This window comes from Halobaculum magnesiiphilum (assembly GCF_019823105.1).
GTDB lineage: Archaea > Halobacteriota > Halobacteria > Halobacteriales > Haloferacaceae > Halobaculum > Halobaculum magnesiiphilum.
Map to the genome: position 1 here is coordinate 1397932 of NZ_CP081958.1, position 53570 is coordinate 1451501.

The 53570-nt window shown below is 70.9% G+C and carries 60 protein-coding genes and 1 pseudogene (1 of these 61 running past the window's edge); 20 read left to right on the forward strand and 41 right to left on the reverse strand.

Going from position 1 to position 53570, the window contains the following annotated elements:
• Positions 1-73 precede the first annotated feature (73 nt).
• Complete coding sequence (carA, locus tag K6T50_RS07065) at positions 74-1141, forward strand: glutamine-hydrolyzing carbamoyl-phosphate synthase small subunit (protein WP_222608685.1); 1068 nt, start codon at positions 74-76, stop codon at positions 1139-1141.
• An 82-nt stretch (positions 1142-1223) separates the two neighbouring features.
• On the opposite strand, the gene K6T50_RS07070 is transcribed toward carA, so the two are convergent.
• Both K6T50_RS07070 and K6T50_RS07075 read right to left on the reverse strand, forming a co-directional pair.
• Positions 1224-1685 (reverse strand): type II toxin-antitoxin system VapC family toxin, encoded by a 462-nt coding sequence (locus tag K6T50_RS07070; protein ID WP_222608686.1) that lies wholly within the window; start codon positions 1683-1685, stop codon positions 1224-1226.
• Entirely contained in the window at positions 1682-1951 is a 270-nt protein-coding gene (locus K6T50_RS07075) for an AbrB/MazE/SpoVT family DNA-binding domain-containing protein (protein ID WP_222608687.1), read from the reverse strand. Before K6T50_RS07075 ends, K6T50_RS07070 begins: the two co-directional genes overlap by 4 nt.
• A 122-nt stretch (positions 1952-2073) precedes the next feature.
• On the opposite strand from K6T50_RS07075, the gene K6T50_RS07080 reads away from it, so the two are divergent.
• Positions 2074-3885: a Rieske (2Fe-2S) protein gene (locus K6T50_RS07080; RefSeq protein WP_222608688.1), complete on the forward strand. Its 1812-nt coding sequence runs from the start codon at positions 2074-2076 to the stop codon at positions 3883-3885.
• An 88-nt stretch (positions 3886-3973) separates the two neighbouring features.
• Here the strand turns inward: K6T50_RS07080 and K6T50_RS07085 are convergent, their stop codons facing one another.
• The 7 genes from K6T50_RS07085 to ahbB form a co-directional block, all read right to left on the reverse strand.
• Positions 3974-4729: an HAD family hydrolase gene (locus K6T50_RS07085; protein WP_222608689.1), complete on the reverse strand. Its 756-nt coding sequence runs from the start codon at positions 4727-4729 to the stop codon at positions 3974-3976.
• 129 nt (positions 4730-4858) lie between these two features.
• Complete coding sequence (lwrS, locus tag K6T50_RS07090) at positions 4859-5308, reverse strand: LWR-salt protein (RefSeq protein WP_222608690.1); 450 nt, start codon at positions 5306-5308, stop codon at positions 4859-4861.
• A gap of 14 nt (positions 5309-5322) precedes the next feature.
• Complete coding sequence (locus tag K6T50_RS07095; RefSeq protein ID WP_222608691.1) at positions 5323-5607, reverse strand: 4a-hydroxytetrahydrobiopterin dehydratase; 285 nt, start codon at positions 5605-5607, stop codon at positions 5323-5325.
• 155 nt (positions 5608-5762) lie between these two features.
• Entirely contained in the window at positions 5763-6683 is a 921-nt protein-coding gene (locus tag K6T50_RS07100; protein WP_222608692.1) for a DUF7260 family protein, read from the reverse strand.
• 99 nt (positions 6684-6782) lie between these two features.
• Entirely contained in the window at positions 6783-8114 is a 1332-nt protein-coding gene (hemA, locus tag K6T50_RS07105; protein ID WP_222608693.1) for a glutamyl-tRNA reductase, read from the reverse strand.
• Entirely contained in the window at positions 8107-8745 is a 639-nt protein-coding gene (locus tag K6T50_RS07110; protein WP_222608694.1) for a precorrin-2 dehydrogenase/sirohydrochlorin ferrochelatase family protein, read from the reverse strand. The genes hemA and K6T50_RS07110 overlap by 8 nt, the downstream gene beginning before the upstream one ends.
• A gap of 256 nt (positions 8746-9001) precedes the next feature.
• Positions 9002-10096, reverse strand: a complete 1095-nt coding sequence (ahbB, locus tag K6T50_RS07115) for a siroheme decarboxylase subunit beta (RefSeq protein ID WP_222608695.1) — start codon at positions 10094-10096, stop codon at positions 9002-9004.
• A gap of 201 nt (positions 10097-10297) precedes the next feature.
• Between ahbB and K6T50_RS07120 the strand changes: the two genes are divergently transcribed.
• On the forward strand, positions 10298-11644 hold the full coding sequence (locus K6T50_RS07120; RefSeq protein WP_222608696.1) for a right-handed parallel beta-helix repeat-containing protein: 1347 nt from the start codon (positions 10298-10300) through the stop codon (positions 11642-11644).
• 37 nt (positions 11645-11681) lie between these two features.
• Here K6T50_RS07120 and K6T50_RS07125 read toward each other — a convergent pair whose 3' ends face one another.
• On the reverse strand, positions 11682-12080 hold the full coding sequence (locus K6T50_RS07125) for a DUF5778 family protein (RefSeq protein WP_222608697.1): 399 nt from the start codon (positions 12078-12080) through the stop codon (positions 11682-11684).
• 197 nt (positions 12081-12277) lie between these two features.
• On the opposite strand from K6T50_RS07125, the pseudogene K6T50_RS18905 reads away from it, so the two are divergent.
• The 6 genes and pseudogenes from K6T50_RS18905 to K6T50_RS07150 form a co-directional block, all read left to right on the forward strand.
• Positions 12278-12556 (forward strand): annotated as a pseudogene (locus K6T50_RS18905) (ubiquitin-like small modifier protein 1); the annotation flags it as partial.
• A gap of 105 nt (positions 12557-12661) precedes the next feature.
• Positions 12662-12949 carry a MoaD-like domain-containing protein gene (locus K6T50_RS19370; protein WP_486606383.1) on the forward strand — a complete coding sequence of 96 codons (288 nt, stop codon included), beginning with the start codon at positions 12662-12664 and terminating at the stop codon, positions 12947-12949.
• Complete coding sequence (locus tag K6T50_RS07135; protein WP_225935386.1) at positions 12949-13425, forward strand: DUF8048 family protein; 477 nt, start codon at positions 12949-12951, stop codon at positions 13423-13425. Before K6T50_RS19370 ends, K6T50_RS07135 begins: the two co-directional genes overlap by 1 nt.
• Before the next feature lie 74 nt (positions 13426-13499).
• Positions 13500-14270, forward strand: a complete 771-nt coding sequence (locus K6T50_RS07140; protein ID WP_222608699.1) for an AzlC family ABC transporter permease — start codon at positions 13500-13502, stop codon at positions 14268-14270.
• Positions 14270-14605, forward strand: a complete 336-nt coding sequence (locus K6T50_RS07145; RefSeq protein WP_222608700.1) for an AzlD domain-containing protein — start codon at positions 14270-14272, stop codon at positions 14603-14605. The genes K6T50_RS07140 and K6T50_RS07145 overlap by 1 nt, the downstream gene beginning before the upstream one ends.
• A gap of 34 nt (positions 14606-14639) precedes the next feature.
• Positions 14640-15989: an MFS transporter gene (locus K6T50_RS07150; RefSeq protein WP_222608701.1), complete on the forward strand. Its 1350-nt coding sequence runs from the start codon at positions 14640-14642 to the stop codon at positions 15987-15989.
• Here the strand turns inward: K6T50_RS07150 and K6T50_RS07155 are convergent.
• On the reverse strand, positions 15933-16289 hold the full coding sequence (locus K6T50_RS07155) for a DUF8066 domain-containing protein (RefSeq protein WP_222608702.1): 357 nt from the start codon (positions 16287-16289) through the stop codon (positions 15933-15935). The genes K6T50_RS07150 and K6T50_RS07155 overlap by 57 nt on opposite strands.
• A gap of 363 nt (positions 16290-16652) precedes the next feature.
• Positions 16653-18581, reverse strand: a complete 1929-nt coding sequence (locus tag K6T50_RS07160; RefSeq protein WP_222608703.1) for an aldehyde ferredoxin oxidoreductase family protein — start codon at positions 18579-18581, stop codon at positions 16653-16655.
• A gap of 140 nt (positions 18582-18721) precedes the next feature.
• Here K6T50_RS07160 and K6T50_RS07165 point away from each other — a divergent pair, with 140 nt between their 5' ends.
• The 3 genes from K6T50_RS07165 to K6T50_RS07175 all read left to right on the forward strand — a co-directional run bounded on the left by K6T50_RS07165 (position 18722) and on the right by K6T50_RS07175 (position 20684).
• Positions 18722-19144 carry a VanZ family protein gene (locus K6T50_RS07165; RefSeq protein ID WP_222608704.1) on the forward strand — a complete coding sequence of 141 codons (423 nt, stop codon included), beginning with the start codon at positions 18722-18724 and terminating at the stop codon, positions 19142-19144.
• Between the two features lie 127 nt (positions 19145-19271).
• Positions 19272-20348 (forward strand): archaeosine biosynthesis radical SAM protein RaSEA, encoded by a 1077-nt coding sequence (locus tag K6T50_RS07170; RefSeq protein ID WP_222608705.1) that lies wholly within the window; start codon positions 19272-19274, stop codon positions 20346-20348.
• Positions 20349-20504: 156 nt separating this feature from the next.
• Positions 20505-20684 carry a hypothetical protein gene (locus tag K6T50_RS07175; RefSeq protein WP_222608706.1) on the forward strand — a complete coding sequence of 60 codons (180 nt, stop codon included), beginning with the start codon at positions 20505-20507 and terminating at the stop codon, positions 20682-20684.
• A 125-nt stretch (positions 20685-20809) separates the two neighbouring features.
• On the opposite strand, the gene K6T50_RS07180 is transcribed toward K6T50_RS07175, so the two are convergent.
• The 3 genes from K6T50_RS07180 to purS all read right to left on the reverse strand — a co-directional run bounded on the left by K6T50_RS07180 (position 20810) and on the right by purS (position 22217).
• Positions 20810-21109, reverse strand: a complete 300-nt coding sequence (locus K6T50_RS07180; protein ID WP_222608707.1) for a hypothetical protein — start codon at positions 21107-21109, stop codon at positions 20810-20812.
• A 179-nt stretch (positions 21110-21288) separates the two neighbouring features.
• Positions 21289-21966 (reverse strand): phosphoribosylformylglycinamidine synthase I, encoded by a 678-nt coding sequence (gene purQ / locus K6T50_RS07185; protein ID WP_222608708.1) that lies wholly within the window; start codon positions 21964-21966, stop codon positions 21289-21291.
• Positions 21963-22217, reverse strand: a complete 255-nt coding sequence (purS, locus tag K6T50_RS07190; RefSeq protein WP_222608709.1) for a phosphoribosylformylglycinamidine synthase subunit PurS — start codon at positions 22215-22217, stop codon at positions 21963-21965. The genes purQ and purS overlap by 4 nt, the downstream gene beginning before the upstream one ends.
• A 121-nt stretch (positions 22218-22338) precedes the next feature.
• On the opposite strand from purS, the gene K6T50_RS07195 reads away from it, so the two are divergent.
• Entirely contained in the window at positions 22339-23265 is a 927-nt protein-coding gene (locus tag K6T50_RS07195; RefSeq protein ID WP_222608710.1) for a formyltetrahydrofolate deformylase, read from the forward strand.
• A 79-nt stretch (positions 23266-23344) separates the two neighbouring features.
• Here K6T50_RS07195 and K6T50_RS07200 read toward each other — a convergent pair whose 3' ends face one another.
• Entirely contained in the window at positions 23345-24364 is a 1020-nt protein-coding gene (locus K6T50_RS07200; protein ID WP_222608711.1) for a phosphoribosylaminoimidazolesuccinocarboxamide synthase, read from the reverse strand.
• Between the two features lie 114 nt (positions 24365-24478).
• Positions 24479-25900, reverse strand: a complete 1422-nt coding sequence (locus tag K6T50_RS07205) for an FAD-binding oxidoreductase (RefSeq protein ID WP_222608712.1) — start codon at positions 25898-25900, stop codon at positions 24479-24481.
• A gap of 434 nt (positions 25901-26334) precedes the next feature.
• Here K6T50_RS07205 and K6T50_RS07210 point away from each other — a divergent pair, with 434 nt between their 5' ends.
• Positions 26335-26583: a hypothetical protein gene (locus K6T50_RS07210; protein WP_222608713.1), complete on the forward strand. Its 249-nt coding sequence runs from the start codon at positions 26335-26337 to the stop codon at positions 26581-26583.
• A gap of 56 nt (positions 26584-26639) precedes the next feature.
• On the forward strand, positions 26640-28031 hold the full coding sequence (gene cofH / locus K6T50_RS07215) for a 7,8-didemethyl-8-hydroxy-5-deazariboflavin synthase subunit CofH (protein WP_222608714.1): 1392 nt from the start codon (positions 26640-26642) through the stop codon (positions 28029-28031).
• A gap of 399 nt (positions 28032-28430) precedes the next feature.
• Here cofH and K6T50_RS07220 read toward each other — a convergent pair whose 3' ends face one another.
• From K6T50_RS07220 to K6T50_RS07230, 3 genes are all read right to left on the reverse strand, one after another.
• Entirely contained in the window at positions 28431-28820 is a 390-nt protein-coding gene (locus K6T50_RS07220) for a DUF7971 family protein (RefSeq protein WP_222608715.1), read from the reverse strand.
• A 76-nt stretch (positions 28821-28896) separates the two neighbouring features.
• Positions 28897-29055, reverse strand: a complete 159-nt coding sequence (locus K6T50_RS07225; protein ID WP_222608716.1) for a hypothetical protein — start codon at positions 29053-29055, stop codon at positions 28897-28899.
• A gap of 54 nt (positions 29056-29109) precedes the next feature.
• The gene (locus K6T50_RS07230) at positions 29110-29295 is read right to left on the reverse strand and encodes a hypothetical protein (RefSeq protein WP_222608717.1); all 186 of its coding nucleotides are present in this window, start codon (positions 29293-29295) and stop codon (positions 29110-29112) included.
• Positions 29296-29462: 167 nt separating this feature from the next.
• Between K6T50_RS07230 and K6T50_RS07235 the strand changes: the two genes are divergently transcribed.
• Entirely contained in the window at positions 29463-29867 is a 405-nt protein-coding gene (locus K6T50_RS07235) for a hypothetical protein (protein ID WP_222608718.1), read from the forward strand.
• 57 nt (positions 29868-29924) lie between these two features.
• On the opposite strand, the gene K6T50_RS07240 is transcribed toward K6T50_RS07235, so the two are convergent.
• From K6T50_RS07240 to K6T50_RS07260, 5 genes are all read right to left on the reverse strand, one after another.
• Positions 29925-30353 (reverse strand): hypothetical protein, encoded by a 429-nt coding sequence (locus K6T50_RS07240; RefSeq protein ID WP_222608719.1) that lies wholly within the window; start codon positions 30351-30353, stop codon positions 29925-29927.
• Positions 30354-30566: 213 nt separating this feature from the next.
• Positions 30567-31574, reverse strand: coding sequence for a cytochrome b/b6 domain-containing protein (locus K6T50_RS07245; protein WP_222608720.1), 1008 nt, complete (start codon positions 31572-31574; stop codon positions 30567-30569).
• Complete coding sequence (locus K6T50_RS07250) at positions 31571-32038, reverse strand: hypothetical protein (protein WP_222608721.1); 468 nt, start codon at positions 32036-32038, stop codon at positions 31571-31573. The genes K6T50_RS07245 and K6T50_RS07250 overlap by 4 nt, the downstream gene beginning before the upstream one ends.
• Positions 32035-32727: a 4Fe-4S dicluster domain-containing protein gene (locus K6T50_RS07255; protein WP_222608722.1), complete on the reverse strand. Its 693-nt coding sequence runs from the start codon at positions 32725-32727 to the stop codon at positions 32035-32037. The genes K6T50_RS07250 and K6T50_RS07255 overlap by 4 nt, the downstream gene beginning before the upstream one ends.
• A gap of 6 nt (positions 32728-32733) precedes the next feature.
• A complete protein-coding gene (locus tag K6T50_RS07260; RefSeq protein ID WP_222608723.1) occupies positions 32734-36003 on the reverse strand; it encodes a molybdopterin-dependent oxidoreductase in 3270 nt (1089 codons plus the stop codon).
• A 195-nt stretch (positions 36004-36198) separates the two neighbouring features.
• On the opposite strand from K6T50_RS07260, the gene K6T50_RS07265 reads away from it, so the two are divergent.
• Positions 36199-38367, forward strand: coding sequence for a hydrogenase iron-sulfur subunit (locus K6T50_RS07265; RefSeq protein WP_222608724.1), 2169 nt, complete (start codon positions 36199-36201; stop codon positions 38365-38367).
• Between the two features lie 32 nt (positions 38368-38399).
• Entirely contained in the window at positions 38400-39032 is a 633-nt protein-coding gene (locus tag K6T50_RS07270; protein WP_222608725.1) for a TorD/DmsD family molecular chaperone, read from the forward strand.
• A gap of 64 nt (positions 39033-39096) precedes the next feature.
• Here the strand turns inward: K6T50_RS07270 and K6T50_RS07275 are convergent, their stop codons facing one another.
• From K6T50_RS07275 to K6T50_RS07285, 3 genes are read right to left on the reverse strand one after another with little or no spacing between them, the layout of a single operon-like run.
• The gene (locus tag K6T50_RS07275; protein ID WP_222608726.1) at positions 39097-39399 is read right to left on the reverse strand and encodes a hypothetical protein; all 303 of its coding nucleotides are present in this window, start codon (positions 39397-39399) and stop codon (positions 39097-39099) included.
• On the reverse strand, positions 39392-39712 hold the full coding sequence (locus tag K6T50_RS07280; protein ID WP_222608727.1) for a hypothetical protein: 321 nt from the start codon (positions 39710-39712) through the stop codon (positions 39392-39394). Before K6T50_RS07280 ends, K6T50_RS07275 begins: the two co-directional genes overlap by 8 nt.
• Entirely contained in the window at positions 39705-39908 is a 204-nt protein-coding gene (locus K6T50_RS07285; protein ID WP_222608728.1) for a hypothetical protein, read from the reverse strand. Before K6T50_RS07285 ends, K6T50_RS07280 begins: the two co-directional genes overlap by 8 nt.
• Positions 39909-40123: 215 nt before the next feature.
• On the opposite strand from K6T50_RS07285, the gene K6T50_RS07290 reads away from it, so the two are divergent.
• The gene (locus K6T50_RS07290; protein ID WP_222608729.1) at positions 40124-41317 is read left to right on the forward strand and encodes a DUF7405 family protein; all 1194 of its coding nucleotides are present in this window, start codon (positions 40124-40126) and stop codon (positions 41315-41317) included.
• A gap of 23 nt (positions 41318-41340) precedes the next feature.
• On the opposite strand, the gene K6T50_RS07295 is transcribed toward K6T50_RS07290, so the two are convergent.
• The 6 genes from K6T50_RS07295 to K6T50_RS07320 form a co-directional block, all read right to left on the reverse strand.
• On the reverse strand, positions 41341-41499 hold the full coding sequence (locus K6T50_RS07295) for a hypothetical protein (protein ID WP_222608730.1): 159 nt from the start codon (positions 41497-41499) through the stop codon (positions 41341-41343).
• Between the two features lie 101 nt (positions 41500-41600).
• Positions 41601-41948, reverse strand: coding sequence for a hypothetical protein (locus K6T50_RS07300; protein WP_222608731.1), 348 nt, complete (start codon positions 41946-41948; stop codon positions 41601-41603).
• A complete protein-coding gene (locus K6T50_RS07305; protein WP_222608732.1) occupies positions 41948-42085 on the reverse strand; it encodes a hypothetical protein in 138 nt (45 codons plus the stop codon). The genes K6T50_RS07300 and K6T50_RS07305 overlap by 1 nt, the downstream gene beginning before the upstream one ends.
• Before the next feature lie 116 nt (positions 42086-42201).
• Entirely contained in the window at positions 42202-42468 is a 267-nt protein-coding gene (locus K6T50_RS07310; protein ID WP_222608733.1) for a hypothetical protein, read from the reverse strand.
• A gap of 73 nt (positions 42469-42541) precedes the next feature.
• On the reverse strand, positions 42542-43495 hold the full coding sequence (locus tag K6T50_RS07315; RefSeq protein ID WP_222608734.1) for a DUF7124 domain-containing protein: 954 nt from the start codon (positions 43493-43495) through the stop codon (positions 42542-42544).
• 11 nt (positions 43496-43506) lie between these two features.
• A complete protein-coding gene (locus tag K6T50_RS07320) occupies positions 43507-45270 on the reverse strand; it encodes an aldehyde ferredoxin oxidoreductase family protein (RefSeq protein WP_222608735.1) in 1764 nt (587 codons plus the stop codon).
• A 128-nt stretch (positions 45271-45398) separates the two neighbouring features.
• On the opposite strand from K6T50_RS07320, the gene mobA reads away from it, so the two are divergent.
• Positions 45399-46031 carry a molybdenum cofactor guanylyltransferase gene (gene mobA / locus K6T50_RS07325; protein ID WP_222608736.1) on the forward strand — a complete coding sequence of 211 codons (633 nt, stop codon included), beginning with the start codon at positions 45399-45401 and terminating at the stop codon, positions 46029-46031.
• A gap of 9 nt (positions 46032-46040) precedes the next feature.
• On the opposite strand, the gene yqeC is transcribed toward mobA, so the two are convergent.
• The 7 genes from yqeC to arcS all read right to left on the reverse strand — a co-directional run.
• Positions 46041-46799 (reverse strand): selenium cofactor biosynthesis protein YqeC, encoded by a 759-nt coding sequence (yqeC, locus tag K6T50_RS07330; RefSeq protein ID WP_222608737.1) that lies wholly within the window; start codon positions 46797-46799, stop codon positions 46041-46043.
• Positions 46796-47287 (reverse strand): hypothetical protein, encoded by a 492-nt coding sequence (locus tag K6T50_RS07335; protein ID WP_222608738.1) that lies wholly within the window; start codon positions 47285-47287, stop codon positions 46796-46798. The genes yqeC and K6T50_RS07335 overlap by 4 nt, the downstream gene beginning before the upstream one ends.
• Before the next feature lie 183 nt (positions 47288-47470).
• Positions 47471-47986: a redoxin domain-containing protein gene (locus tag K6T50_RS07340; protein WP_222608739.1), complete on the reverse strand. Its 516-nt coding sequence runs from the start codon at positions 47984-47986 to the stop codon at positions 47471-47473.
• Positions 47987-48348: 362 nt separating this feature from the next.
• Positions 48349-50172 (reverse strand): hydantoinase B/oxoprolinase family protein, encoded by a 1824-nt coding sequence (locus tag K6T50_RS07345; RefSeq protein WP_222608740.1) that lies wholly within the window; start codon positions 50170-50172, stop codon positions 48349-48351.
• Positions 50169-52247 carry a hydantoinase/oxoprolinase family protein gene (locus tag K6T50_RS07350; RefSeq protein WP_222608741.1) on the reverse strand — a complete coding sequence of 693 codons (2079 nt, stop codon included), beginning with the start codon at positions 52245-52247 and terminating at the stop codon, positions 50169-50171. Before K6T50_RS07350 ends, K6T50_RS07345 begins: the two co-directional genes overlap by 4 nt.
• A gap of 88 nt (positions 52248-52335) precedes the next feature.
• Positions 52336-52830 (reverse strand): SHOCT domain-containing protein, encoded by a 495-nt coding sequence (locus K6T50_RS07355; RefSeq protein ID WP_222608742.1) that lies wholly within the window; start codon positions 52828-52830, stop codon positions 52336-52338.
• A gap of 48 nt (positions 52831-52878) precedes the next feature.
• A protein-coding gene (gene arcS, locus K6T50_RS07360; RefSeq protein WP_222608743.1) for an archaeosine synthase subunit alpha crosses the window boundary here: on the reverse strand, positions 52879-53570 show its final stretch. It continues 1087 nt past the right edge of the window; 692 of the gene's 1779 nt are visible here — the last part of the coding sequence; its start codon lies beyond the right edge, outside the window — the gene reads right to left on this strand; the stop codon is at positions 52879-52881.

The following is a 53570-nucleotide window of genomic DNA, read 5'->3' on the forward strand; positions in this document are numbered from 1 at the left end:
ATAGTGGTTACGAATTTCGTAACGAATCTTCGAACGACGCACTTATGTGCCGTCCGATGATGTGTATCTCGTAATGGCGGACGCCTACGTCGCCCTGGCCGACGGCCGTGTCTTCGAGGCACGCGCCCGCGCGCCGGGCCGGACACGTGGTGAACTGGTGTTCACGACCGCGTACACCGGGTACGAGGAGTCGCTCACGGACCCCTCCTACGAGGAGCAGGTCCTCACGTTCTCCTACCCGTTGATCGGAAACTACGGCGTCCGAGCGGAGCGATTCGAGTCCGATCGCGTCCACCCGAACGCCGCGATCGCCCGCGAGTTCACCGACGACGTGGCCGAGTGGCTCGAGTCCGAGGGCGTGCCCGCGGTCGACCACCTCGACACCCGCGACATCGTCACGAGCGTGCGCGAGGAGGGCGCGATGGCCTGCGGCATCGCCGCCGGACCGGACGCGACCCCCGAGGCCGCGAAGGAGGAGCTGGAGCAGTGCGTCGAGATGTCCGACCACCTCGATATCGGCAAGCAGGTGTCGACGGACGAGCCGTACACCGTCGAGGGCGACGGCGAGTACGACGTGGCGCTCGTCGACTGCGGCATGAAGGGCTCCATCCCCTCCTCGCTGACCGAGCGCGGCGCCGACGTGCACGTGCTGCCGTACGACGTGGACGCCGAGACGGTCGCGGAGCTGGACCCGGACGTGCTGTTCGTCTCGAACGGCCCCGGCGACCCCGCGAACTTCGAGTCCGCGCAGGCGCTCGTCGAGGAGTTCGCCGGCGAGGTCCCGCTGGCGGGCATCTGTCTCGGCCAGCAGATCGTCGCCCGCGCGTTCGGCGGCGACACCGAGAAGATGGCCTTCGGCCACCACGGCGTCAACCAGCCCGTGCGCGACGTGGAGACGGGACAGGTCGTCATGACGACCCAGAACCACGGCTACTCCGTCGCCGACCCCGGCGACTTGGAGGTGACGCAGTTGAACGTCAACGACGACACCGCCGAGGGGCTCAAAAGCGACGAGTGCGCGGTCATCACCCGGCAGTACCATCCCGAGGCGAACCCCGGCCCGCACGACTCGCTGGGCTTCTTCGACGAGGTGCTCGAGATGGCCGAGGGCGGGTCGCGGACGCCGGTTACGGCGGACTGACGCTCGGTCGAGCAAGTGGGACGCCCGAGAACCGTGGCGCATTCGAGGCGCCGTTCCATCGCGGGCGGAACGACTGGGCGATCTACTTGTTCGCGGTCGCGAACTGCTGTAACACGTCCTCGGGTACTGGGTTCCGGTACGACACCGGCTCTTCGGAACAGAGCCGCTCGAAGTCCCTGTCGGTGGTGACGAGTTCGTCTGCATCCCTCTCGCGTGCCAGCGCGAGGTAGAAACAGTCGTACACGTCGTGGTTCTTTTCGGCGCTCAGTTCGTACGCGAGCCGGATCGTGTCGGCGTCGGCGTTCGCGAACTCCATCGGGTACTCGAGAAGCGAGGAGACCGCGTTGCGAGCGTCGACGGTGTCGAACCCCAGGTCCTCCAGAATCCACTGAACTCGGAGCGGGAGATAGCCGAACGTGATCAGTGTGTCCGTACCGGAGAGGGCGGGAACGAGCGTATCGGCCACGTAGCGGTGTCCGGGATGGTCGTCGACCAACTGGATCGCGAGAGCGTTAACGTCCGCGAGCAGCCGACGGCCGCTCACTGGCGACCCCCAAACGTGCCCGACCCGGCATCGCGGAACGCTTCCGGACCCCAATCGCTGCCCCGAGTCAGGGTGTCGAGGTCGGGGAGGTTCCGGACGAGCCGAATGTCCCCGTTCTCGCGAACGACGGTGAACTCGGTCCCGTCCTCCAGGTTGAGTTCGTCACGGAGGCGTTTCGGGATCGTCAACCGCCCGCGCTCGTTCAACGTCGCCGTTCCGTACGCCTCGCCGTTCGTCGCCTCGTCGACTACATCGTTCAGACTCATTCAATCACCACAATTCGATCAAACCAATCGAATCACAATAGTCATTGGGGTAATAGTGACAGACAGAATACAAAACTCCACTTCCGAGAAGCTACTTCCCCGTTCGTGTCGTCTCGGCGAGTATGGCAGTCGATGACACGGAACCCGACGGGTACAGCGAGGCGGTCGACCTCGACGAGCTCCGAGCCGAGGGGCGCGCGCTGACGGCCGTCGACGGGACGCCGATCGCGTTGTTCTACCACGAGGGCGAGGTACGGGCGGTGAACAACCGCTGTCCGCACATGGGCTTTCCCCTGACGGAGGGCAGCGTCGACGAGGGCGTGCTCACCTGTCACTGGCACCACGCCCGCTTCGAGCTCTCCTGCGGCGACACGTTCGACCCATGGGCCGACGACGTCGACACCTATCCGACCGAGATCCGGGAGGGGACGGTGTACGTCTCGCCGGCGCCGCGGCGCTCGGACCCGCCGGCGATCCACTGGCGCGAGCGCCTCGACGACGGCCTCGAACAGAACCTCCGGCTCGTGCTGGCGAAGTCGGCGGTCGCGCTCGTCGACGCGGGCGTCGACCCGGCCGAGGTCGTCGAGCGCGGCGTCACCTTCGGCGTGCGCAACCGCGCCGACGGGTGGAGCTCCGGGCTCACCATCCTCGTCGCGCTGGCGAACCGACTCTCCGATCTGGACGAGCAGGACCGCAAGCGCGCGCTGTACCAGGGGCTCACGGAGGTCGCCGGCGACTGCGACGGCGAGGCGCCGAAGTTCGAGCAGGAGGCGTTCGCGGCGACGGATGTGCCCTTCGAGCGCCTGCGGTCGTGGTTCCGCGAGAACGTCGAGGTGCGCGACGCCGACGGCGCCGAGCGCGTGCTGCGCACCGCCGTCGCCGCCGGCTACGGCCCGGAGAAGCTGACCGAGCTGCTCGTCGTCGCGGCGACGGACCACCGCTATCTCGACACGGGCCACACGTTCGACTACGTGAACAAGGCGACCGAGGCGCTGGACCTGGTCGGCTGGGACGACGAGGAGCGCACCGCCGAGGTCCTCTCGTCGCTCGTGCGGGGGCTCGCGACCGCCGACCGCGCCGAGGAGACCTCCTCGTGGCGCCAGCCCGACGACCTCGCGGCGATGTGCGAGGAGTCGTTCGCCCGCCTCGACGACCTCGTCGCCGCCGGCGAGGGGGAGACGTGGACCGAGCCCGACGACTTCACCGAGCGCCTGCACGCGGCCGACCCCGAGACGGTGTTCGACGCGGTGGAGGGAGCGATCGAGAACGGGGCGACCGTCGAGCAGCTCGCGAGCGCGGTGTCGTTCGCGGCCGCAAAGCGCGTGGCGCTGTTCGCCACGAGCAACGAGTTCAACGACTGGAACACGGTCCATCACACGTTCACCTTCGCGAACGCGGTCCACCGGGCGGCCGAGCGGACGGACGCGACCGCGCTGTATCGCGGCGTGTTCGACGCCGCGGTGAACGTCTACCTCGACCGGTTCCTCAACACGCCGCCGGCGCCGGAGGCGACGGGCGACCCCGACGCCGATCCGGATGCCGCGTTAGAGTCGCTCCGGGGGGCATTCGAGCAGCAGGGGAAGGTGCAACGGGCCGGCGACGCGGTCGCCGACTACCTCGCCGCCGGCGGCGACCCCGACCGCCTGAAGGCCGAGCTGGGGAACGCGCTGCTGGTCGAGGACACCGGCTTCCACACCTTCCAGGCGTACGAGGCCGCCTGCCGGCAGTTCGACGCACGGGAGGACCCGGAGGAGCGCCGGGACTGTCTCGTGGCCGCCGCGCGCTACATGGCCGCGCACTACCCGACGCGCCGCTCGCGCGAGCAGACGTTCTCCATCGCCGCGCGGCTGCTGCGCGGCGAGCGGGTCCACGGCGACGCGGACGGCGACGCCGGCGCGGACGAGTCGAGCCCCGAGGCGAGCGCGGACGACTGACCGAGGCCTCGGGGCTCGACCCGGTTTGACCGGCCGGAGACTCGGGGGCGACCCGGTGGACCGACCGGATGCTCGGCGACGCGCCGGATCAGTCCGTTCGGTCGCCGTCGAAGCCGGACCCGTCGGCGCGGGTGAGTCCCGTTCCCCACGCGACGCCCGAGGCGGGTCCAGCGGTGCCCGCGGCGCCGGCCGAGCCCGTTCGCGGCAGGTCGTCGAAGCTCCACACCCGGTGGTCCGCCCGGACGCAGCGCCCGCGCTCCTCGTGCCCGTGGCGTTCGACGTGGACGGCGTCGAGGCCGGCGTTCCAGGCGGCGCCCACGTCGCTGGCACCGTCGCCGAGGTAGACGCCCCGCTGGGCCGTCGGGTCGACGCCGATGTCGTTCATCGCGGCGTGGAGGGGGTCGGGGGCGGGTTTCCACCCGGTCTCGTCGGAACACGCGAGGAACGTATCGAAGCGGTCGGTCAGCCCGAGCCGGTCGGTGACCGGGCGCGCCAGGAACTCGGCGCAGTGGGTGACGAGCCCCAGCGGCACGTCCCGCTCGTGGAGATCGCCGAGCAGGCGCGCGGCGTCGTCGTGGAGGTACGTCGCGTCGGCGCGCGCCTGCGGGTCCTCGACGGCGTGAAACGCCGGCCAGAACTCCGCGGGCTCGAGCCCCCATTCGCGCAGGAGAGGGTCGCGCGCGCCGGTCAGGCCGTGCCACAGCACCTCGGCCTGCCGGTCGGAGAAGTCGTAGTCGATGCGGGATCCGACCCGGTCGAACACCTCGCGGGTGTACGACCACTCGGCGTCGACGAGCGTGCCGTCGAGGTCGAACAGCCAGAAGTCGTACGTGTCGGGGACCATCGCGGAGTTTCGGATAGGTCGTTCCCGCTGTTATATCTTCGCCCCCTACCAACGGCGTTTGTCGCCGCCTACCCCGCTTCGGGCGGCCGGATCTCCGGTCGGAATCGCGGACAGGTGCCGGGGACGGCGTTAGCCCTCCTCTGTCTCCTCGTCATCTCTCCTGGACTCCCCGTCTCTCTCCCCGGACCTCTCGGTTGCCGGGTCGCCGTCCGCGTCGACGCGGATCGAGGAGCCGAAGTACTTGTGCAGCGCCTCCCGCACCGAGTCGGCGCGAAACGCCGCGAGGTCGTCGCCGACGGCCTCGCGCAGCGCCGCGAGGTACGCCTCGTCGGTCTCGAACTCCGCGAACGTCGCGGACAGCACCTCGACGCCCTCCGGGAGCCGGTCGCCACAGAGCCGTCGCGCGTGCTCGTCGTCGTTCGCCTCGCCGCGCCACAGCGTGTCCCGAAACAGCAGCCATCCCTCCTCGCCCGGCGGCGGCGCGGGGATCCGAAGCACCGTCTCGAAGGCGTCCGGGTCGATCCGCGCGCGCCGCGGCGAGAGCGTGAAGCGCACCCGGAAGACGTACGACGCGTCCACGGCCTCCGCCCCGGTTACCCCGCGAGTTCGTTCAGCCGTTCGGCCAGGTCGATGTCCTTCCCGGTGACGCCGCCGGCGTCGTGGGTGGTGAGGCGGACCTCGACCTCGCGCCACTCGACGGTCATCGACGGGTGGTGGAACGCCTCCTCGGCGAGCCCGCCCGCGCCGGCCGCGAAGCCGACCCCCTCGAGATACGAGTCGAACTCGAAGGTGCGGGCGATCTCGTCGGCGTCGGCGTCGTGGTGCCAGCCGTCGGGCAGTGCCCCCGCGATCTCGTCGGCGTCGAGTACGTCGCTCACATACACCGGGACGGTCGCCCGGGCCAAAAGCGTACCTCGAGTTGTGGCCCGCGGGAACGGTTCGGACGCGTTCGGCGGCTACGGGATGTGCTCGTCGCTACGTGACGCGCTCGTCGGGTTCAGAACTCGTTCGAAACGAAACGCGCCGGGACGCCTCAGCGGTCGCCCGCGGCGGACGCCAGCGCGGACTTCGCGTCGTCGATCAGCGAGAGCGTTCCCGCGCCCGCCGACAGCACCGGGTACGGCGACGCCAGCGAGCGATAGAGGTAGTCGAACCAGTGGCGACGGTCGCCCTCCTCGTCGTGGATCCGGGCCTGTCGGTCCGACAACAGCGACTCGACGCGCCCCTCGTGCCACTCGAGGCGCTCGTAGTCGGCGACGATGTCGGTGTAGGTCGCGCGCGACAGGTCGCGATCGACGACTCCCTCGCTCGTGTCGACCGCGGGCGAGAGCGTCGACTCGGCCGCCTCGATCGACGACCGCTCGGTCTCCAGCTTCGAGAGCAGCTCCGCGCGCTCCTCGCTGGCGTGTCGGGCGCCGCTCGCGAGCGTCGTCCGCAGCGACGGGGTCAACGCCCCGCCGTCCTCGACGAGCGCGCTCGCGACCGGCGCGGAGAACTCCTCGGCGACGTTCGTCGCGAGCGTCTCGTCGTACTCCTCCTCGTAGTGGGCCGTCGCCATCACCGTCTCGCGGTAGGCCCGACGGGCGTCAGCCAGTCCGTCCTCGTCGACGGTCGCCCCCCCGGCCGGCACCGTCAGCACGTTGGTTCCCCCGCCGGTCGGCGTCGGACGCGCGCGCTCGCTCGACTCGAGCTTCGCGACGCGGCGCCGGAACTGTTCGAACGCGTCCCGTTCCGCGCGCGTTCGAGTCACCTCCCGCGCGAGCGCCTCGCGTGCGCCGTCGAGCCGCGACAGCACCGCTCCCGCGATCAGGAGGAACACGGCCGTCATCCCCAGGACGGCGAGCCCCACCGCGATGTCCGGGTGCTCACACGCCGCGGCCCGGCACATCGACTCCACCCCCAGTTCGACGGGCTCGGTCGAGAGCCGACCGACCCCGCGACTCGCTCCGTTCATACACACACGTGTGACGGCATCGCACATCACAGTTTCCCCTAGAACCCATCGGGTCGAAATTTTCTCCCGGGCGTCGCCCGGAAACTGAGCGACAGGCCGCTACTCCTCGGAGAGTCGTTCGAGCACGCCGTCGGGGGGATCCGCGCTGCCGTCGGGCGATCGGGCTCCCCCGGGCGTCGACGGCGGCCCGTCGAACTCGGGGTCGAACAGCTGCATCGCCGTGTGGATCGTCTCCCAGTCGTCCTCGGCGGCCGCCTCGCGGAGGCTCTTCGTCGGCGCCGCGAGGAGCTGCCCGACGAGCGCGTCCGCGAGGGCGGCGACGGTCTCGCGCTGGTCGTCGGTGAGCTCGCCGTGCGCCTCCAGCTTCGCCATCGCCTCGCGCAGCTCGCGCTGTTTCGTCCGCTCGGCCGACTCGTACATCGCGGAGACGGCGTCGTCGGCGCGCTTTCGCTTGAACTCCTCGAGGAGCCGGTCGAACTCGGCGTCGATCATCCCCTCGACGGCCTCCGCGGCGCTCGCGCGGCGCTCGCGCGCCTCGTCGGTGACGGTCTCGAGGTCGTCGATGTCGCGGACGGCGACGCGCTCGTCCCCGGCGTCCGGGACGACGTCGCGGGGTTGACCCAGATCGATACACAGCGTCTCGCCCGCGTCGGCGACGGTCTCGTCGCGGACGGTCGGGTCGGTGGCGCCGGTGGCCGCGATGACGACGTCGGCCGCCGCCGCCTCCGCGGGGAGGGCGTCGATGCCGACCGCCGCCGACTCGGTGTCGAGATCGGACGCGACGTGTTCGGCGGTGCGGAGGGTCCTGTTGGCGACGACGATCCGGGAGACCGGCGAGGCGTCCAGCGCCCGCGCCGAGAGCAGTCCCATCTCGCCGGCGCCGACGACCAGCGCCGAGGCGTCCGCGAGGTCGGTCTCGCGGGCGGCGAGTTCGACCGCCGCCGAGCCGAGCGACAGCGACCCCTCGTTGATCGCCGTCTCCGCGCGTGCGCGCTTGCCCACCTGTCGTGCCTTCGAGAGCGCGTCGTCGAGCACGCCGCCGGACAGCCCCCCGACGCCGCGGGCGGCCTCCGCGGCGTCGCGCAGTTGCCCGAGGATCTGGTCCTCGCCGAGCACGAGCGACTCCAGCCCCGCGGCGACGCGCATGAGGTGCCGCAGGCTGTCCTCGTGGTCGAGGTGGACGACGGCGCCCTCGCGAACGTCGGGCGCGAACCGCTCGACGGCCGTCCGCGCGACGGCGGCGTCGTCGGCCGCGACGTACGCCTCGGCGCGGTTGCACGTCTGGATGGCGAACGCCTCCTCGACTCCCTCGCGGGCGAGCAGCTCGGACACGAGCGCCGTCGGGTCCGCGACGTGCGCGGACTCGATCTCGTCGACGGACGCGTTCGCGTGGCTCACGCTCACGCCCGCGACGACGCCGGTGTCAATCATCGGTCGCCTCCATGACTCGATTCGCTTCCTGTCGTGCGTTGGAGAGTCCGTCTTGTAAAGCCTTCCAAACCGCCGACGATCCGACCACCGCCCGAACCGCCTCCCGTCGGTCGGTCGGCTCCACCCCGGCCGCCTTCAGATCCGCCCGGATCTCCGCCACAAGGTCGGCCATCGGGCCCGCGCCCTCGATCTCCGACTCGATGCGCCGGCGGAGCTCCGTCGAGAGCGCGGGCGCGGCCCCGCCCGTCGCGACGGCGGCGACGACGGGGTCGTCGCGGACGGTCGCCGGCACGACGACGCTGCCCGCCTCGCGCCCGCCCGACCGGTCCGCCCGGTTCACGAGCGCCCCCGCCGCGCGGGCGGCGCGCTCGGCGGCCTCGTTCACCGCGTCGTCGTCCGTCGCGGCGACGACCAGCGCCGGGGCGAGTCGGTCGACCCAGTCGGGCACCTCCTCGGGCGCGGGCGCCGCGCGCACCAGCTCCGCGTCGCCGAAGTCGCGCTCGGCGAACGCGGGGCTGACGACGACCGTGCGCGCCTCCCGCGCGAACGTGCGGGCCTTGCGCGCGCCGACCGGCCCGCCGCCGACGACGAGCACCGTCTCGTCCGTGAAGTCGTGCAGCAGCGGGATCACGGTATCACCACGTCGTTGCCCGTCGGTTTCGCTCGCCGCATATAGTTCTGGGCCCCGGGACCGAGAGCCGTGGATCCCGGGCGAACGCGTTCGGGTCGGACGGGCGGCCGTGCTCGCACGGGTCCGGTCGGCCGCCGCGCCGGCGGCGTCCTCGGCGTCGCTCGTGTCGTCGGCGTCGCCCGTGTCCTCAGCATCCCTCGTCTCCTCGGTGTCTCTCGTGTCGTCGGCGTCGCCCGCGGCCCGGCGTCGGCGTCTATCACGCGTCCGTGGGCTCCGGGTCGTCGCTTCGGACCTGTGCGTCGGCGCGCTCGTCCAGCCGAATGCCCGTCTTCTTCAGGATGCGCGTCGAGAACAGCGAGTCCCACTCGTCCTCGTCCACGTCCCAGAACTCCGCCATCACCTCGCGAACCTGTTCGATGCGGCGGTCGGATTCCGCCTCGTCCCGGCCGTGGGTCATCGCGAAGAAGTTGTACGGCCACACGCCCTCGTGGCGCGGCCGGTGGTAGCAGTGGGTGACGAACCCCAGCGACGCGACCGCCGGGCCGACCTCCGAGAGCAGCTCGTCCGGCACGTCCCAGACGGTCATGCCGTTCTCGGTGTAGCCGAGCGCGTAGTGGTTCGGGATGACGCCGACGCGGCGCACCTTCCCCTCCTCGTTGAACCGCTTGATCGTCTCGACGACCCACTCGACGGGCTGGCCGACCGCGTCGGCCACGTCCGCGTAGGGCGTCTCCGTCACCGGCAGGCCGCCCTGTATCTCGACGACGAGGTCGCGCTCGCGGGCGGTGATCCCGCGCTCCTCGGAGGGCTCGACCTCGGGACCCAGCTGCGACAGGTCGAGGTCGCCGTCGCTCACGGGGCCCTCCAGCAGGAACTTCGCGCCGACGTGAAACTCCTCGCGCTTCGGGAGGTTGTACGTCTCCTGCCCCGTCGCCTCCTCGATGTCGGCGAGGACGCGATCGACTTCGGCCTCGCTGGCGACGGAAACGACGAACCACATGTTGAGGTGGGGGTGTTCGCGCTCGTAGTTGTGCGCGACCTCGCGAAAGTCGTTGACCGTCTCGGCCACCTCCTCGTACTCCTCCTCGGGCGCGTGCATCGCCACGAGCGTCGCGGTGCCGCCGATCTCCTCGGCGTTGACGAGCGCGCCGAACCGCGAGAGCACGCCGCGGTCGTCGAGGTCGCGCACCGTCGCGAGCAGTTCGTCGGCGTCGACCTCGACGCCACGCTCGGACAGCGCCGCCGCGGCCGGCTCCCACGGTCGTTCGACGACCGGGAACCCGCCCTGAAACGCGTTGACGACGGCGCGTTCGAGCGTCGAGAGGTCCGTGTCCGTCCCGACGTGATCCATACCCGTGCTCGGGACGCCGCGAGGATAAGCGTCGCGTTCGCGGGCGTCACAGATCCGACTACGCGACGAGCGCCACACAGCGCGCGACGAACGGGTACACGAAACGGGAGCGACGGGTCGGCCGATCTCGATCACCTCGCGACCCGTCGCGTTTGGCAGTCGCTACTAATGCCCATCGAGAACGTATCATCCACGATATCAATGGATCGACGACGGTTCCTACGGGCGACTGCGGCGGCGGGAGTTGCTGCGGTCACCGCCGGATGCGGAGGACTCCGGGAGGACTCAGACCAGCCACCGCCCGCTGATACCGCCGCGACCCCGTCAGGCACCGTCTCCACGTCGACCTCCGGACGAGCGACCGACACGGATCGATTCGACTCGGTCGTCGACCTCGCCGAGGCCGGCGCCGACGCGGACCGATCGCTCGTGCCGTACCTCGAACGACACCTGGCCGACGACACGATGGTCTACCTCCCCGCCGGCCGGTACCGCATGGACGACACCGTTCGCCTCCTGTCGTTCGACAACGTCGGTATCGTCGGCGACGGCGCCGTCATCGTTCCGCCTGACGGGTTCGACTCCACGCTCTTCGATCTCGGTCGGCCCGGCCGGGCGTCGAACCTGTTGATCGAGGGAATCACGTTCGACTTCCGTGCGCCGGACACCGGGTCGCGTCCCGTCTCCGCGCTCGTCGACGACGGCCTCGTCATCCGCGACCTCGCGGTGGTCGGCAAGCAGGACGCCGGCAGAGCGATGCTTCGAGCCGACGTCACCGACCCGGACGGAACCGGCCTCGTCGAACGGCTCCGACTCCCGGACGGCGCCGCGTACGAGACGCAGTCGACCGCCTTTCTCGTCGGCGACCGTCACCGCGGCGAACTTCGCTTCGAGGACTGTCGGATCGTCGGCTTTCCCGACAACGGGCTGTACGCCGATCCCGACCACGGACGCGTCGAAGTCGTCGGCGGCTACTACGCGAACTGCGACATCTCGAACGTCCGCGTCGGCAACGACAGCGTCGTCCGCGGCGTTCACGTCAGGAACGACACCGCGCCGTCGGGGTACGAGAACATGCGCGGCATCCGAGCCACACACGGCGACGGCGTCCTGGTCGAGGACTGCACCGTCGAGCTCGAGAGGGTTCCCGCGAGCGAGGGCGGAATCGTGATGAGCAGCCAACTGACCGCCGGAACGGTCCGGAACACTCGGATCGAGGTCGACGCCGACGGGGTCAGCGCGATCAGGGCGAAGTCGCCCGACGACGCCTTGGCCGACGGGGAACTGGTGTTCGAGGACATCACGGTGCGAGGGACCGCCGCGAACGGGGCGGCGATCGAGATGCTGAATCGAGAAGACTGTACGTTCGATCGGGCCACTGTCGTCCAATCGGGTGCGTCCCGCGACGGGTTTCTGTTCGACTACGTCTCGAGCGGGATCATCCGGGACTCGCACATCGACGTGACTGGCCGTCCGGTCGTGTCCGCCGACCGGGCGACTGTCGAGGTGTTCGATTCGCACCCTCTGGAGGTGAATACCTCCCGTTAGGATACTCGTACTGTCACCGCTCGGCGCCGCGGCGCTCTCAGGGAACGAGCGTCACGTCGGTGACGCCGTCGAGCGCGCGGACGTCCTCGCCGAGCGTCTCCTGGTCGACGCCGGCCTCGTAGTAGAACACGATGTCGAACGTGCCGTCGCGAAGGAGCTGTTGGCACTCCCAAACGAACTCCTCGTCCTCGAGGGTGAGCCCCTGGAACTGGTTCGAGGAGAAGTCGGTGTCGTCGTTGCCGGCGTAGATGTACGACTCGCCCTTGCCCGCGTGCTCGGCGATGGCCTCGTTGAGGTCGACGGTGAGCTCGTGCATCTCCAGGTCCTCCTGTCCGCCCAGGTCGGTGTGGACGACCATCCCGAGGAGCTCGATCTCTCCGGGCTCCAGCAGCGCCTTCGTCCGCTCGTAGAGGTCCCGGTCGATGGCGTCGGTCATACCGAACGCTCGGACCACCGCAGGGATACGAATGACGGTTTCCGCGTCGAAACCGCCTCGCTCGCGGGTCACGTTGCTCGCACTGCTCGCGTCTCGCTCGCGGGTCGTCCCTCCCCGTTCGCGTCTCCGAGGCCTCGCTATCGCTCGGCCTCGCACTCCCCGCGCATCTTTTTACGCGCCTCCCCTCACGTATCCGCATGGAGCTCACGCTGAAGTTCTTCGCCACCTTCCGGGAGGCGGTCGGCTCGAAGATCGTCGACCGGTCGTTCCCCGACGCGAGCACCGTGGGGGACGTGCTCGCGGCGCTGGAGTCCGAGTACGACGGGCTCGCCGGCAACCTGCTGGAGGACGGGGACCTCAAGCCCCAGATCAACGTCCTGCTCAACGGGCGCGAGGTCCTCCACATGGACGGGATCGACACCGCGGTCTCCGACGGCGATACGATCGCGGTGTTCCCGCCGGTCGCCGGCGGCGCCGTCGACTGCGACCGCGCCGGCGACGACGGAGACCCGTCCGACGTGCGAGCCGACGGCGGCGACAGTCGCGACCGGGGCGACGGCGAAGCCGACGACCGGGGCGACGTGGCGGACGCCGACGAGACCGAAACCCGGGTCGAGGCGTACCGCGGGATCTCCCGACGACTCGCCGTTCGCTATCTCCGGAACCTCGGCGGCGACGCCGACGGCCCCGACGAGGCGGCCACGGAGGTCGCCGGCGACGGCTGGCGTGCGTCCGTCGCCGCCGACGAGGTCGCCGCCGCGGGCGCCATCACCCTCACCGAGGTGACCGTCACCTTCGAGGGCGACCCCGCGGTGCTCGACGACCTGATCGAGCGGTTCGGACGGAAGGCGATGCGCGCCGGCGGGTGATGCCCGGCCGCGACGACGGCGACGGCGACAGCACCGGCGACGAGCCCGACTCCGGCCGCGACGGGCCCGAGCCCGACGACGCGGCCGATCCGTCGTACGACCCCGACACGCGGGCGATGGGCCACCCGATCGACCCCAACGCGCTCATGATCGCGGCGGCGACCGCGAGCGTCGGCCCCGGTCGGCTCCCGGAGCTCCTCCGGACGGCCGACGAACACCTCCGCGAGCGACTCGACGAGTACGACCGCACCTACGAGTGCGTCGACGAGGACGCCGACGCCGGCACCACGACGTTTCTCGTCCCCGACGGTCACTGGGACGAGATCGGCGACGAACTCGGCGTGAACAGCCGCGAGGCCGACGCGCTCCGGCGCGCCCACGAGCAGCACCTCCTGCGGGTCGGAACGGAACGACGCCGACGGCGGGAGTTCGAGTCGGCCTTGGAACTCCGGGAGGCGGTGGTCATCGGGGAGTGAGCCCCCGTGGCGGCGGTCGCCGTCCCCCGCATCGAGACCGGTGACCCCTTGAGTGCGCGCGTCGCCGCACACACATGGACAGCCGCCTTCCACCGGACCTACGCGAGGGGGTCCGCGACACGCTCCCGCTGTTGCTCGGGATCGTGCCGTTCGCGCTCGTCGCCGGCGTCGCCGGCGTCGAGGCGGGCCTCTCGCCGCTGCAGACGGTCGGGCTCTCCGTCGTCGTCTTCGCCGGCGCCTCCCAGCTCGCGGCGATCGAGCTGCTGGGACAGGACGCCGCCCTCGGCGTCGTCGTGCTCACGGTCGTCGTGATCAACCTCCGGATGGTGATGTACTCGGCGTCGATCGCGCCGTACTTCCGCGAGCTGTCGGCGCGCGTACGCGCCGGCTGTGCGTACGTGCTCACCGACCAGGCGTACGCGCTGGCGCTCGCACGCTACGCCGGCGAGCTGGACAGCGAGCGCGGGTCGAGGACCCGACGCCCGTATTACTACCTCGGCGTCGCGCTCACGCTGTGGGTCGTCTGGCAGGCCGGGACGATCGTCGGCGTCGTCTTCGGCGCCGCCGTCCCCGACGGCTGGCGCCTGGGCTTCGCCGTCCCGCTCGTGTTCCTCGCGCTGCTCGTGCCCGCGGTCTCCGACGTACCGAGCCTCGCGGCCGCCCTCGTCGCCGCCGCGGTCGCGGTGGCGGGCGCCGGCCTCCCGTTCAACGCCGGGCTGATCGTCGGCGCCGTCGTCGGCGTCGTCACCGGGATCGCCGTCGAGGAGTCGGGCAGCAGGGGTGCCAGCGGTAGCGGTGGCGGCGGCGACGGCAGCGGCGAAACCGACCGGACGGGGGGACACTGATGGCGACCAGCTACGGCCCGCTGTCGGTCTGGGCGGTCATCGTCACCGGCGGGCTGGCGACGTTCGCCATTCGGCTGTCGTTCATCCACCTGTTCGGCCGCGTCGACACGGTGCCCCCGTGGCTGGAGCGCGCGCTCGTGTACGTCCCCGCGGCGGTGCTCGCGGCGCTGGTCGCGCCCGATTTCGTCCCCGAGAGCGTGACCCTCGCGGGGCTCGTCTCCCCGGAGATCGTCGGCGGCGTCGCCGCGGTCGCGGCGGCGTGGCGGACCGAAGACGTGCTGTGGACGGTCGCCGCCGGGATGGCGGGGCTCCACCTCGCGCGGTTCCTCCTGTGAGTCGCCCGACGGCGACCCGTCGAACCGACTCGACGTGTCGAGCCGAGCGGAGACGGCGGCGCTTGCCGGAGGGCGCGCGTACACCTCCCTCGCCGCGGAACGCCCGGCGATGACCGAGTCGCTGCTGTCGGCCGCCCGGCGGACGCCCCGGGAGACGTGGGTGGTCGTCGGCGCCGTCTCCGCCTCGCAGTACCTCAACCACGCGTATCTCGTGTTGTTCCCGCCGATCCTGGCGGTGCTGTCGGGCGAGTTCACCGTCGGGCTGGCGGCACTGGGCGTGGCGCTCGGCGTTCAGGGCGCGACGAACACGGCGTTCCAGCTCCCGTTCGGCCGGCTGGCGGACCGCCACGACCGGACGCTCGCGTTCGGGCTCTCGTCGGTCCTCGGCGCCGTCGGCGTGCTCGCGGCCGCCGCGGCGCCCACCTACGAGTGGCTGCTCGTCGCGCAGGCGGTCATCGGCGTCGGCGTCGCGGGCCACCACCCGGCACACTACCCGCTCATCTCCGATTCGACGCCCGACGACCTGATGGGCCGGGCGTACAGCCTCTACGGCTTCGGCGGGTCGGTCGGGTTCGCCACCCCGCCGGTGCTCATCGCGGGGATCGTCTCGGCGGGCTACTCCTGGCGGATCGGCGTCGGCATCATCGGCGTCGTCGGCCTCGTCGCCGCCGTCGCGCTCACCTGGCTGTTCGCCGTCCGCGTCGACGACGCGATCACCGCGCCGAACGCCGCGGAGGGCGATCCCGACGCCGCCGGTCGCGTCGGCCCCGGCGAGCGCGGCTCGTGGGTCGCACGGACGCGAGCGTACCTCCGCGAGCTCGCGGCCGCGCCGGGCGTGCTCGCGCTGGCGCTGTTGGCGCTCGTCACCTCCACCTCGGGGTGGGGATTCACCAGCTACATCGTCGTGTTCCTACAGGACGGCTACGAGCTGTCGCTGTCGCGGGCGAACCTCGCGCTCACCGGATCGTACCTCGTCGGCGCCGTCGCGGTGTTCGTCGGCGGCGACCTCTCCGACCGGGTGAGCGCCGGGCCGGTGATGATCGCCAGCTTCGCCGCCGTCGCGGGACTCGTCGCCGTGCTCGCGCTGGGCGCCGTCGGTCCGCTGGCGGCCGTCGGGCTCGTGTTGCTCGTCGGCGGCGCGCGCTCGATCGCGGGGCCGGCGCGCTCGAAGCTCACCGACGCGTTCGCGCCCGACGGGACGACCGGCACCAGCTTCGCGATCACCACGATCGGCGTCATGCTCGGCAACGCCGTCGCGCCGCCGGCGTTCGGCTACCTCATCGAGACGGCCGGGCGCCGGGCGGCGTTTCTCGCGGTCGCCGGCGTCTCACTCCTCGCGGTCGTCCTCACCGTCGGCCTCATCGCCCGGTTCGGCGACACCTGAGGCCGGGCGGTCGACGCCGTCGGCGTCGGTCGGGACCGAGTCCTCGGCCGCGTCGTCCCGGCGGTCGCCGGCGGCGGCCGCGGCGCGGCGCTCCTGCGCGACCGCGATGCGCTCGTGCGCGCGGACGAAGCGATACAGCAGCCACAGCAGCAGCGCGACCGAGGCGAAGTAGACGACCGCGAGGAACTGCGCCATGAACAGGATCGCGTAGAGGCTGACGAGGACGAACAGCACGACGACCGCGATCCCGGTTCGGGAATTGAGCGACTCTCGGAGGGACGGCGGGGACTCGCTGGACACGGACCGCGATCCGCCCGGAGGGGTGATAAATCGGGGCGGTAGGAGCGTGAAGCCGCGGGTCCACAGATCACCAGCGGGTTTACCGCGAGCGAGGCCGGAGGCCGAGCGAGCGGCCTTTTGAGCATCATCAGAACCGCTCCGCGATTCTGATTAGCAGTCAGAGCGCGTCGCGCTCTGACAGCATCGACGGGTTTTGGCGGGGTTCGACGAGCGAGCGCGGCGAAGCCTCACGAGCGAGGAGAACCCCGTGAAAAGTGGTCGTTCGTGGGCGGCTCGGGCCACGCGGCCTCACTCCGTTCGGCCGCGCACACCTCGCCGCCGGACCGCCGAGGTCTCGCTCGCTCCGCTCGCTTCGACCTCGCCTCAGTCGTCAGCGGGCGCGACGCCCGAGTCGCCCGAGGAGACGCCGGTTCCCGGCCCGATGTCGATGTCGAGCTCGTCGAGCTTCTCGTCGGGGACGACGCCGTCGACCCAGCCGCGGACCTCGTAGTACTCCTCCTTCATCTCGGGGAGCTCGCAGTACTCGCCCTCGGAGGCACCCTGGCCGGGGATGCCGTCCGCGAGGAACCGGTCCGGCAGGGAGTCGTCGCTCCCGTCGAAGCCGGCGAGGTTGTTGTAGTAGCGCTCGAGCGTGTAGACGCGCTCGCCCGCCTCCAGCAGCTCGTCCTCTGACACGTCGCGGCCCGTCATGCCGTTGTACTGCATGACGTACTCCTCGATGCCCTCCGCGAACGCGTTGAACTTGCAGATGTCGAACGAGTCCGAGATGGCGTGCATGTCCTGGAACGTCGCGGTCAGCTCGCCCTTGCCCTCGTACTCGTAGGGATCGACCTTCTGGGGCAGGCCGAGGATCTCCGCCGACGGCGTGTACGCGCGCAGGTGGCACGCGCCGCGGTTGGAGGTCGCGTACGCGATGCCCATGCCCTTCATGCAGCGCGGGTCGTACGCCGGGATCGTCTGGCCCTTGACCGCCAGGGAGTTGTCGTGGGCGTCGAAGCGCTCGGCGATGCCGTTGGCGCCCTCCGCGAGCGCGTCCGCCAGCTCGCCGTCGCGGTTGGCGACGTCCTCGATGAGGTCGATCATGCGCTCGGTGTCGCCCCAGTCGAGCTGCTCGTCGAGGCCGTCGAGTTTGCCCTCCTCGGACATCTCCATCGCCATCGCCATCATGTTCCCCATCTCGATGGTGTCGACGCCCATGTCGTTGCACCGCTGGATCATGACGGCGATCTCGTCGCGCTCGGTGTGTCCGGAGTTCGGGCCCAGCGCGAACGCGGACTCGTACTCGTACGACTCCGTGCGCACGTTCATCTCCTCGCCCTTGTGGAGCACGTCGACCTCGACCTCCTTCTTGCAGGCGACCGGGCAGGAGTGACACGTCGGCTCGTCGACGAGGATGTTCTCGCGGACGTTCTCCCCGGAGACGCGCTCGGCGTCGATGTCGTCGCCCTCGGCGTCGTGCATGGCGGCCGTGGAGGTGTACTTCGCGTTCTTCGTGGGGAGCCCGTCCATCTCCTCGGTCGCGTTCATCAGGACGTTCGTGCCGTACAGCGAGAGGCCGCCCTCGTTGGGCGCGGTCACGTCGGACTCCTGGATGACCTGCATCGCCTGCTGGTACCCCTCCTGGAACGTCTCTGGCTCGGCCGGCTTGGGCATCCTCGTGCCCGATTTAACGACGACCGCCTTGAGGTTCTTCGAGCCCATCACCGCGCCGGTGCCGCCCCGGCCCGAGGCGCGGTCGTCCTCGTTGACGATGCAGGCGTACTTCACGCCGTTCTCGCCGGCGGGGCCGATCGCCATCACCGAGACGTTGCGGCCGACGGTGCCGTCGACCTCGTCGTCGAGCGTGTCGATGGTGTCGTGGACGCCGTACCCCGCGATGTGTCGCGCGTCGCGCAGCTCCACCTCGCCGTCCTCGACGACCGCGTACACCGGGTGGTCGCTCGCGCCGTCGAAGACGAGGCCGTCGAAGCCCGCCCACTTCAGGCGCGCGCCCGACCAGCCGCCGTGGTGGCTGTCGGTGACGGTCCCCGTCAGCGGGGACTTCGTCGTCACCGCGATCCGACCGCTCATCACGGTCTGCGTGCCCGTGAGCGGGCCGTTCATGAAGCACAGCCGGTTCTCCGGCCCCATCGGGTCCACGTCCGGCCCCGCATCGAAGACGTACTTCACGCCGAGCCCGCGCGCGCCGATGTACTTCCTCGCGTCCTCGTCGTCGACGCCCGCGTACGATACGTCACCGTCCGTGAGATCCACGTGGGCGACGTGGTCCCTGAATCCGCCGAGGTCTGTCATGGTTAATCTACATTAGTTGTTTAGGTCCGAATTCTGTTAGCAGTTGCCACGGAGATGTAACCACATCCGGTTCCGCCATCGGGCCGCGGTCCGCGACGCGACGATCAAGACTTTTCCGACGCAGTCCCCGGATCGGATCGATGGACGCCGACACGCGACGCCTCGCCATATTTGCCGCGGTGACGGTTCTCGTCGTTACCTCGTCGCTCGTGCCGGATCCGACGACGACCGATCGGGCGTCCCCGGCCGACGTGCTGCCGCCGGGGACCGACAAACTGCTGCACGGCGTCGGCTACGCCGCCGTCGCGTACACGCTGGGGCGGGCGCTTCCGGCCCCGCTCCGGCGCGGCGGGGAGGGGTCCCACCCCGACAAGAGCGGTCCGTCGACCGTCATGCTGGTCGGCGTCGTCGCCGTCGCGACGGCGCTCGGCGCGGGCGTCGAGGTCGCCCAGGGCAGCGTCCCCGGGCGCGACCCGTCGCTGCTCGACGGCGTCGCCAACGCGATCGGCGCCGTCGTCGGGGCGGCGTTGTGGCGTCGACGCGACCGCGACAGCGACGCGTAGCGACGACCCCCCGACCGCGACGGCGTCCCGTACCGACGACGACCGCGGCGGCGACCGCGAGGGGACGCTCGCGCGGCCCCGTCGCGTGAGCGAAGCGGTTTTCCGCGGGAGTCGCCCACTCCCGGTAATGAGCCAGCCGAGCCCCGAGGTCTACGAGCGCGACCGCGGGATGGACGCCCACAACGCGGTCATGCGCGACATCCGGTCCGAGCGCGACGAGACGTACGACGCCCACGAGCCCACCCGGGTGTGGCTCGACGAGGACAACACGCCCGACGGCGTCAAGACCAGCCTCACGATCATCCTCAACACCGGCGGCTGTCGGTGGGCCCGCGCGGGCGGCTGCACGATGTGCGGCTACGTCGCCGAGTCCGTCGAGGGCGGCAGCGTCTCCCACGAGGCGCTCATGGACCAGATCGACGTGTGTCTGGAGCATGAAGCCGAGAACGCCGACGAGCCCGCCGACCTGATCAAGATCTACACCTCCGGCTCCTTCCTCGACGAGCGCGAGGTGCCCGCCGAGAGCCGCCGGGCCGTCGCCGAGACGTTCGCCGACCGCGAGCGCATGGTCGTCGAGTCGCTCCCCGACTTCGTCTCCGCGGAGAAGCTCTCCGAGTTCACCGACCGCGGCCTCGAAACCGACGTGGCGGTCGGGCTCGAAACCGCCACCGACCGCGTCCGCCACGACTGCGTGAACAAGTACTTCGCCTTCGCCGACTTCGAGGACGCCTGCGCGGAGGCCGCCGAGGCGGAGGCGGGCGTGAAGGCGTACCTCCTGATGAAGCCGCCGTTCCTCTCGGAGTCCGAAGCCCTCGACGACATGGTCTCGTCGGTCGAACGCTGTGCCGCAGTCGACAACTGCCACACCGTCTCGATGAACCCCTGCAACGTCCAGCGGTACACGATGGTCGACGAGCTCCACTTCCGCGGGGGCTACCGCCCGCCGTGGCTGTGGTCGGTTGCGGCCGTACTGGAGCGCACCGTCGACGCCGACGCCATCGTCGTCTCGGACCCGGTCGGCGCCGGCTCCGACCGCGGCGCGCACAACTGCGGCGAGTGCGACGACCGCGTCCAGACCGCGATCAAGGACTTCGACCTCCGACAGGACCCGTCGGTGTTCGATCAGGTGTCCTGTGCGTGCGAGCGGACCTGGGAGCTGGTGCTGGAGGAGGAGGCGAGCTACGCCCAGCCGCTGGCGCGGTGAGGAGCCCCGCCGACCGGGCGGCGCCGACGAGGGGCGAAGGATCGATCCGATAGCCATTTCTGGTCAAAGAACGCCTCACACAGCTGTTTTCGACCGAAACGCGTCCGTCAGACGCCCGGCATACAATTATGTATCTTGACAACGTATGACATGAATATGGAGACAGTCGACCGAGCGATCTTCACCTGTGACGACTGCGGCGCGTCGGCACCGTCGTTCGGGATCGAGTACGACAGCCTCGGCTACCCCGTGTGTCCGGGCTGTGAGACGGCGGCGGGACCGCTGGAACGTCGGCGTGTCGGCGGCGGCTCGGCCGCCACGGAGCCCGCGCAGTAGTCGGAGCGGCTCACCACGGCGGGACGGCGCCCGTGGCGGAAGGGATCGGCGATGGGCGGCGTCCGAGAACGGACCGTGGGTTGGCTGCGAGAGCGCGGGTTGGCTGCGAGAGACGACTCAGGCGTTCAGGTGTCCAAAGACACGTCGCTTCCCACGTCACCGGCTTCACAGGGGGAGCCGCTCCCGTCGGCGTCGGCCGTCCCGTCGGTCACCGTCACGTTCCGACGGTCGAACCGCGACTCGGTGAGGACGAACGGGTCGCCGGTCACGGACAGTCGCGAGTCGACGAACTCGCCGTCGACGTAGTCCGCACGCAGCCCGTCGTCGCGCGGCCCGGGGTCGGTCACCGATCCGCAGCCGGCGAGACCGACGCCGGCCGAGACGGCGGCGAGTCGGCGGAGGAGGGTCCGTCGGTCGTCGTTCACGGGATATCACCGGACCCGTACTCGGATTGGTATACGGTCGTCAGCGAGGGTAAGCGACGGTTGACGGCCGCCGTCCGGGGAGGCGGTCCGCGGCACCGACGAACGCCGCCGTCGGGCGGTTCGATCGGCGGTACGGACAGCCTACCGAGCGACGCCGTCGGCGGTGGCGGTGGCGGTAGCTACCCCGAGAACGCGCGGAGCACGCCCTGCCCGTCGGTCCCGCCCACGTCGGGGAGCGTCGCGCGCTCGGGATGTGGCATCATCACCGCGACCGTTTCGCGAGCGCCGAGCACCCCAGCGACGTTGGCGGTCGAGCCGTTCGGGTTCGCCGCGTCGGTGGCGACCCCGTCGGCGTCGCAGTAGCGGAAGAGCACGCGGTCCTCGTCCTCCAGCTCCGCCAGGCGGTCCTCGCGGATCTCGAAGCGCCCCTCGCCGTGGGCGATGGGCACCTCGATCACGTCGCCCTCGTCGTAGGCGGCCGTCCACGGCGTGTCCGCCCGCTCGACGCGCAGGTGGACGTGCTCACACTGGAACCGGGCCGAGCGGTTCGTCGTGAACGCGCCGTCGGTAAGCCCGGCCTCACAGCCGATCTGGGCGCCGTTGCAGACGCCGAGCACCGGAACGCCCTCCTCGGCGGCCTCGCGCACGTCGGCCATGATCGGCTGGCGCGCGGCCATCGCGCCGGCGCGGAGGTAGTCGCCGTAGGAGAAGCCGCCGGGGACGACGATCCCGTCGGCGTCGGCGGGGAGGCCGTCCTCGTGCCAGACGCGCTCGGCGTCGACGCCGAGGTGTGCGAGCGCGCGGACGGCGTCACGGTCGCAGTTCGAGCCGCCGAACTGGACGACTGCGACCGTCATTCGCGCTCCTCGACCGCCACCTCGTAGTCGTGGATGGTCGGGTTCGCGAGCAGCCGGTCGGCCATCTCGCCGGCGCGCTCGCCGGCCTCGTCGGCGTCGGCGGCCTCCAGGTCGATCTCGAAGCGGTCGGCCGAGCGCAGGTCCTCCAGCTCGAAGCCGAGCCGTTCCAGCGCACGTTGGGTCGTCTCGGCCTCCGGGTCGAGCACGCCGTGCTTCAGGCGGACCGTCACCGTGGCGGTGTAGCCGGTCATCGATCGACTCTGCGAGTTCATGCGCAAAATCCGTTTCGGGACCGATTCGATATCCACGTTCGTGGATGGCAGTCGTCGCGCGGAGCGACACCGGTTTACTCGCGGGAGAGAAAACGTGGGTATGGCCGCGGCCGACCGTCCGAATCCGAGGCGCTGGGACACCGAAATCGTCGTCGTCGGGGACGACGCGACCGGACTGGTCGCCCGTGTCACCTCGCTGTTGTTCGAGCGGGGATGCAACATCGAGGACCTCGACCAGGACGTGCGCGACGGCGTGTTCCGGATGCGCCTGCACGCCGACACCGACGGGATGGTGTGCAAGCCGGCGACGCTGGAGGAGGACCTCACCGACCTGGGCGACGAACTCGGCGTCGACATCCGGGTGCGCCGCGCCGACGACGGCGCGGCCCGGAAGGCGGCGCTGCTGGTCACGAAGGAGGAGCACGCCCCCCGCGCCGTGCTGGAGGCGTGTGCCGACGGCACCCTCGACGCGGAGGTGCCGGTGATGATCGGCAACCACAGCACCCTCTCGCCGCTGGCCGACGAGTACGAGGTGCCGTTCGTCGACGTGGGCGACGCCGGCGGCTCCCACGACGAGCGCGAGCTGCTGCGCGTGCTCGACGAGTACGACGTGGACTGTCTGGTGCTCGCGCGGTTCATGCGCATCCTCTCGCCGGAGATCGTCTTCCGCTACGAGGGGCGCATCATCAACGTCCACCCCTCGTTGCTGCCGGCGTACCCCGGCGCGGAGGCGTACCGCCAGGCCGTCGAGGGCGGCGCGCGCGTCCACGGCGCCACCGCCCACTACGTGACGACCGACCTCGACCAGGGGCCGATCATCGCCCAGCGGTCGTTCCCGGTCGCCCCCGACGACGGCCCCGAGGACCTGAAGGAACAGGGGCAACCCCTGGAGGCGGAGGCGCTCGTGGCCGGCCTGCAGGCGCACCTCGACGACGCGATCGTCGTGCGCCGCGGGCGCACGCACTTCCGCGAGGGCGTCGACCCGGACGCGTACGAGCTGGGCGGGGTCGCGGCGGGAGCTGACTGAGACTCTGGATTCTCAAGGACGTTCGACCGTCGTCGACGGCAACGATGTCGACCGCGTCGGCAACAGCGTCGGCGACGAACTACAGGTCGCGGACGGCGTCGACCGCGTCCGCGACGGGCGGCGCGTCGAACCAGTCGGTTCCGGTGTAGGCGTTCGTCCCCGCGGCGTACATGTCGGCTATCGTCTCGACGACGGCGGGATCGAGCGGCGGCGGCGAGACCTCACACAGCGGCCGCCAGTCGGCGACGCCCTCGGCGTCGGCGCGCGCCTTCGCCTCGCTCACGGCCTCGACCCACTCGGGCGCGATGCCCTTGTAGTGCTGGCGGACGACCTCCTTCGAGACCTCCTGGCCGTCGTAGGCGAACCGGTTCTCGTCGAACGTGCCGACCACGTCGGCGACGCGGACCTCGCCGTCGGCGTACACGCACTCGATCTTGCCGTCCTCGTGGACGAACCCCGCGTCGGCGGCGCGCTCGGTGACCAGGTCGTTGACCTCGCGGGCGACGGACTCCAGCTCCGACAGCGGCGCCGCGCCGGCGATGCGGTCGGCCTCCTCGGCGTCGAGATAGCGGTCCTGTTCCTCGTACTTCGTCGAGAACTCCACGACCGGTTCGGGGAGGTCCACGACCTCGGCGGGCCACTCGTCGCGGTCGAGGCCCACGTCGCGGGGCTCGGCGCGCGAGCGCAGGCTGGACCCGACGGGGACCGTGTTGCGGAAGACGATCTCCAGTGGGACGACGTAGCCGGCCGCATCGCGAGCCTCCTCGTGGAAGGCGTCGTAGTCGTACGCGCCGTCGACGAAGGGGAGCGTCGGCACGGTCGCCAGGTCGATGGCGAGCTCGCGCGGCGGCTCGTCGACGGCGTCGAGCGGCTCGGCGTCCGGGCCGACCCCGCGGTAGTGCGTGGGGACGCCGGCGTCCTCCAGCAGCTCGAAGTTGTACGCGCCCATCGTGCAGAGGCTCGCCCCCTTGCCGGGGATGGGATCGGGCATCTTCCCCCAGTCGAAGACGGAGTAGTCGTCGGTGAAGGCGAACCGGCCGGCGCCGAGGCCGTCGGCGGTCGGCTCGCGCTCGACGACGAACTCCTTGACGCTCGTCATGGTCGGAGGGGCGGGCGCGGGGGGCAAGAATCCTTCCACTCTCGTGTGCATCTCCGCCGTATCACCCGGCACGATATACACGGACGTGGGTTGTCGCTCGCGGCCGGGCCGGCGCTACTCCTCGGGGACGATCTTCCCGGGGTTCAGCGTCCCGTTCGGATCGAGCGCCTCCTTGATCGCTCGCATCGCCCCGACCGCGTCGGCGCCGTGCTCCCGTTCGAGGTACGTCCGCTTGCCCGCGCCGATACCGTGCTCGCCGGTGGCGGTGCCGCCGAGTTCCAGGGCGCGCTCGACGAGGTCGCCGTAGGCGGCCTCCGCGCGGGCGAGTTCGTCGGGGTCGTCGGGGTCGCGGAGGACGAAGTAGTGGAGGTTGCCGTCGCCGGCGTGGCCGAAACAGGGGACGAACAGGTCGTACTCGTCGGCCACGTCCTTCACCGCGCGGATCATTTCCGGGTAGGAGCCGATGGGGACGGTCACGTCGCCCGGCTGGCCCATCTCGCGACCGGGGTCGTACGCCTCGGCGGCGTAGGTGATGTCCTTGCGCGCCCGCCACAGCTCCTCCATGTGCTCGCCGCCGGCCATCTCGAACGCCGCCACGTCGTGCGCCTCGAAGACGGCCCGGCAGAAGTCGATCTCCTCGTCGATCCCGTGGTTCGCGTGGAACTCGACGAACACCATCGGACGCTCGGGGAGGGCGGCGTCGCTGTAGTCGTTGGCGAGCATCGCGGTCTCGGCGTCGAACAGCTCGATCTTCGCCACGTCGACGCCGGCGGTGACGGCGTCGGAGATCGCGGCGGTCGCGTCGTCAAGCGTCGGGAAGGTGGCGCGGCCGCCGCGGACCTGCTCGGGGCGGCCCGCCAGCTCCAGCGTCGCGCGCGTCACGATCCCGAGGGTTCCCTCGCTGCCGACGATCAGCTCCTTCAGGTTGTAGCCGGAGGAGGATTTCGCGGCCTTCGAGCCCACGGTCGTCACCGAACCGTCGGCGAGCACGACCTCCAGTTCCAGCACCCAGTCGGCCACCTCGCCGTACTTCACCGTCCGCATGCCCGAGGCATCGGTGGCGATCATCCCGCCGACGGTGGAGATGTCGCCCGAGGAAGGCAACGGCGGGAAGAAGAGGCCGTGGCTCGCGACCGCCTCGTCCACGTCGGCGCCGACGGCGCCCGGCCCCACGTCGACCTGGAGGTCGTCGGGGCGGATCTCGTGGATCGCGTCCATGCGCGTCATATCGAGGCTGATCCCCGCGTGTGCCGGGACCGCGGCGTCCTCCAGCCCGGTTCCGGCCGCATAGGCGGTCACGGGAACGCCGCGCTCGTCGGCCGCGGCGACGACGGCCGACACGTCCGCGGTCGACTCCGGGTAGACGACGGCGTCCGGACGCACGGCGTCGGCGTCGTCGGTGGCGTAATCGGTCGCGTGCTCCGCGCGGTCGGCGTCGCCGCGGCTCACCTCGCCGTCGAGTTCGAGGTCCGCGAGGAAGCCCACGTCGTGTCGCGGCGGGTCCGGCGGTCCGTCCGCCGTCCTCTCGCGTGTCATTGTCACACCCGCGTACCCGGGCGGACATCAACGCGTCGGTGCGGGCGGTCCTCCGTCAGTCGGTCCACCGTCGACCGATGCATCGTCGACCCATCGGACCGTCGGATCCGCCGACACCCGAGTCGCCGCTACGTTTACCCCGGGAGCCGAGCGCGTTCGCACATGGCGAGTCAACCGCGGGCGGGCGAGATGCTGGTGGGCGCCTACCTCAAACTGATCGAGGAGTGCGAGGTCGTCGCGTACGGACAACACTCCCCGCTGGAGGGCGAACAGATGGAGGTCGACGTGATCGGCATCCAACCGAGCGGCGAACGCGAGATCGTCACCTGTGAGGTCGCGACCCACCTCCGCGGCCTCGGCTACGGCACCGCCGAGGAGAACGGCGACCGGGTGGCGAAGAAGTTCGCGCGCGCGCGCAGCGATACGTCGACCGCGTGTTCGACCCCGCCGACACGCATCGGTTCCAGTTCTGGAGCCCGAACGTCCCGCCGGCGTCCGAGGAGGCCCTCCGGGAGGTCGCGGGCGAGTTCGGTTCCCGGAGCGGCTCCGAACTCGAGCTGGTCGTCAACGACGAGTACGCCGACCGGATCGACGAGTTGCGGGCGGCGGCGGCCTCGACGTACGCACAGCGGAACGAACTCGCGTTCCGGTTCCTCCAGATACTGGAGCACGTCCGGGACTGACCCCCCGAGTGGCCGCGACCGCCCCGTTTTTCACGTCGCACCGATACCCTCCGACGATGACGCGATCGTCAGCCGCCGAGCTCGACCCCGACGACCTCGGGTTCGAGCACGTCCCGGAAACCGACCAGTCGTTCGAGAACGCGCTGGCGAAGGCGCGCGACGGGACGCGGCTGACGGTCGACGACGCGGTCGAGCTGCTCACCACCGGCAGCGACGCCCCCGGCATCGACCGCGAGCGCAAGGAGGCGGTGCTGGAGGCGGCCGACCGCCGTCGCGCCGAGGTCGTCGGCGACGAGGTGACGTTCGTCGCGAACCTCAACAACAACGTCACCACCGCCTGCAACACGGGCTGTCTGTTCTGCAACTTCAAGGACACCGCCCACCAGTTCGAGGCCGACTACGGGGACGAGCACGCCGGCTTCACCAAGACACCCGCCGAGTCGCGCGCGGCGGTCCGCGAGGCCGTCGAGCGAGGGATCTACGAGGTCACCTCCGTCTCGGGCCTGCACCCCGCATTCGCCCTGAACGAGGAGCACCACGAGATCCTCCGCGGGTACGACGACGCCGCGAGCGCGGCGAACTACAAGCCGCCGGAGACGTACGCGACCAACCCCGGAACCTACGTCGAACAGATGGACGCGATGAGCGTCGACGGCGTCCACCTCCACTCGATGACGCCCGAGGAGGCGTACCACGCCCGCCGCGGCACCGACTGGGACTACGAGCAGGTCTACCGAACGCTCGCCGACGCCGGGCTCGATTCGGCCCCGGGAACCGCCGCCGAGATCCTCGTCGACGAGGTCAGGGACGTGATCTGTCCGGGGAAGATCGACACCCGGGGATGGATCGACGCGATGGAGGGCGCGATGGCGGCCGGCCTCGACACCACGGCGACGATCATGTACGGCCACGTCGACAACGAGATGCACCGCGCGATGCACCTGAAGCGGGTTCGCGACCTCCAGGACCGCACCGGCGGCATCACGGAGTTCGTCCCCCTCTCGTTCGTCCACGAGCGCACGCCGCTGTACGAGCACGGCGTGGTCTCCGGCGGCGCGAGCGACGCCGAGGACGAGCTGCTGATCGCCGTCTCCCGGCTCTTCCTCGACAACGTCGAGAACGTTCAGACCTCGTGGGTGAAATACGGCGACGAGAAGGCGCTGAAGACGCTCTCCTGCGGCGCCAACGACTTCATGGGCACCATCCTCTCGGAGGAGATCACCAAGCGCGCCGGGGGCTCCTTCGGCGAGTTCCGCAGCTTCGACGACTACGTCGAGCTGATCACCTCCGTCGGCCGGACCCCCGTCGAGCGCTCGACCGACTACCGCGAACGCCGCCGGATCGACCCCGACGACGGCCCGCCGTTCGGCCCGAGACTCGGCCCGAAGGCCGACGGGACGCCGCTGCTCAGCGAGCGCGAGCGCGCGGAGCGAGGCCGAGCGAAGTGAGGCCTCGATGTGAACGGGGAGGGACGACCCGTGAGCGAGCGGGAGGGCGACGCGGCGATGGCTGACGATTGACTCGCCGTGCGTTTCCCGACTGACCGCGGCGCGCGAGGCCGAGCGTAGCGAGGCCGCGATACGAACGGCGAACGCAGTGAGCCGTGAGTCGCACACGGGTCAGTCCGCTCGCGTCGATCGCTCGTCCGAGCCACGGGTGGGACTGAAAGGGGCCGGCCGTGTCGCGAGCCGAGCCGACGCAAGCACCGCAGGTGAACGAGCGAAGCGAGTGAACCGAGGAGCGCAGCGAGGAGCAGGCCGCGACACGGCCGGGGGCTTTCGCGGTCGATGCCGCGGTCGATGTCGCAGTAACCGCACCGCGGATGTCTCCACCAGCGAACCCGAGGACTAGTCCTTCCCGAACCGGATCCCGTCGTCCACGAGCCGGTAGTTGCGCTCGCGGTCGATCCGCTCGGCCAGCCAATCGACCTCGTACACCTGCGCGGCCAGCTCGATGTACAGGTCGCGCCACGCGATCGCGTAGATGGGCGACTGCCCCCACGCGCGCAGTTCCGGGACGAACTCGTCGTAGATCTCCGCGCGCTCCTCGGCGTACTCCAGGAAGTCGACCGCGACCGAGGCGGCCTCCGACTCGGTGTCGGCGTCGCCGAAGCCGTCCTCCAGCGCCTGTCGGTAGCCCGCGACCGCGCGCCGGATGTCCTGCTCTGCGGCGCCGTCGTCGTCGGGGAGCGATTCGAGCACGCCGCGCGGAATGGCGAGATCCAGATCCACGTCCATGCCCCGGCCTTCGGCGGGCGCGAGTAAAGGCTTCCGTCAAGTGATCCCTGGGCGAGCGACTCACCCGCTCGCTCAGTCACTCCCCGTCGAGAAATCGCGACAGCGCATCGGCGCAGGGGACACACAGCAGCACACGGAGGTCGCCGTCGGGGGTGACCCCGTCGACGGCGGCGTACTCCTCGCCCGGCCGGATCGGGTCGCCGCAGCGGTCACACGCGTGCTCGTCTCGCAGCACCGAATCACCACCTCCGACGGCGCCGGCGCCGAGTGCGCCGCGTGAGGCTCCGGCTCAGAGATACCCCAGCGTGCTGGCGACGAGCCCGATGACGAACAGCGCCACCGCCACCGCGGTCAGCTCCATGCGCATCGACCCCTCCCCGCCGGTGCCGCCGATGCGCAAGACGATCGCCAGCCCGACGAGCGCCACGACGAGCACGACGACGCTGTACACCGTGTTCAGGAGTGCCGAGACCATATTTCACGGAACACTCCGGCAGCTAATAAAAGTCCGTACCGAGGCGGGTGCTGGTCGGCGACTGCGGCCGATCCACGGAGACGGCGTTAGGGCCTCATCGGAACCGCGGGGGCGACGGCGGTGCCGCGGGGCGAATCTATATCCGACCGGGCCGCCGACGGCGGGGTATGCGAATGGAGCTGCGCGTCTGCAAGCACTGTCTCGCGGGCGAGCACGGGAACCCCTCGAAGACGGAGGTGTCGAAGGACATGGTCGAGTGCGCCGAGACGGTCCGCGAGTACAAGGACCTCATCGGACTCGATTCGATCTACATCACGAAGGTCAGCGAGGGCGACAGCGGCGCCGCACAGGCGCTCCCGGCGGTCGTCGCCAGCATCGAGGGCAACCAGATCCAGCTGTCCGACACCCAACTCGTCATGGAGGACGACGACGGCAACATGCTGGTGTACCCCGAGCCGAAGGACATCCTCGAGGTGCTCACCCGGAACATCCAGCAGATCAACACCCACACGAGCAACGACGTGACCGTCGACCTCAGCGAGGAGGCGCTCAGCCTCGGCGTCGAGGCGTAAACGGCTCCGGCCCAGTCCGCCCCGGACGCAGCACGCTCCGACCGCTCGAACGGGCGCTCAGACCGGTATCGACACGTCCCGCTTCCCGATCCAGTACTCCCCGGCCGCAAGCAGCGCGTACGCGAGGACGTAGACGGGAGCGAACACGAACACGAAGAGAAACCCCGGCGAGTCGCCCTGTCCCGACCCGATCGGCGGGAACTCCACCAACACGTGCCAGAACAGAAGGATCGCGGCCAACAGCACGGCCGGACTCTTGAGGTCCGCCCGAAGCCACAGGAAAACGGGAACCCCGACCGTCCCGAGGGCGAACGCCGACTGGATCGCGACCGCGTGCCACAGCGTCCCGGAGATCGAGACGCCCGACGACGGGAGCAGGCTGTAGCCGAGTACGACGAGCGAGTAGGCGACGCTGACCGCGGCGGCGACGAGGACGGCGGTCGTCGTGCGGTCGCCGAGCGGCAACCGACGGCGGAAGGCGCTCATGGGCCGTGACTCGGCGGCGACGATATGAGCCTTGTTGCCGACGCGATCGTGACACGTCGCTCGTGTGGATCGAACAGAGAGACGCGACGGCGCGAGCACGGACGCGCCGGCGGGTCGAGACGTTCGCTTCGCCGGCTCACCGAGTTCGTGGGCGGCGGACCCGAAGAGTCCGCCGCCGTTACTCCGAGACGCTCGCTTCGCTCGCGTCTCGCCTTACTCCTCTGACTCGACGCGCCCGCCGTCGGTTGCGGTCGTCGGTTCCGACGCCTCCTGCTCCAGCTGCTTCTGCCAGCGAACGCGCAGCAGGTTCCCGTACATCTGCAGGACGAGCCCGAGCAGCAGCACGAACACGCCCATGTTGATGCCGACGGTCAGCAGGATGTCGGTCGGCCCGCCGCCGATCGCGATCTCCCGTGGCACGGGATACCCCTCGTCGAAGAGGCTCCCGAGCAACACCGACACGATGCCGATCACCGTCATCGCGCCGACGACCGTCGACGCCATATTCCAGGACGGGGAGAGTTCGAGCCGCTCGATGCCCGTTCCCTCCGCGTCGTCGTCGTGCTGCTCGGGGATCATCGACTTCGGGATGAACGCCTTCACCTCCACCGGGTACAGCGCCGGGTGGAAGCCGTGCTCGAAGATGTGGAACATCACGCCCATCAGCATGATGACGCCGAGCAGCCCGTGGAACGTGACGAACGCCGCGGCGGCGGTCTTCGTCGCCATGAGCTCCATCACGCCGGTCTTCGACCAGATGAGGAGCCCGGAGATCGTCAACAGCGTCAGCTCGGCGGCGAAGATGAACACGACACCCTTGCCGATGTAGGTGAGCAGCGGGATCTCGTCGGCCGTGCCGCCCGCGAACTGGCGGGCGTTCGGGTGGCGCTCGTCGGCGCTGCCCAGGAGGAACCGCACGTCCTGAACGAACGCGTCGAAGTCGCCCTTCGACGGGAGGATCTCCCGGAAGTTGCCCCGGCCGGTGTCGGTCGTCACCATCATCAACATCCAGAAGACGATGAGCGCGAGCAGCCCGGCGCCGGCGATCCGGTGGACCGCCGAGACGCCGGTCGCACCGCCCATGAGGTTCACCATCCACCACAGCTCGTCGTTGAACATGAGGCTGTAGCCCGAGAAGAACAGCACGAACACGTCCAGCGCCAACAGCGTGTGGAACGTGGTCGTCATCTTGCTGAACTTCCCGTGATCGAGCTGTGTCATGCGGTCTCACCCCCGTCGTCGCCGACGGTGTCGCCGGCGGCGTCCTCGGTCGTCGTCCCGTCCCCTGCCGTCGTTCCGCCCTCGACCTGCCCGCCGTCGGCGGCGACGGCGCTGGAGCCCGAGTCGCCGGGCTGGCGCATCCGGCTCGCGAGCCGGCGGAACGCGCCCCAGTGGAGGAACACCATGAACAGGATGAACACGCCCATGATCACGTCGGCCGCGTGGGTGATCGCGATCAGGAAGTCGAGCCAGGCGATCTGGTTCCCGGAGGTCCAGTCGGAGCCGACGCCGGCGTTGGCTCCCTCGGCGACCGGCTGGATGCGGAACAGCTCCTCGTAGAACACCGCGAAGTCCGCGGCCCACCACAGGATCAGCGCGGTCACCGCGATCGCGACGAGCGCGTTGATCGCGATCGCCGCACGCGGGTAGCCCTCGGTCTCCGGGAGGTGCTCTCGGTAGCTCATGCGTTGCTCCCCTCGAACTCGTCGGCGTCCTCGCCGAAGATGATCTCCATGGCGACGCCGTTGAAGAACGAGTCGGAGCCGCGCCGGTCGAGCTCGGACGAGATCTCCTCGGCGTCTCCCACGAGCAGCGCGTCGGTCGCGCACTCCTCGGCGCAGGCGGGCCCCTTGCCGATGTCCTGGCGCTCCTCGCACATCGTACACTTGTCCATCGTGCCGCCGTTGCCGAACAGCCGGGCGGCGCCCTCGTCGGAGCCGGGGAACTGCGGCGCGCCGAACGGACACGCCGACAGGCAGTACTGGCAGCCGACACAGAGGTTGTCGCGAACGTCGACGAACCCGTTGTCCTTCTTGATCAGCGAGTCCGTCGGGCACACCGACACGCACGGCGCCTCCTCGCAGTGGTAACACTGCATCGGGATCGCCGTCTCGCCGGGCGAGGCGCCCTCCTGTCCGAGCGCGCCGCCGCTGTTGGTGTTGTACCGCTCCATCGGCTCCGCCGGCTGTCCCTCCAGCATCGTCGAGATGCTGATTCGCTGTTCGTCCCTGGGCACGTCCCACGTCCGCTTGCACGCGACGACGCACCCGCCGCAGTCGATGCAGGCTTCGACGTCAGGGAAGATCCGAGCATCGTCGCCGGTGCTCATCACCCCCTGACCCATCACCTGCTCGCTGGTTTCGTTAGTTGCCATTGGGAATCACTGAACCGTGCTGTTGTCGCGGACGTCGAAGTCCTTCTGCCGGCCGAAGCCGTCGCGGTCCTGCGGGAACTCGTACGACTCGATGTCGACGACGTTCTCCGAGAGGCCGTCCTCCTCGACGGGCCGCATCGACAGCTCCTCGACGACCTCCGGCGTCGCCTTCTGGATCCGTACCATCGACGCTTTGGTCTCCTGCATCTGCGTCTCCACGTCGTAGCCTCGGGAGGTGATCGCGTTCACCGACTCCCCGATCGCGTACGGCACGGTGCCGTCGGGGTAGCGCTCCTCCAGCGACTCGCCCTTGAACATCCCGCCCCAGTGGAACGGGAAGAACGTCTCGCTGTCGTTGGGACGGTGGGTGACGCGCGCCTTCAGCAGGATCGAGCCGCGGTCGGTCGTCGAGGCGACGACGAGCTCGCCGCCGTCGATGTCCAGCCGCTCGGCCATGTCCGGGTTGATCTCCACGTACATGTGCGGCTGGAGGTCGGCGGTGTGTTTGTTCGAGCGCGTCTCGGAGCCGCCGCCCTGGTGCTCCACCTGGCGACCGCTCGTGAGGATCGTCCATTCGCCGTTGCCCGACTGCTCCTCGAAGGCGCCGGCGTCGGTGAGCCGCTGCATGGACTCCTGCTGTGTCGTGCTGTTGTTCTGGTCGAGGCGGTAGAAGTTCCGCTGCTGGCCGTTGGCGGGCCACTGCTCGACCAGGTCCGGCCGCGGGCTCTCGATGGGTTCGCGGTGGACGGGCGTCGTGTCCAGGAAGCTCCAGACGACCCCGCGGGCGCGGCCGCGCCCCGTCGGCGCGTCCGGCTGCGGGTTGTCGAACTGCCCGTAGAAGTTCATGTCGTAGTCGGCCCAGTCGTACTTCTGGTTCATCGCCTCGGCGGCGTCGGCGACGGAGGTGTCCTCCCTGAGCGCGTACTCGTACGGGATCGTCAGCGCGTCCGCGTTGGACGCGTCGTCCGGCATCGTCGTCGCGAAGCCGGGGTACTGCGGGACGCCCTCGATCGTGCCGTCCCACCAGTCGGGTTCGTAGGAGTCACGCAGCAGGCTGAGCCCCTCCTCGCCCTGTTGGTCGTACGTCGTCTGCATCGGGTACGGCTCGTCGGTCGCCATCCCGTCCCACTCCTCGGGGGTGGGCGCCTGCGTGCCCCACCGGGTGCGGAAGTCCTGGCCCCCGTCGCGGGGGTCCATGTCGTCGTTCCAGAGGATCGGCGTCCCCGGGTGTCCCTCGCCCCAGCACGGCCACGGGAGCATCCAGTACTCGCCGTCGACGGGCGTGCCGGGCGCGTGCGCCTTCGTGTCCTCGGTGGAGAAGGCGTAGTCGTACTCCAGGTGCTGCTGGAGCCGTGCCGGGTCCTGGCAGTAGCCGATGGTCCGCATCCCGAGGTTGAACTCCCGAATGACGGACTCGTACGTCGACTTGCCGTTGTACAGCGCCGGGCCCGACCCCCAGTCGAAGTGCTCGCCCATGCCGAGGTGTCCCGCCAGTTCCTGCATGATCTGCAGGTCGGGACGGGAGTTGTGTCCCGGCGGGCGAACCGGCTCCGACCACTGGGTCGCGCGGTGGGAGTTCGTCAGCGAGCGGTAGTGCTCGTACTGGCTGGAGGCCGCGAGCAGGACGACCTCCGTGTCGGACTCGTCCACGTCGGCCAGCACCGACGCCACCGACGGGAACACGTCCACCACGACCAGCAGGTCGAGGTTCTCGATCGCCTTGCGCTGTTTCTCCATCTCGGAGATGGAGTTCAGCGAGTGCCCCCACACGATCGCCGCCTTCAGCTGATTGGGCTGGTAGATCGGCGTCTCGTTGAGCCGGTCCTCCTGCGGGAGCGCGGCGTCGAACCAGCGGGCCACCGTCAGCCCCTTCTGGAACATCATCGAGTTCTCCGCCGGGAACGACTCGTCGATCTCGTCGGCGTTCTCGGTGTTCGTCGACTGCCGGACGTACTTCTCCGGCGGCATCTCGTCGTACTCCTGATACAGCTCGTCGAAGGTGATCGTTCCCGAGGTCTGTGGCGTGCGCGACCACACGTCGCACCACCACTGCCACGAGCCGGGCGAGCCGACCGAGTAGTAGCCCGGCAGGATGTGGCTCGCGACCGCGAGGTCGGTCGCCCCCTGCACGTTCGCGTGACCGCGCATGACCTGCAGGCCGCCGCCCGACTGGGCCGCGGAGCCCGAGCCGAGCGAGAGCATCGCGTACGAGCGGATGTTCTGGGTCCCGTTGTTGTGCTGGGTCCCGCCCATCGCCCACTCGATCTGCATCTTGGGGCTGTGCTCGGCGACCAGGTCGGTTAGCTCCTCGATCTCGTCGGTCGAGAGCCACGTGATGTCCGACACCGTCTCGATGTCGTAGTCGTCGAGGTCGTCCTCGACGTCGGGCCACGCCTGCACGCGCTCGTCGATCATCTCGTCGTCCAGTTCCCCGCGGTCGCGGAGCTGCTTGACGACCCCCATCATGAGGGCCACGTCGGTGCCCGGGCGCAGGCGGTAGAAGTAGTCGGCGTGGGCCGCGGTCTTCGTGAACCGCGGCTCGACGACAACGATCTTCCCGCCGCGTTTCTGCCCCTCGAGGATGTGCTGCATCGCGATCGGGTGGGCCTCCGCCGGGTTCTGACCGATGATCAAGTTCATATCGAAGTTTCGATAGTCGTTGATCGAGTTGGTCATCGCCCCGTAGCCCCACGTGTTCGCGAGGCCGGCGACCGTCGTCGAGTGGCAGATGCGCGCCTGGTGGTCGCAGTTGTTCGTCCCGAACAGCGACGCCAGCTTCCTGAACGCGTACGACTCCTCGTTGGAGTGGTGCGCGCTCCCGAGCCACATCGTGCTGTCGGGGCCGTACTCGTCTTTGATCCGGGTCAGCTCGTCCGCGACCGTGGTGTACGCCTCGTTCCACGAGAGCTTCTCCCAGCCGCCGTCGACCCGCCGCATCGGCGACTTCAGCCGCTTCTCGGAGTGCTCCGTCTCGTAGATGCCCGCGCCCTTCGAGCAGAGCGACCCGTTGTTCACCGGGTGGTCCTCCCAGGGCTCCTGGCCGACGAAGGCGTTCCCCTTCCGCTCGCCGTGGAAGCCGCACCCGACCGAGCAGTAGTTGCAGATCGTCTTCGTCAGCTCCGTGTGATCCGTGTCCGTTCCGTTCTCTTCCTCGCCGTCGCTCTGCGCCAGCGCTTGTCCCGCGCCGCCGCCACCGAGGGCGACCGCGCCGGCCAACGCGCTCGCCTTCATGAACGACCGTCTGTCTAGGTCCAGTGAGACCGGTTCCGTGCTCATTGTTTCATGTTGACATTCACCACTGGTTGATGGGCTATCGTGACATGACACGTAATCGACCTTCATTAAACTTCGCACCGATCGTACCTGGATTTTTTTGGTGACCCTAAAACAACCGGAACGATCATCCGAGATAATGCCGTCCGGCGATCTCCCGGCGCAAGGTATATACGCGCCACCCCGTTGACTCCGACGATGAACGTCGGGGCATTCGTCTGTTCGTGCGGGGGGACCTGCGACGTGGACCTGGAGTCGGTCCGCGACGGGGTCCGCGACGTCGACGTGGTCGCGTCCTCCGAGCAGCTGTGCCGGGACGCGCTGCCCGCCGTCGACGGGCTGATCGACGAGTACGACCTCGACCAGCTGATCGTCGGCGCTTGCGACGACGGCTGTAAGACGACGTTCGACGACCTCGTCGAGCGCAACGGGCTCCACCCGGACGCGGCCGCCTACGTAGACCACCGCGAGCGGGCCGGCTGGGTCCACGAGCGCGACGACGCCACCGACAAAACCGCGCGGCTGTTCAACGCGCGTCGCACCGGCCTCGAGTACGAGGCCGCCACGCGCACCGTCTCGCGGGAGGCGGGCGAGCGCGTGGTCGTTGTCGGCGACGCCGAGACCGCGGCCGCGCTCGCCGATTCCGCCGAGGTGACACTGCTCGCGGACGGCGCGGAGTACGCCGACGGTCGTCGCGACGACGACTCGGACGCGGACCTCTCGGACGTCGACATCGAGCGCGGCCGGCTCGTCGGCGTCGAGGGCGGGTTCGGCGAGTTCGAAGTGCAGGTCGAGGCCCGCGTCACCGAGGACTGCATCTCCTGCATGAAATGCGTGAAGGAGGGCCCCGACGGGATGGTGACGCGCCGCCCCGTCGACATCCACCCGGACGCGCCCGACGGGGAGTGGGCCGACTGCTGCCCGACCGACGCGATCGATCTGGCGGGCGTCACGCGCACCGTCGAGGCCGACCAGGTCGTCGACCCCGCGGGCACGTCGACCGCCCGCGGCGGCCGGATCGGCTACTACACCGGCCCGGTCGACTCCGGCACGATCGCCTCCGTCGAGTCCCTGCTCGGAGGTGTCTCGAAGCCGAAATATTTGGATCTCGACATGGACGTGTGCGCCGCGGGCGACTCAGGCCAGCAGGGGTGTACCGCCTGCGTCGACGCCTGCCCGCACGACGCCGTCGATCGGCCCGCCGTCGACGAGGTGGAGTTCGACCTGACCGCCTGCGAGAACTGCGGCGCGTGCACCTCGTCGTGCCCGACGGGCGCGACATCGCTACGGGAGCCGTCGAACGAGCGGATCGCCCGCGAGGTCGAGGCGCTGCTGAGCCGCGAGACCGACGAGGGCGGTATCTGGCCGTTCACCGGCGGCGACGACGGTATCGAGACGCCCGTGATCGCGTTCACCTGCGACGAGCGCGCCGCGGCGGCGCTCGACGAGTACGGCAGCCGCGCCGCCGCCGGCGAGGACGTGACCTACCCGCCGGTGCTCCCCGTCGAGGTGAACTGCACCGACACCGTCGGCGAGGGGCACGTCATGCACGCGCTGGCGGCCGGGGCCGCCGGCGTCGCGGTCATCGGCTGCGGCGGCGACTGCCTCCACTCCGGCCCGGACCCGAAGGCGGAACTCGTCGAGCGGCTCAACCGCGCGACGCGGGATCTGGGCCTGGGCGAGCGCGTCGCGTTCTTCGCGCCCGACCCCAGCGAGCCGAGCGAGTTCGTCGAGGAGCTGAGCAGCTTCACCGAACTGACGCTGGACCCGACGCCCGTGCCCGAGGGCGAGCACCGCTCGACCGGCGTCGTCCGCGAGGACAAGCCCAACCCCGCGTTCAACAGCCACGACTGGACGCTGGAGTCGGTGCGTCGGATCTTAGAGTTCGCCGAGCCCGAGCGCGAGACGGTTCGCGGGCTGAAGGACTTCGGCGTGATGTCCGTCAACGACGCCTGCAACCTCACGCCGACGTGTTCGACGCTGTGTCCGACCGACGCGATCCGCCGGACCGAGGACGGCAACCTCCAGTTCAACCACGAGGACTGCGTCAACTGCGGGCTCTGTGAGGAGGGCTGCCCCGAGACGGCGATCACGATGGAGCAAGGGCTGGACCTCTCGCGACTGCCGGAGAACCGGACCGCCGGCGAGGGCGCCGTCGCCGACGACGATCCCCGCTGGGAGACGGTTCACGACGGCGAGATGCTGGAGTGCGTCCGCTGTGGCGACCCGTTCACCTCGGCGGCCTCCGCCGAGCACATCCAGTCGGAGGTCGGCGACCTCGTCGAGGGGATCGCCCCCAACTCCGAGCACAGCGTCTTCGAGTACTGCGGCGACTGCCGCGCGCAGTTGCTGTTCGACAACCGGTAAGCGACAGGACGACCGCCACACCCACTGACACCATGAGCACCGACGAACTCGCCGTCTACGACGCCCGGATCGAGCTGATCGACTTCTGCATCGAGGTGTTCCACGACGCCCCGACCGAGGAGTTCCTCTCGCATCTCCTCTCGGGCGACATGCGCACCCCGGAGGACAGCGTCAACGAGCACCTCGACGCCGGGTTCGAGCACGTCCGGGCGTTCGTCGACGCCCACGAGGGCGACGACGTGTCCGAGCTGCACAGCGATCTGCGGCAGGAGTACACGGAGGTGTTCGTCGGCCCGCGCCCGCCCGTCCTGCTGCACGAGACGAACTACCGCGACGACACGGAGTTCATCGGGGAGGGGCTCGCGGAGGTGGAGGCCAGCTACGGCGCGGCCGGCTGGACGCCCCCCGAGGAGTACCCCGAGGAGAACGACTTCGTCGCCGTCGAGCTGGCGTTCCTCCGGTGGCTCGTGACCAAACAGCGCGAGGGGAGAGACGAGACGTTCGGCTACGAGCGCGTGTTCCTCGACAACCACCTCATGACGTGGGTCGACGACGCCGCCGACGACATCCGCGAGGAGACGGACGAACCCCTGTTCCTGGCGGCCGCGGAGATCCTGACCGGCCTCGTCGAGTTCGAGGACGAGATCGTCGCGCAGATGGTGTGAACGCGGTCGGCGTCGCCGCGGCGGTCCCCTGTCGCGGCCGCGAGCCGGCCGAACCGCGCGTTTCTCAGTCGTCCGCGGGCCGCCGCGTCGACTCCGGATCCGGCCCGGCCGCCGTGTAGACGACCGCGAAGCCGCCGAGCACGGACAGCCCCGCGAAGGCGACGGCGACCGGGGTGCCGATCGCCATCGCCTGCTCCATCGCGAAGTACGCGCCCCACGTCTTCCGCCCGATCGACTCGGCGGCGATCGCCATCGCGGCGACGCCCGCGACCGTCACGAGCAGTCCGAGCACCGACAGCGCCGCGAACGCCCGCGCGAGCCACGCGCCGGAGAGCCGGTCGGGGACCCCGACGCGCCGGTCAGACATCGAACACCACCCGCGCGGTCAGCGAGACGGCGAGCAACGGGACCAACAGCGCGAGCAGGCCGCCCATGAAGATGCCCATGTAGCTGATCGTCGATTCGAGGTGGATCGCCCAGTGCCAGGTCCCCTTGATCTCCGCGATGATCGCCACGGTTCCAACGGTGAGCAGCGAGAGCGCGAGCAGCGACGCGAGCGAGTACGCGCCGACGCGCACCCAGTACAGCGCGTCGGCGATCCGCCCGCGGTCGCCGCCGGAGGCGTCGGCGACCTCCCCCCGGCGTCCGCCGTCCTCGGCGGGCGCGATCGGGCTACTCATCGGCGCCACCCCCCGAGGCGTCGCCGCCGGTACCGGACGCGTCGGCGACTCCCCCCGCCGAACCGTCGACACCCCCCGTCGCGTCGTACGACCGGTACGCGTCGTACGTCGCCAGCGCGAGGACGAGCACCCCGACGCCGAGCACGACGAACGCGGGACCGAGCGCGAGCGGGAGGTTCGCGTGTGTTCCGCCCATGATACGGGATGACTCGGTCTGTGGACTCAAAGCGTTTGTGTCGGGGTAGCGACCGCCGACGCGTCGCCTCGGCTGCTTCGGTCCAGCCCGGTCCGCATCGGTCCGTTCCGATTCGGTCCGCTCTGGTCCAGCCTGTCCTCTCCGGTCGGCTCGGGCCCGGTCCCAGGCACCCCGACCGAACGCTTTTGCTCGCGTACACCGTGAACCGTCATAGAATGCCGTCCCGCCGGAGCATGCTGGGGAGGCTCGCGGTCGCGGCCGGTATCGGCGTCGCCGGCTGCACGACCGGCTCGCCGCCCGGGCTCCCGCTCGACTCCAACCCGCACTCGGTGCCGAGCAGACAGTTCGCCCAGCGCGACGTGCTCCGGCGCGACGCCGACGGCAACCCGCTGCAGGCGCGCCACCGACGCGTCCTCCTGTTGGACCTGCAGCGCGACCCCTCCGAGGGAGCCGCCGAGACCGTCGAGCGCGCCCTCCGGACGGTGGAGGCCGCGTACGACTGGGCGCCGGACGGGCTGTTTCACGCCCTCGCATGGGGGTCGACGTACTTCGACGACAACGGCGCGCTCGGGCGCGTCCCCATCGAGCACCCGGAGGTGCTCACCCGGACCGACGACGAGGAGCTCCAACGCTTCGACGCCATGCTCGTGCTGGAGTCGGACGTGCCCTCGCATCTCCCGGCCGCCGAGAGCGCGCTGTTCGGCTCGCGCGAGGAGGTGAACGGGGAGCCGGTCGACCACACCCTGGACGGCGTGTTCCGCCGTCGCGACCGCCGGACGGGCTTTCTCGGCGAGGGGCTCCCCGACGAACACGTCGACGTGGAGGGGCTGGAGGCGGACGCGCCGATGTTCTCGGGGTTCTTCTCCGGACGCGAGGGGAGCCAGGCGAGCGAGGACCGCGTCGCCATCGACGACGGCCCGCTGGCCGGCGGCACCACCGCGCACCTCTCGCACATCACCTTCGACCTCCCGCAGTGGTTCTCCCTCGACGAGGCGAGCCGGGTCGGGAAGATGTTCTCCCCGGAGTTCTCGACCGAGGACGTGGCCGAGCTGACGACGAACGTGCCGTTCGCGGACGAGGTGCGAGAGCACGCCCGCGAGCACGGGAGCGTCGGCCACCACGAGAAGGTCGCGCGCGTCCGCCGGGACGGCGAGCCGCTCGTGCTCCGGCGGGACTTCAACACCGTCGACGACGGCCGGACGGGCGTGCACTTCCTCAGCTACCAGCGCGAGCTCGCGCACTTCCGGCGGACGCGCAAGTCGATGAACGGCTGGTACCTGCGCGACGACCACCCGGACATCACCGACCGCGAGAACAACGGCATCCTCAACTTCATCACCACGCAGTCGCGGGCGAACTTCGTCGTGCCGCCCCGAGAAAAGCGTGCGTTCCCCCTGACGATCACCTGAGCGCGGCCGAGCGGACCCGTCGCTTACTCGTCGTCCTCGGCCGCGACGCCGCCGAGGTCGACCTCGCCCTCGCTCTCGCGGCGGTTCTCCTCGTGCGGACCGCTCTCGTACTCCCAGACCTCGTGGCCCTTGTACTCCTCCAGTCCGCCCTTCGGTCGCCAGCCGGTGTCCTCCGTTGCCATGTGGCAGTGATCAGGATCCGAGAACTTAGCTGTTGTCCCGGGGGCGGCTCGCCTCGGCGACGGAGGGCATCTCGGGACGGCCGCGTTCGGCGACGGGCGCGCTACTCCGTCGGCGGCGCGTTCGGCGGGCGCTCGGCGTCGTCCTCGAGGAACACGTTCGCGAACAGGTCGACGTGCAGGCGCAGCAGCCGTTCGGCCGACAGCCCCGACTCCTCCGCCTGCCGGTCGAGGAACGTCGCGAGGTCGTCGCTGGGGGAGAACCGGACCCGCTCGCCCCCGTCCTCGACCTCGAAGGTGACCTCCGTGCCGCCGGAGACGAGGTGTTCGATCTCCAGCAACGCCTGTTCGAGCTTCACCTCCAGCGCGCGCTCCTCCTCCATCATGCGCTGGTCGGCCCACTCGTCGGCGGCCTCGCGGAGGCGGTCGCTCGGCTCGAAGGAGATCGCCATCAGAACGACACCCCCTGGCCCTCGAACGCCGGCTCCCACAGGGTCACCGTCTCACACACCGGACACTCCCGGCGGACCTCCCCCTCGGGCGAGCCGACGCGCGTCATCGTGCCGCAGTCGACGCACTCGTACTGCATGGACGGACGAACGGGATCCGGCGTGTTAGCCTTGTCCCCGGTCGGGGGACGCCGGCGACGCCGGCGACGGTCCCGCCGCGGCGTACCTCTCGGGCGACTTTACTCCTCGGGTGACCTCACTCCTCGGGCGGCCACGCCCGCGGCGCGGGGTCGGACTCGCCGAGCTCGGCCATGTAGACGAACAGCAGCGCGACGATGCCCGCGAGTACCGCGACGCCGGCGAGCCCGCCGACGGCGTTCGTTCCGACGTACGAGCCGGAGAACGCCCACAGGTTCTCGCTCGCGGCGAACGTCTGGACCGCGATGTAGGCGCACCACAGCCCGATCCCGGTCGCCATCGCGGTCAGCACCCAGCTTTGTGAGACGGCGTTTCGAAGTCCCATAGGGGGACAGTGACACGGGAATCACAAAAAGTGTACCTCCGGTCGCGAGCGACCCGACGGCCGAGCCCCGGCCTCAATTCTCGTCGCCAGCGTCGCCGTCGAAGGCGTCGGGTTCGGCGTCATCGCCGTCGTCACCAGCATCGCTCTGGGTATCCTCGTCTTCTCCCTCCTCGCCATCGACCGCCCATCCAGACGCCTCGGCGGCCTCCGAGAGCGGGACGAACTCCCAGCCGGCGCGCTCGGCCCACGCGCGCTCTCCCGTCGACTCGACGCCGACGAGCACCATCCGGTCGGCGTAGAACATCGAGTTCGGGCCGACCTCCTCCAGCCGCTCGCCCGGGCCGGTCCCGGTGCCGTTGAAGAAGTCGAGGTCCAGCCGGTTGTCGCGCTGGTACTTGTTGATCACGTGGGCGTCCACGTCGCCGACGATGCCCACGTAGTCGGTCCACGTCTCGGCGTCGGCGAGCGCGGCGTGGAGGTTCGACAGCGACCGCATCGCGCGGTACGACAGCGCCATCGTCATCTCGCTTTTCGTCTCCCCGTGGGGTCCCGTCGCCTCGGGCTGTTCCTGCGTCTCCTCGTCGCGCGCGTCCGCCGAGACGCCGCCCCCGCCCCCGCCCTCGCGGGGGATGCCGACGGGCTTGTCGTCGTCCGCGTACGGCACCCGCGGCGTCGACGACGAGTCCGCGCCCAGGTCGTCGTCGTACTCGACGGGGTCGGGGTCGTCGGCGCCCAATTCCTCCGCCCGGGCGGCACCCGAGCGCCAGCCGTCGGCGTCGACCGCGTCCGTGCCGCTCGCGTCCGCGTCGCCCGCGTCCGAACCGGTCGCTGGCGCCGACGCGTCGTCGTCGCTGCCGGCCCCGTCGTCCGCGCCGGCCGACCCGTCGTCTCCGTCGCCCGCCTCCTCGTCGCCGTCGGTCGGCTCGGCGTCCTCGGCGTCGTTCCCCCAGAACCAGTCGCCGCGGTTGGGTCGCTCGTCGTCGTCGGGCTGTACGTCGAGTTCGTCGAGATCTATCTTGTCGGGCATCGCTGGTGGTGTCAGTCGTCGGCTCGCGTGCGGTCGGCGGATCGGACGGGGGCGTCGGTCGGGAGGTCCAGCGCGCGACAGCGTTCGGTCGTCGGGATCCCTCGGTCGTCCCACCCGCGGGCGGCGTAGTAGGCGTCGAGCAGGCGCTCGAACGCCTCGCCGTCGACGGCGCGGCCGGCGGCGGGCGCGTCGCCGTCCGGGAGCGGCTCGGAGAACTGCGGCGGGAGCACGTCGGCCTCGCGGTCGAACCCCTCGCGGGCGTTGAACAGCCGCACGAGCGTCCACACCCGGTCGCCGACGCGGCGGAGGTCGTCGTGCGGGACGCCGAGCGCGTCGAGCCACTCGGCGCCCAGATCGTCCCACAGCGTCTCGCCGGCGAAGTCGTCGACGACGAGGCTCCACAGCGTCGCGCGGGCGTTTTGGGCACCCACGACCGCCTCGACGCGGCGGGCGGTGTCCCAGTCCTCGCGGAACACCTCCTCCTCGATGGGCCGCGCGCGGCGGTGGCAGCCGCCGCGGTCGGCGGTCGCGTACGCCAGCGCCATCCCGAGCGCGCCGCGGGGGTCGTAGGCGGGCAGCTCCATCGACTTCACCGTCGGCACGTAGCCGTCGCCGCCGTAGCGCTCGGCGGCGGCGTCGACGCCCTCCGCGAGCGCGTCCGCGAGGTCGTCGCCGTCGCTTCGTCGAGCGATCCGCTCGATCAGGCGCCGGGCACCGTCCTCGTCGCCGAAGCCGAAGTCGACCTGGTCGGCCCGGACCGCCCACGCGACGGCGTTGCCGGCGGTGATCACGTCGACGCCGAGGCGGTCGCACGCCTCCCCGAGCGCCGCGACCGCGTCGAAGTCGTCCATCCCCAGCCCGGCACCGAGCGTCATCGGCGCCGCGCCGCGGGGAACCGTCTCGCCGTCGTCGGTCTCGACGCGGAAGCCGCCGGGCACGTCGTCCTCGGGGTACTCGCGCTCGGCCGCGGCGGCCTCGGCGGCCTCGATCCCGATGCCGTCGACCTCGTTCGCGGTGTCGCGCCAGCCGTTCGCGGGCAACACGCCCACCTCGGCGGCGAAGTCGATCGACTCCAGCGTCTCGCCGGCCGTCTGCCACTTGCCGGCGTCCGCGTCGGCGAAGGCGTCGGCGTACTCCGCGTGGAGATCGGCGAGCTCGTCGGGCACCGCCGGCGGGTCGCCGCGGGCGACGACCACCTTCAGGTTCTTCGAGCCCATCACCGCGCCGGCGCCGCCGCGGCCCGCGTGGTGGTCGCCGGCGTCGGAGGCGATCGTCGCGTACGCGACCTCGCGCTCGCCGGCGGGGCCGACGCACGCGACCGCAGCGTTCGGGTACGCCTCCGCGGTGGCGACCGTGTCCGCGCCCGCGAGGTCGTCCGCGGGCTCCAGCCGCGGGTCGCCGTCGCCGACGACCAGCGCCGTCGGCTCGTCGGCCGCGCCCGTCACGAGCACGCCGAGGCAGTCGGGCAGCGACCCCGCGAGCCGGTCGGGGAAGGTGCCCCCGGAGTAGGAGTCGAGGAACGCGCCCGTCAGCGGCGACTTCGTCACCGCGGCGTAGCGCGACTCGCCCGGGAGCGCCCCCGACAGCGGCCCGAGCATGAACCCGAGGCGGTTCTCGGGGCCGCGGGGGTCCGCGCCCGCGTCCAGTTCGTCGTACAGATACCGGGCGCCGAGGCCCTTCCCGCCGAGGTAGCGGCGGCGCCGCTGTTCGGGGACCGCCTCGAACGCGACGGTCCCCGCCGAGAGGTCGACGCGGAGGACCCGGGTCCGTTCCATCGGTACGGACGAGTCGGTCGACGCCGTTAAGCGTTTGCCAGGAGGCGAGTCGCAATCCGCGCTGGGACCCGGCCGCCGCACCCGATCCGGGCGCGGGAGTTTTTACCCGGGGCGACGGATCGCCGGTCATGACCCGGTACGCGGCGATCGTCGCCGGCGGACGCTCGACACGGTTCGGAGACCGCGACAAGGCCGTCGCCGACCTCGCGGGCGTCCCGATGGTCCGACGGGTGGCCGACCGGCTCTCGGACGTCGCCGACCGCCTCGTCGTCAACTGCCGCCCCGACCAGCGCGAGGCCATCGGGGCCGCCATGGACGGCTACGCGCTCCCCGTCCGCTACGCCGAGGACCCGACGCCCGATCAGGGGCCGATGGCGGGCATCCGGACGGCCCTCCGCGGCGTCGAGGGGTGGGGCGACGCCGGGGAGGCGGCGTTCGTCGTCGCCTGCGACATGCCGTTCGTCGACCCGCGGTTCGTGGCGGCGCTGTTCGACCGGCTCGACGGCCACGACGCGGTCGTCCCGCGAGTGGACGACGAGTGGTTCCAGACCACCCACGCGGTGTACCGCGCCGGCCCGATGTCGGAGGCCTGCGAGGCCGCCCTGGAGCGTGGCGACCGCAAGATCGTCGCGCCCCTGCTCGATCTGGACCACGTGGTCGTCGGCGCCGACGAACTGACCGCCCTCGGCGTCGACGACCGGACCTTCGAGAACCTCAACACGCGCGAGGAGTTCGAGGCGGCCGCGGAGGCGTTCGAGTAGCGCGACCGGTCAGGGGTCGATCACGTCCACGATCCGCCCCTCTCCGAGCGCCGCCAGAACCACCCGGTCGAGTCGTCCCGGCCCGTCGGCGTCGAACGCCGCACGAGCGATCTCGCGGCCGACGGCCTCGTCGTCGGCGTCGTCGACCTTGTTCACGAGCGCGACCGCCTCGGCGTCGGCGGACACGTCCTTCAGTCCGCCCTCGGGCGACGCGAGCACCCGACCGACCGCATCGGCGGTCACCTCGTCGCCCTCGTCGATGCCCGCGATCGCGGCGACGCGCTCGGGGCGGTGGACACGCGTGTCCGTCAGGGGTTCGCCGACGACGTGCGCGGAGGCGATGGGCACGACCGCGTCGGCGCCGTCGGGGATCTGCGGCTCGCGGTCGTCGGGCGCCTTGAACTCGCGCATCCGCGCGCCGTCGGCCTTCACGAGCACCGGACCGTCGTGGGCGCCCGCGAGGTCGTCGACGACCGACGGGTCGTAGCCGAGGTAGCGGTCATCCCGTTCTTGTTCCGGGACGAGCCCGAGCGGCCAGTCGACGCCGATGTCGGCGTCCGCGGCGTGGCGCTCCAGCGCGGCGACCGCGTCGCCGTCGACGACGACGCGCGCGACGTGGTCGTCGAAGATGGGGATCCGGACGGTTGCAGTGACGACCGCGCGGTCGAGGCGGTTCGCGAGCGTGTAGAGGGTCGTCTTCTTGCCGCCGGCGCCGACGACGCAGACGAGCCCCTCCGTGGGGAGGGCCTCCTCGGGCGCGTTGGTCATACCTCGCTGTTCGCGCGCGCCGCCGAGTAGCTTGCGTCGCGGGACCCGTCGGTCGCGTTCCGGGCACGCGAGAGCGCCGCCCCGGCGACGCCGCCGGCGACGAACGGGACGGTCCGCCCGGCGACGCCCGCGGCCGCAGCCAGAGGCGGGCTCACGCCCCCGTTCGGCGTGAGCAGCCCGAACACGACCGCCGCCGCCGCGTACGCGAGGACCGCGGCGCCCGCGAACACGATCACGGTCCGGAGGACGGTCCCCGCCTGGGCATCACCCAGTCCGGCGGCGTAGCCGGCCGCGCCCGCGACCAGCGCGGCGACGAGCGACGACAGCGCGCCGGCGGCGGAGATCAGCCAGACGGTCTCGGTCGAGAGGTCGATCAGCGTCGGGACGAGTCCCTGTGCGGTACCGGCGACCGCGGCGACGATCGCGGCAGCCAACGCGAACGCGATCTGTCGGCCGAGGCTCCCGGCGTCGTGCGTGGCGGAGGGCATCGTCCGGGGCTCTCGGCCGCGGGTGACAAAGCTTCCGCCGGCGCGACATCGACAGACCGGCGCCGGGGGGTGCCGGGGCGTCGCTTGGGCGTCGCCGCCGCCGCTACCGTGTCGCCGCCGCCGCTACCGTGTCGCCGCCGCCGCTACCGTGTCGCCGCCGCCGCTACCGTGTCGCAGCCGACGCTACCGTGTCGCCTCGGCGACCGCCGCCTCCACCTCGTCTGTGTCGGGGAACGTCAGCGGCTCGGTCGCCAGCCAGGTGTAGGAGACGGTGCCGTCAGGGGCGACCACGAACACCGCGCGGTTCGCGATGCCCGCCACGATCGACTCCTCCCGGCGAACCCCGAAGTCCGCGATGATCGAGTTATTGAATCCAGACACGAGCGGGTACTGGAGGTCGTACTCGTCGATGAACGCCAGCAGCGACCACGGGGTGTCGGCGCTGACGCCGTACAGCGGCGCGTCCGCCTCCGCGAGGTCGGCCTTCCAGTCGCGAAGCTCACACAGCTCCTGCGTGCAGGTTCGGGAGTAGATTCCGGGGTAAAAGGCGAGGACCACAGGACCGTCGTCGAGCGCGTCCGCCAGGGAGAACTCGCTCACGTCGCCGCTCGTGTAGCTTCCGCGTTCGGTGTTCGCGGCGGCCTCGGGAGTCGCCATCGGCGCGGTTACCTCGGGGGCGTCGTCGCCTACGTCGAGCATTATCGGCGTGGTGTGGCGGCGGCGGCTAAACCCTTCGTGCCGCGGTAGTTCGATCTGTCGTGAGCGTCGAGCGTGATTCGCTGGTCGTCGCTTCCGGGGGGACCCTGCGAGTGACGACCGCGGAAGCCCCCGCGGTTCTCGACTCGCGCGCCCCCCGCTGCGCCCCTCGGATCGCTCCGCTCACGGGTCACTTCGTTCCCCCGTTCGCATCGAGGCCTCACTCCGTTCGGCCTCGGTCCGCTCGCCTGCGGTGCTTGCGGGGTCGTGCTTCGCTGAGAACCGCGGCCCCTTCCATTCCCACCCTGCAGTCGGACGGGAGTCGTCGCGGCCGGACCCGCCCGAACACGACCCGCGGCGGCGGGTCAGTCGTCGCCGTCGTTCCCGTCGCCAGCGTCGCCTTCGTCGTCGGCCTCGTACCCGTACGCCTCGCGCGCAGCCTCGGGGGTCAGCTTGCCGAGTCGCAGGTCGCGCTCGATGGCGTGGGGGTCGCGCTCGGCGGGGTCGCCGTAGCCGCCGCCGCCCGGCGTGCGGACGCTGACGACGGAGCCGGCCGGGAGGTCGCGGGTGTGTTTCGCGGGCAGTTTCTCCAGTTCGTCGCCGTCGTCGTCGACCAGATAGGCGGCGCCGTTGGCCCCCTCGCCGCCACCGGCGAGGCCGTACGGGTGCGACTCGTGGCGCTCGGCGAGCAGGCTGAATCGCGCGGTGTGGTCGCGGACGCGGATGTCGCGCCGGAGCCCGAGTCCCCCGCGGTGTTCGCCCGCGCCGCCGGAGTCGGGGCGGAGTTCGTACCGCTCGATCCGGAGCGGGTAGGCGGTCTCCAGCACCTCCGCGGGCGTGTTCAGCGTGTTGCTCATGTGGACGTGGACGCCGTCCATGCCGTCGCCGCTCGCGCGACCGCCGAAGCCGCCGCCCTGCGTCTCGTAGAAGGCGTACGGCGTCGGGTCGTCGCCCCGCGGGTCCGTGCCCCCGAGCGTGACGTTGTTCATCGTCCCCTGGCCCGCGGCGGCGACGGCCTCGGGCGCCGCCTCCGCGAGCGCGCCCAGCACCGCGTCGGTGACGCGCTGGCTCGTCTCCAGGTTGCCGCCGACCACGGCGGCCGGCGGCCTCGGGTTCACGATGGTCCCCTCCGGCGCGACGACCTCGATCGGGCGGTAACAGCCGTGGTTCGGCGGGATATCCGGGTTCGTCACACAGCGGACGGCGTAGTACGTCGCCGAGGCGGTCACCGCGAGCACGGCGTTGATCGGGCCGTCGGTCTGGTCGGCCGTGCCGGTGAAGTCGACGGTCACCCCGTCGCCGTCGACGGTGAGCGCCACCTCGATCGCGAGGTCCTCGTTGCCCCGGCCGTCGTCGTCGAGCGCGTCCGCGAACTCGTAGGTACCGTCCGGCAGCGCCGCGAGTTCGGCGCGCATCCGGCGCTCGGAGTAGTCCTTGATCTCCTCCAGCGCGGGGGCGAGATCCGGGCCATGCTCGGCGGCGAGGTCCCGGAATCGACGCCGCCCGGTCGCGTTCGCCGCCACCTGTGCGCGGAGGTCGCCGCGGCGCTCCTCCGGGGTTCGCACGTTCGCGAGGATCATCGAGAGCACGTCCTCGCGGACCTCGCTCTCGGGTGTCCCGTCCCCGGCGACCTCCCCGGTCCCTTCCTCGAACTTCACCGGCGGGATCCGGAGGCCCTCCTGGTAGATCTCGGTGGAGTCGGCCGCCACGGAGCCCGCCGTCGATCCGCCGATGTCGGCGTGGTGCGCTCGGTTCGCGGCGAAGGCGATCACCTCGTCGCCGGCGTCATCGTGGATCGGCGTCACGAGCGTGAGGTCCGGGAGGTGTGCGCCGCCGCGGAACGGGTCGTTCAGCAGCACCGAGTCGCCCGGCGAGAGCGACTCCGGCGGGAACGCCTCGACCGCCGCGGCGACGGAGTAGGGCATCGCGCCGAGGTGGACCGGCATCGTCTCCGCCTGCGCGATCATCTCGCCGGCGGCGTCGAACAGCGCCGTCGAGCAGTCCCGCCGCTCCTTGATGTTCGGCGAGTAGCCCGTGCGCACGAGCGTCGCGTTCATCTCCTCTGCGACCGCCTCGCAGCCGTTGCGGATCACCTCCAGGGTGACCGAGTCGACGCCGGCGTCGACGGTGTCGTCGCCGCGGGCGTCCCCGCCATCGGCGTCGCCACCGACGGCCCCGTCGTCGCTCATTCGCCGTCACCCCCGGTCTCGACGACCAGGTTCGCGTCGCCGTCGACGCGCGCCCGCTGGCCGGGGTGGACGACGACGGTGCTCTCGCTACCCTCCACGACGGCGGGTCCGTCGAACGCCGCATCCGTCGGCAGGCGCTCGCGGTCGTACACGGGCGTGTCGCGGCCGTCCGTCGGGGCGTCGCCGTCGCCGAAGCCGACCTGACGGGTCTCCGCGATCGCGTCGTCGGGATCGCCGGCGCGCTCCTCGACCGCGAGTTCGGGCGGCTCGACGAGCCCGCGGGTGCGCAGGCGAACGGTCACGAGTTCCACCGGCTCCTCGGGGGAGGCGTGGCCGTACCGGCGCTCGTGGGCCGCGTGGAAGCGCTCCTCGACGAGGTCGAGTTCGTCGCCGTCGAGGTCGCCCTCGACGGGCACCGAGAGGTCGAACGACTGGCCGGCGTACCGGAGATCGAGCGTGCGCTCGAACGCCATCGCGTCGTCCGCGCGGCCGGCGTCGCGCAGTTCCGCCCGCCCTTCCGCCTCGAAGTCGGCGAACGCGTCGCGGACGGCGGCCGGGTCCACGTCGTCCAGGCGGCGCACCATCGACGTGGAGTAGTCGTACACCACGTCGCTGATGAGCAGCCCGAGCGCGGAGAGGACGCCGGCAGCCCGCGGGACGATCACCTCTGGAACGTCCAGCGCGTCCGCGAGCGCGGTCGCGTGGAGGGGCCCGGCGCCGCCGAAGGCGACGAGCGCGAACTCGCGGGGGTCGTAGCCCCGCTCGACGCTGACGACCCGGAGCGCCCGGCGCATGTTCGCGTTCGCCACGTCGAGCAGCCCGCGGGCGGCGGCCTCGGTCGCCTCGGGGTCGCCGACGACGGTCTCGGCGAGGGGCGCGAACGCCTCCCGCACCGCCGCGGCGTCGCGGCCGAGCGCGTCCGGAAGGAATCCGGAGGGGTCTATGCGGCCGAGCACGAGATGGGCGTCGGTGACGGTCGGCTCCGTGCCGCCGCGGTTGTAGCAGACGGGGCCGGGTTGGGCGCCCGCCGAGCGCGGGCCGACGCGCAGGGCGCCGCCCGTGTCCACGTAGCCGACCGAGCCGCCGCCGGCGCCGACGGTGTGGATGTCGACCGTCGGCACCGAGACGGGGTACTCGCCGACCTCCGTGTCCGTGGTCACGAGCGGGTCGCCGTCGCGCACGAGGCTCACGTCGCAGGAGGTGCCGCCCATGTCCATCGTGATCAGGTCGTCGACGCCGCGACGGCCGGCGACGTGGGTGGCGCCGCGGACGCCCGCCGCGGGGCCCGAGAGGAGGGTGTTGACGGGGCGCTCGCGGGCGGCGTCGGCCGCCATCAGCCCGCCGTTCGACCCCATCACGCGAAGCGGGGCGTCGACGCCGAGGTCGCCGGCGGCGGCGGCCAGCGACCCGAGGTACGCGTCCATGACGGGCTTGAGCGCGGCGTTCATCGCGGTGGTGAGGGTGCGCTCGTACTCGCGGATCTCCGGGAGCACGTCCGCGGAGAGCGAGACGCTGGCGTCGACGCCCTCCTCGCGGAGGATCTCGCGGACGCGACGCTCGTGGGCCGGATGCTCGAAGGAGAACAGCAGCGAGACGGCGACGCTCTCGACCCCCGACTCCCGGAGGTCGCGGGCGCGGTCGCGGACGGCCGCCTCGTCGAGGTCGCGGAGGACGGCGCCGCGCTCGTCGACGCGCTCGGGCACCTCGAACCGGCGGTCGCGGGGGACCACCGGGTCGGGCTTGGTCGCGTCGAAGTCGTAGATGTCCGGGCGGGTCTGGCGGCCGATCTCGACGGCGTCGCGAAAGCCCGCGGTCGTCAGGAGGGCGGTGTCGGCCCACTCGCCCTCCAGCACGGCGTTGGTCGCGACGGTCGTCCCGTGGCCGAGAAAGTCCACCTCGGCGAGCGGCGCGTCCAGTTCCCGGAGGCCCGTCACGACGCCCTCGTCGGGCGCGTCCGGGGTCGAGGGCGTCTTGTCGACGCGGATCCGGCCGTCCCGGACCGTCACGAGGTCCGTGAACGTGCCGCCCACGTCGACGCCGACGCGCGTTCCCGCCGGCGCGTGGTCGTCGGTCATACCCGAGGGTACGGGGGCTGGGTTGTAGGCGTTCGCTTCGCGGCGCAGGTCGCTGCCGAACGGCGGGACGCCGGCGGCGACGCGGGCATCAGCGTTCGCGCTCGCGCTCGACCTCGCGATCGGCGGTCGCGTCGCCGCCGCGGTTCCGGACGCGCTCGCGGGCCGTCTCGGCGTCGGCGTCCTCCGTCTCGAGCAGGAGGTCGAGGCGGCGCTCGAACTCGGCCTCGTCGATGTCGCCCTCGGCGTACCGTTCGCGGAGCCTGTCGACCGGGTTGCGCTCGTCGGTCGGGTCGCCGGTCGAACTGTCGGTCGGGCCGTCGGGTCGGCTCCCGGCGTCGTCGGCCCGCCACTCGCGCAACGCGTCGAGGGCGCGTTCGAGGTCCTCGTCGTCGCCGTCGTCGACCTCAAACACCTCATCGAGGAGGACCGCCGACAGCGGCGTGAGGAGGAACCACCCGAGGATCGCGACGACCGCGGCCGCCTGCCCGCCGACGAGGATCGCCGCGAGCGCGACCGCCGGGAGCGTCGTCACGGCGAACAGCGCCGGGGCCGCCCGGACGAGTCGGTGGCGAGGGCTGGTCACGGGTGGGGGATCCACGACGGAAGGCAAAACCGTTGCCCACGCGGCCGGCTACAGCTCCTCGGAGTGGCGCACGTCCACCGCGATCCCCCGGGTCGACGAGCGCATCTCCGCGCCGTGCATCTCCGCGCGACCGACCGCGAACGCCTTCGGTCCCTCGACGACGACCTCGTCGCCGACGCGGATGTCGTCGTCCGCGTCGACGACGCCGGGGGCGAGCACGCTCCCCTGCGGCACGAACGCGTCGATCTCGACGGTCTTCGTCGGCGCGTCGCTGTCGACCCACTGTCGGGCGCCCGCGAGCGTGAAGGCGAGGGCGCCGTAGGTCGGCACCATCGTCGCCAGCAACTCCTCGTCGTCGTCGCGGACCTGGAGCTTCGGGTACCGCGAGCGGGTGTTCAGCTCCTCGAACAGGTCGTCGCCGGCGCCGTCGCCGAGCATGTAGTCGGCGATGGCGCGGACGGTGTTGTGCTCGCGCTCCCGCTTCGTGTACTTCAGTTCGCCGTCGAGCGTGGACATGAGGTTCCCGATGGACTCGGTCGTCGTCGGGTGGTCCTCGACGGTGTACTCGAACGGCACGTCGACCTGCTCCGCGACGCGCTCGCAGATGTCGCGGTAGCCGTCCTCGGGGACGTGCGCGATGACGCGGGGGTACTCGTTGCGCTCCAGGTAGCGCCGGAGCACCTCGGCGACGAACTGCTTCTCGTCCTCGGACCACCGGCCCGTCACGACGGTGTCGTAGT

What these genes read in the sequence shown, in the direction of transcription:
- K6T50_RS07285 (WP_222608728.1), bottom strand. Translation starts at nt 39,908, where the DNA reads ATGGGCGGAACACACGCGAACCTCCCGCTCGCGCTCGGTCCCGCGTTC.
- K6T50_RS07100 (WP_222608692.1), bottom strand. Translation starts at nt 6,683, where the DNA reads ATGAACGGAGCGAGTCGCGGGGTCGGTCGGCTCTCGACCGAGCCCGTC.
- carA (WP_222608685.1), top strand. Translation starts at nt 74, where the DNA reads ATGGCGGACGCCTACGTCGCCCTGGCCGACGGCCGTGTCTTCGAGGCA.
- K6T50_RS07275 (WP_222608726.1), bottom strand. Translation starts at nt 39,399, where the DNA reads ATGTCTGACCGGCGCGTCGGGGTCCCCGACCGGCTCTCCGGCGCGTGG.
- K6T50_RS07175 (WP_222608706.1), top strand. Translation starts at nt 20,505, where the DNA reads ATGGAGACAGTCGACCGAGCGATCTTCACCTGTGACGACTGCGGCGCG.
- K6T50_RS07165 (WP_222608704.1), top strand. Translation starts at nt 18,722, where the DNA reads ATGGACGCCGACACGCGACGCCTCGCCATATTTGCCGCGGTGACGGTT.
- K6T50_RS07235 (WP_222608718.1), top strand. Translation starts at nt 29,463, where the DNA reads ATGCGAATGGAGCTGCGCGTCTGCAAGCACTGTCTCGCGGGCGAGCAC.
- K6T50_RS07295 (WP_222608730.1), bottom strand. Translation starts at nt 41,499, where the DNA reads ATGGCAACGGAGGACACCGGCTGGCGACCGAAGGGCGGACTGGAGGAG.
- K6T50_RS07220 (WP_222608715.1), bottom strand. Translation starts at nt 28,820, where the DNA reads ATGGACGTGGATCTGGATCTCGCCATTCCGCGCGGCGTGCTCGAATCG.
- K6T50_RS07345 (WP_222608740.1), bottom strand. Translation starts at nt 50,172, where the DNA reads ATGAGCGACGACGGGGCCGTCGGTGGCGACGCCGATGGCGGGGACGCC.
- purS (WP_222608709.1), bottom strand. Translation starts at nt 22,217, where the DNA reads ATGACCGGCTACACCGCCACGGTGACGGTCCGCCTGAAGCACGGCGTG.
- K6T50_RS07305 (WP_222608732.1), bottom strand. Translation starts at nt 42,085, where the DNA reads ATGCAGTACGAGTGCGTCGACTGCGGCACGATGACGCGCGTCGGCTCG.
- cofH (WP_222608714.1), top strand. Translation starts at nt 26,640, where the DNA reads ATGACGCGATCGTCAGCCGCCGAGCTCGACCCCGACGACCTCGGGTTC.
- ahbB (WP_222608695.1), bottom strand. Translation starts at nt 10,096, where the DNA reads ATGGATCACGTCGGGACGGACACGGACCTCTCGACGCTCGAACGCGCC.
- K6T50_RS07075 (WP_222608687.1), bottom strand. Translation starts at nt 1,951, where the DNA reads ATGAGTCTGAACGATGTAGTCGACGAGGCGACGAACGGCGAGGCGTAC.
- hemA (WP_222608693.1), bottom strand. Translation starts at nt 8,114, where the DNA reads ATGATTGACACCGGCGTCGTCGCGGGCGTGAGCGTGAGCCACGCGAAC.
- K6T50_RS07085 (WP_222608689.1), bottom strand. Translation starts at nt 4,729, where the DNA reads ATGGTCCCCGACACGTACGACTTCTGGCTGTTCGACCTCGACGGCACG.
- K6T50_RS07230 (WP_222608717.1), bottom strand. Translation starts at nt 29,295, where the DNA reads ATGGTCTCGGCACTCCTGAACACGGTGTACAGCGTCGTCGTGCTCGTC.
- K6T50_RS07280 (WP_222608727.1), bottom strand. Translation starts at nt 39,712, where the DNA reads ATGAGTAGCCCGATCGCGCCCGCCGAGGACGGCGGACGCCGGGGGGAG.
- K6T50_RS07290 (WP_222608729.1), top strand. Translation starts at nt 40,124, where the DNA reads ATGCCGTCCCGCCGGAGCATGCTGGGGAGGCTCGCGGTCGCGGCCGGT.
- purQ (WP_222608708.1), bottom strand. Translation starts at nt 21,966, where the DNA reads ATGACGGTCGCAGTCGTCCAGTTCGGCGGCTCGAACTGCGACCGTGAC.
- K6T50_RS07300 (WP_222608731.1), bottom strand. Translation starts at nt 41,948, where the DNA reads ATGGCGATCTCCTTCGAGCCGAGCGACCGCCTCCGCGAGGCCGCCGAC.
- K6T50_RS07195 (WP_222608710.1), top strand. Translation starts at nt 22,339, where the DNA reads ATGGCCGCGGCCGACCGTCCGAATCCGAGGCGCTGGGACACCGAAATC.
- K6T50_RS07335 (WP_222608738.1), bottom strand. Translation starts at nt 47,287, where the DNA reads ATGCCCTCCGCCACGCACGACGCCGGGAGCCTCGGCCGACAGATCGCG.
- K6T50_RS07160 (WP_222608703.1), bottom strand. Translation starts at nt 18,581, where the DNA reads ATGACAGACCTCGGCGGATTCAGGGACCACGTCGCCCACGTGGATCTC.
- K6T50_RS07135 (WP_225935386.1), top strand. Translation starts at nt 12,949, where the DNA reads ATGCCCGGCCGCGACGACGGCGACGGCGACAGCACCGGCGACGAGCCC.
- K6T50_RS07260 (WP_222608723.1), bottom strand. Translation starts at nt 36,003, where the DNA reads ATGAGCACGGAACCGGTCTCACTGGACCTAGACAGACGGTCGTTCATG.
- K6T50_RS07340 (WP_222608739.1), bottom strand. Translation starts at nt 47,986, where the DNA reads ATGCTCGACGTAGGCGACGACGCCCCCGAGGTAACCGCGCCGATGGCG.
- K6T50_RS07170 (WP_222608705.1), top strand. Translation starts at nt 19,272, where the DNA reads ATGAGCCAGCCGAGCCCCGAGGTCTACGAGCGCGACCGCGGGATGGAC.
- K6T50_RS07270 (WP_222608725.1), top strand. Translation starts at nt 38,400, where the DNA reads ATGAGCACCGACGAACTCGCCGTCTACGACGCCCGGATCGAGCTGATC.
- K6T50_RS07310 (WP_222608733.1), bottom strand. Translation starts at nt 42,468, where the DNA reads ATGGGACTTCGAAACGCCGTCTCACAAAGCTGGGTGCTGACCGCGATG.
- K6T50_RS07255 (WP_222608722.1), bottom strand. Translation starts at nt 32,727, where the DNA reads ATGGCAACTAACGAAACCAGCGAGCAGGTGATGGGTCAGGGGGTGATG.
- K6T50_RS07120 (WP_222608696.1), top strand. Translation starts at nt 10,298, where the DNA reads ATGGATCGACGACGGTTCCTACGGGCGACTGCGGCGGCGGGAGTTGCT.
- yqeC (WP_222608737.1), bottom strand. Translation starts at nt 46,799, where the DNA reads ATGACCAACGCGCCCGAGGAGGCCCTCCCCACGGAGGGGCTCGTCTGC.
- K6T50_RS07145 (WP_222608700.1), top strand. Translation starts at nt 14,270, where the DNA reads ATGGCGACCAGCTACGGCCCGCTGTCGGTCTGGGCGGTCATCGTCACC.
- K6T50_RS07125 (WP_222608697.1), bottom strand. Translation starts at nt 12,080, where the DNA reads ATGACCGACGCCATCGACCGGGACCTCTACGAGCGGACGAAGGCGCTG.
- K6T50_RS07250 (WP_222608721.1), bottom strand. Translation starts at nt 32,038, where the DNA reads ATGAGCTACCGAGAGCACCTCCCGGAGACCGAGGGCTACCCGCGTGCG.
- K6T50_RS07315 (WP_222608734.1), bottom strand. Translation starts at nt 43,495, where the DNA reads ATGCCCGACAAGATAGATCTCGACGAACTCGACGTACAGCCCGACGAC.
- K6T50_RS07205 (WP_222608712.1), bottom strand. Translation starts at nt 25,900, where the DNA reads ATGACACGCGAGAGGACGGCGGACGGACCGCCGGACCCGCCGCGACAC.
- K6T50_RS07245 (WP_222608720.1), bottom strand. Translation starts at nt 31,574, where the DNA reads ATGACACAGCTCGATCACGGGAAGTTCAGCAAGATGACGACCACGTTC.
- K6T50_RS07265 (WP_222608724.1), top strand. Translation starts at nt 36,199, where the DNA reads ATGAACGTCGGGGCATTCGTCTGTTCGTGCGGGGGGACCTGCGACGTG.
- K6T50_RS07200 (WP_222608711.1), bottom strand. Translation starts at nt 24,364, where the DNA reads ATGACGAGCGTCAAGGAGTTCGTCGTCGAGCGCGAGCCGACCGCCGAC.
- K6T50_RS07240 (WP_222608719.1), bottom strand. Translation starts at nt 30,353, where the DNA reads ATGAGCGCCTTCCGCCGTCGGTTGCCGCTCGGCGACCGCACGACGACC.
- K6T50_RS07080 (WP_222608688.1), top strand. Translation starts at nt 2,074, where the DNA reads ATGGCAGTCGATGACACGGAACCCGACGGGTACAGCGAGGCGGTCGAC.
- K6T50_RS07320 (WP_222608735.1), bottom strand. Translation starts at nt 45,270, where the DNA reads ATGGAACGGACCCGGGTCCTCCGCGTCGACCTCTCGGCGGGGACCGTC.
- K6T50_RS07140 (WP_222608699.1), top strand. Translation starts at nt 13,500, where the DNA reads ATGGACAGCCGCCTTCCACCGGACCTACGCGAGGGGGTCCGCGACACG.
- K6T50_RS07350 (WP_222608741.1), bottom strand. Translation starts at nt 52,247, where the DNA reads ATGACCGACGACCACGCGCCGGCGGGAACGCGCGTCGGCGTCGACGTG.
- mobA (WP_222608736.1), top strand. Translation starts at nt 45,399, where the DNA reads ATGACCCGGTACGCGGCGATCGTCGCCGGCGGACGCTCGACACGGTTC.